The sequence below is a fragment of the Rhizobium sp. CG5 genome (assembly GCF_023701945.1).
Lineage (GTDB): Bacteria > Pseudomonadota > Alphaproteobacteria > Rhizobiales > Rhizobiaceae > Allorhizobium.
In genome coordinates, this window is sequence record NZ_JABAEF010000002.1 from 336,313 (window position 1) to 393,983 (window position 57,671).

Sequence of the window (57,671 nt, forward strand, 5' to 3'; positions counted from 1 at the left end):
CGTCAATGGATCGATCGGGTGCGCAAAGGGTTATTGTTTTCGAACGCTGTCCGATCGGGCGACGTCCCGCCAGAAGTGGAGGGCGAGGAAGCCGAGCGCCGCGCTCTTGCCGGTGATATGGCATTCTTCAAGATGGAACAGGTCTGGCTGCGTCTGCAGCGGTACATGGTTCCCGCAATGCCAGATCTTGTCCTGTTCAGTTTCGAAACAGTCTTCAATCTCCGGCATCATCGTGGCCCTTCCGTAATGGTACGCCGAAACGGCGCGCCGGGGCTCTGGCGCGAAAGATCCGAAGGCTTCACTGGCCGAGGATGGATCTTTCTGGTGTCCCATGGAGAAACTGGCGAATCTCCTCAAATGGTTAGGCCAACAATACTGTCGTCGACGCGCGCAAAGATTTCCGAATATTGCTGAAATCTGGAATTTTCATGGAATTGTGTGTCGAAACCTTTCTGAGAGGCTTCGCCGGCGCCGGTGTGCGCTGCTGGCCGATGGCCTGCGCCACCTGCCTTAAGAGGTTTCGTCCGTGGCCTCGGGAAATGTAACGATAACCTCTAGGCCGCGTGGTGTGCGATTGCGCACGGTGATGCTGCCGTTGAAACGCTCGATGATTTCCTTGGCGATCGCCATGCCGAGGCCGGCGCCCGGTATCGCTTTGCGCCTGGCGATGTCGATGCGAAAAAATGGCTCGAAGATCTGGCCGAGTAGATCGGTCGGCACGCCTGGCCCGCTATCCTTGATCCTGACCACGGCCCGGTCCGCCTGACGTTCAACGGTCACCACAGCGGCCTCGCCATGGGTTGCCGCGTTGATGATCAGGTTGCGCAGCGCCCGGGTCAGGGCAAGCGGATCGGCAAAGATTGTCATCGTCTCAAGATGCCCCTGTTCGGCCGTCAGCTTGAGTGCGGACATTTCGTTGACGATCCTTTGGATGGCAGCGTCGAGCCGAACCCTCTCCGGCTTGCTGGCGCCGACCTCTTCGCGCACCAGTCGTATAGCGCTGTCAGCAATCGAATCCAGTTCTTCCAGATCGGCAAACCATTTGGCCCGTTCGGCTTTATCCTTGATGAACTCGGCACGCAGGCGCATTCGGGTCAATGGTGTCCGCAGGTCATGTCCGGCGGCCGCAACCAGCCGCATCCGGCTCTCCGTTGCCGCCCTGAGGCGCGTCGAAAGCCGGTTGAGTGCCTGTGCCGTGGCGCGCAGTTCGCGATTGCCGGTCTCCGGGATGTGGGACAGCAATCCGTCTGACCCAACCCCTGCCATGGCGTTTTCGATCAGTTGCAGCGGCCGGGTGATCTTCGTGGCGGCGAAGACGGCGATGAAGGCGCTGCCGACGATGATCAACACGAGCCAGGTCAACAGCCGCTTCCATTCGCCCGGTGGCGGTCCAAGCCCGCGCAACGGCGTGTGCAGCCAATCGCCGTCGGCAAGCTGCAGCGACACCAGGGCGGTCCAGGGCTCGTCGCCATGCACCACCGTGGAGGCTCTGGGCGAGCCGATCCGTTTCAGCGATTCGGACATGATGGTCGCGAACTCCGTGTCGGCTTCGCGATCGCTCGGCTGCGGGCGGATGATCGCGCCTGCGGAGACGGCTGCTGATCGGTCCTTCTCGACCAGCGTGGCCAACAGTTCCAGCTTGCGCGCCTCGACACTGCTGAAGTCATTGCTGATCGGTGGCCGCAGCGCGAAAAAAGCCGCCACGGTGGACAGGATGACCACGAACACGATGGCTGCCACCAGAAGAGTGGCAATGCGGAAGACCAGAGATTTCATGCGTCATCCAGAATCGTTGTTACTGGCACGACCAATTGGTAGCCGCCATGGCGGATGGTTCTGAAAATGGGGGAATCGACTGTTTCTCCGAGCTTGCGGCGCAGCCTGCTGACCAGCACGTCGATAGACCGGTCGGCCGAATCCCGTTCCTTGCTCTGGGTGAAGTCCAGCAATTGTTCCCGCGACAGCCGCTGTCCGGAATGTTCGACGAAGGCCTGCAGCAGGTCGAATTCGGCACCGGTGAGATCGAAGACCTCGCCGGCGTGACGCTCCACCCGTCGTCTTTGCGGGTCGAGGGAAAACTCGCCGAAGCGGTAGCGCCGCGGCAGGTCCTCCAGGGCACCGATGGCATGGACACGGCGCAGCACCGCCCGGATGCGGGCCGCCAGTTCGCGGGGATTGAAGGGTTTGCCGAGATAGTCGTCGGCACCGATCTCTAGGCCGAGGATGCGATCGATATCCTCTTTCAGTGCCGTGAGCAGGATGACCGGCAGGTTCGGTGTCTGCCGGTGCAGATCGCGGCAGAAATCGAAGCCGGACCCGTCGGGCAGCATCACGTCTAGGACCAACAGGTCCGGCTGTGAGCGGTGGATGGCCTCGGCGCAGCCGCGCAGATGGGCGGCAGTGGAAATCTCGAAACCCTGTTCTTCCAGATACCGGCTGAGAAGCGTGCGGATTTCCATATCGTCATCGACGATCAGAACTCTTGGCACAGGCCTCGACATCATCAACTCGGTTTCCTTTTGGCAGGCAGCATGCAAGACCTCTTTTACGCATCAAACAGTTCGGGTTTCCAGTCTCGATTCCAGTCGCCTCACAATGACCGCGTTTCAGAAACATTGGGAAAAGAGAGGCATTTGTGTGCCACCGCCGATGGCTTTCAGACCTGCTGCACCTTTGTCGAAATCAGCCGCCGAAATAGCGGAAATAAGCCCATGCTGCCAGAAAAACTGCCACCACGCCGAGGATCGTCAGGGCCTTGCGCAGCCCCGGGCGGGGTGTCTTCGGCTTTGGCGGTTTCGGCGGTTGCTTGAAGTCGATGATATTTGACACGCTTGGGCTCCGTTCCGTCTTCGCCAGACTATAGGGCGTCAAGGTTTCCAAAGTCCTGCGATCAGCCAACGCGATGCCGGCGCTTCAATATTTCTTGCGCGGCGACGTTGTCTTGTTGCCGCGCGGCCCGGTCTGTTCGGGCGTATTGCTACGGTTTTCCGCAAGCAGCTTGCGCCAGCGCGCCAGCCGCTCGGCGGGCAGGGTGCCGGCGGCAATGGCGGCCTGCACCGCACAACCCGGCTCATGGGCATGGGTGCAATCGCGAAACCGGCAGGAGGGTGCCAGATCGGTGATTTCGGCAAACAGCGTGTCGATCCCCTCGGCGGCATCGCTGACATTGAGCGTGCGCATGCCCGGCGTGTCGATGATCCAGCCGCCGCCGGCAATGGCGTGCAGCGAGCGTGCCGTCGTCGTATGGCGCCCCTTGGCGTCACGCTCGCGGATGCCGCCGGTTTCCTGGGCCGTGGCGCGGTCCGGACCGGCCAGTGTGTTGACCAGCGTCGACTTGCCGACGCCCGACGAACCGATCATGGCCACGGTCTGGCCCGGCTTGCACCAGGGGGCAAGCGCCAAGGCGCTATCGGGCGAGCGGGCATTCACGGTCACGACCGCCAGCCCGCGCTGCAGGGCCGCCGCTTGTTCCTGGTAACTCGCCAGGTCTTCGGCTGTATCGGCCTTGGTCAGCACCATGACCGGCTCCGTGCCAGCCTGGTTGCACAGGGCCAGATAGCGCTCCAGCCGGGCTGGATTGAAATCCAGGTTGCAGGAGGTGACGATGAACAGCGTGTCGACATTGGCAGCCGCCAGCTGCGGCGCCTTCTTGCCTTCGATGCGGCGCTGCAGCAGCGTCCGGCGGTCGAGCCGGCGGTGCAGGGCGAAACTGTGCGGCTCGGCCAGCACCCAGTCTCCCACCGCAAAGTCGCCTGTATTGGTATGAACCGGCAAGTCGAGATCAACAGCGCCTTCGATGGACAAGCCGGACAGCCGCGCCCGGTGCACGGAAGCGATGCGCACCACGGCAAGGCCGGTCTCTTCCGGCGCCAGCTGGTCCGCGAAAAAATCCGACCAGCCGAGCGTCATCAGCGATGCAGCGGCGGGACCCGTCACAGGAATGCCCGGAGGCGTGGCGTCGCAAACATCGATCATCTCCTGGACGGAACAGATAGGAGACGCTGATAGCAGAAGCGCCGCCCTTCCGGCAATCGTTTCCGCAACCCGGCCGATGCGTCCATCGTGCTGCGGCTGCGGCATCGTGACTGTTGTTTTTGCCGCCTTCGCATATCTCTTCCGCTTGAGATCCCTTGCATTTGCCGATTTTAGACACCATAGGGCGGTGGCAGGAAAATCGTGGCGAGAACCGGACGCTAGAGTGGCCGGACCTATCCAGGCAAGGGGTGATCGGTGTGACGACAGTGATTGATGGCAAGCAGGCAGCCGCATCTGTGATCGAGGCAGTGACATCTGCCGCGGCAGGCTACGAAAACCAGACCGGTGGCAAGGTGGGTCTTGCCGTGGTCATCGTCGGCAACGATCCGGCCAGTCACGCCTATGTCGGCTCCAAGAGCCGGATGGCCAAGCAGTGCGGGTTCAACTCCATCCAGCACACGCTGCCGGAAGAGACCACGCAGGAAGAGTTGATGGCACTGGTCGCAACGCTGAACGCGGACACCGCCATTCACGGCATCCTGGTGCAACTGCCCCTGCCCAAACATCTGCAGTCCGATGCGGTGATCCAGGCGATCCTGCCGGAAAAGGACGTTGATGGCCTCAACATCCTCAACGCCGGCAAGCTTGCGGTTGGCGATCTCGAAACGGGCCTGATCTCCTGCACCCCGGCCGGCGCCATGCTGCTGGTCCGCCAGATCCACGGCGCGGATCTGTCCGGCCTCAATGCGCTGGTGATCGGCCGCTCCAACCTGTTCGGCAAGCCGATGGCGCAATTGCTGCTGGCCGCCAATGCCACCGTGACGATCGGCCATTCCCGCAGCCGCGATCTGGCAGCGCTCGGCCGCAATGCCGATATCCTGGTCGCCGCCGTCGGCCGCGGCCAGATGGTCAAGGTCGATTGGATCAAGCCCGGCGCCACCGTCATCGATGTCGGGATCAACCGCATCCCGGCACCGGAAAAAGGCGAGGGCAAGAGCCGGCTGGTCGGCGATGTCGCCTTCGACGAATGCATCGGCGTTGCCGGTGCCATTTCGCCGGTTCCAGGCGGCGTCGGCCCGATGACCATCGCCATGCTGATGGCCAATACCGTGATCGCCGCCTATCGCACCGCCGGCCTGACCGCGCCGAAATTCTAAGCGGGCAAGTGACGGCCTATCGCGGCGCAGGGCCCGTCGAGGCCCTGATGACAAGATCGGCCTTCCACAATTCATGCAGGGGCGGCTGCGGCTCCTGGCCGTTGATCTGACAGATCAGCCGCTGCGCGATGCGGTTGCCTGCCGCCCGCAGCGAAGACCGGGTGGTGGTCAGCGGGATCGAGAAGTTTTCGGGCTTCAGCAACGGCAGCACGTCGTCATGGGCAATCAGCGAAATATCCTTGCCGAGCTTCAGCCCGGCCTGGTTGATCGCCCGCACAGCCCCGAGCGCCAGCACCGTGCTGGCGCACAGCACTGCCGTCGGCGGTTCCGGCAGGCGCAGCAGCTCTGCCATGCCGCGAAAGCCGAATTCGTCGGTCATCACCGAATTGCGGGTATGGGATGCAGCAAGCGTCAGCCCGGCGCTGGCCAGCGCCGCGACCACACCGTCGCGCCGGCGGATGGCAAAGTCGAGATAGTCAGGGCCGTTCAACAGGCCGAAATGGCGATGGCCGAGCCGCAGCAGCAGGCTGGTCGCATCGTTGAAAGCGCCTTCGTTATCGACGTCGAGATAGGGATAGTCCGATTCCAGGCGGAGCGACCGGCCATGCACGATGAACGGCACATTCAGGGTCTTGGCCATGGTGATGCGCGGATCGTTTTCGCGCATATAGGCCAGGTAATAGCCGTCGACGCTGCCGCTGGCGACCAGCCAGCGGATGGCCTGTTCCTCTTCGCGTGGATGGGCTGGCATGATCACCAGATGAAAGTCCTGCCGAAGCGCCTCTTCCGCAAGCCCGCTCTGGAATTCGGCGAAATGGATGTCGGAACTATGGTCGGGCGCGATCGGCATGATCAGGCCGATCGATCCGGCCTTGCCCGTCGCCAGCCTCTGGGCGGCAAGGTTGGGCCGATAACCGGTTTCCTTGGCCGCCTGCAGCACGCGCTGGCGCGTTTCCTCATTGACCTCGGGATAGCCGTTCAAGGCGCGGCTGATTGTCGTTTGCGACAGGCCGAGCAATTGCGATAACTGTTTGAGATTCACCTGTTGGCCACTCCTCGGGCCTGGCATTCGGGCGTCGACGCCCACCTCGTGAATGCCAAGCGCTTGAAACTTCTATCAGTAGCTGGATGGCATATAAACAGCAAAATGACAAAGCCCAGGCCCTGTGCTTAAATCGCTGGCGTTCCTTGCGGCCTTTTGGTCCATCTTCTGAAAAGGGCTTGACTCTCTTTAGATCCAAGTGAAATTACTCGTCGTCAAAGCGCTTTGAATGAATCCATTATTCAGGACGAGCCTGGCGGGATCATCCCGCTGGACAATGTGATGGGAGGTAAATCACATGAAGAAAACTTGGCTATTGCATGCTGCTGCCCTTGCGCTGCTTGCCGGCTCTGCTGGCGCGGCGGAGCTGAAATTCGCGCCTGGCGAAGACAAGAAATTCAACTGGACGAGCTTTGAAGATTTCAAGAAGGGCCATGACCTGAAGGGCCAGAGCCTGACGATCTTCGGCCCCTGGCGCGGCGAAGACCAGGCTCTGTTCGAAAGCGTGTTTGCCTATTTCGAGGAAGCGACGGGCATCGACGTCAAATATTCCTCCTCTGAAAATTATGAACAGCAGATCGTCATCGACACCCAGGCCGGCAGCCCGCCGGAAGTCGCGATCCTGCCGCAGCCCGGCCTGATCGCCGACCTCGCATCCAAGGGTTACCTGACGCCGCTCGGCGACGAATTGAAGACCTGGCTCCTCGAAAACTATGCCGCCGGCCAGTCCTGGGTCGATCTGTCGACCTATAAGGGCAAGGATGGCGCCGAAGCGCTCTATGCCTTCCCCTACAAGATCGACGTCAAGTCGCTGGTCTGGTACGTGCCGGAAAACTTCGAAGACGCCGGCTACGAAGTGCCCAAGACCATGGAAGAGCTGAAGGCTCTGACCGAGCAGATCGTCGAGGACGGCGGTACGCCCTGGTGCATCGGTCTGGGGTCCGGCGGTGCAACCGGCTGGCCCGCCACCGACTGGGTCGAGGACATGATGCTGCGCACATCCTCCCCGGAAACCTATGACAAGTGGGTCACCAATGCCATTCCGTTCACCGATCCGGCCGTTCTGACCGCGATCGACGAGTTCGGCTGGTTTGCCAAGAACGACAAGTTCGTCGATGGCGGTTCGGCCGCCGTTGCCTCGACCGACTTCCGCGACAGCCCGAAGGGCCTGTTCGGTGCGCCGCCCAAGTGCTACCTGCATCACCAGGCGTCCTTCGTGCCGTCCTTCTTCCCTGAAGGCACCGTGGTCGGCGAAGATGCCGATTTCTTCTACATGCCGCCTTATGAAAGCAAGAAGGATCTCGGCAATCCGGTGCTGGGCGCCGGCACGCTGGCGATGATCACCAAGGATTCGCCCGCCGCCCGTGCCTTCATCGAATTCCTGCAGACGCCGATCGCCCATGAACTGTGGATGGCGCAGTCCAGCTTCCTGACGCCCTATAAGAGCGCCAGCAAGGAGACCTATGCCAATGCGCCGATGGCCAAGCAGGGCGACATTCTTCTGAATGCCACCACCTTCCGCTTCGACGGCTCGGATCTGATGCCGGGCAAGATCGGTGCTGGAGCCTTCTGGACCGGTATGGTCGACTACACCGGTGGCAAGTCGGCCGCCGATGTCGCGGCGAGCATCCAGAAGGCCTGGGACGGGCTGAAGTAGGGTATCATCCTCGAAACGGAGGGCCGGACCGGCTGTGGTCCGGCCCTCTTCGATCAAAGTCGCGCCGCCGGTTCAGGCCGGATGAATGAGCGCGGCAGACAAGGCAGCGAGGGGAGGGGAGACTGTGGATCAGTTATTCTACGCACTGGTAACCATCGTGCTCGGGGTTGCAGGCGCAATCGGCTATTTTTACGGCTCGAACCTGTTGCTCGACTGGATCTTTCCATCCAATATCGACGACACGGCCCGCGCCTCGCGCAATATGCGCCGCGCCAATATGGTCAGGCCCTGGCTGTTTTTAGGCCCGGCCTTCATTTCCCTGTCGGTCTATCTGGTCTACCCGCTGTTCTCGTCCATTGCCTATTCGCTCTACGACCGGTCCGGCACGAATTTCGTCGGGCTCGACAATTATCGCTGGATGCTGACCGACGGTGAGTTCCGCAAATCGATCTTCAACAACATGCTGTGGCTGATCATCGTCCCGACCTTTTCGACGCTGTTTGGCCTGATCATAGCGGCGCTTACCGATCGCATCTGGTGGGGCAATATCGCCAAGTCGCTGATCTTCATGCCGATGGCGATCTCCTTTGTCGGCGCCTCGGTGATCTGGAAATTCGTCTACGACTACCGCGACGCCGGCTCCGAGCAGATCGGCATCCTGAACGCCATCGTCGTCTTCTTCGGCGGCGAGCCGCAGATCTGGATCACGCTGCCGTTCTGGAACAATTTCTTCCTGATGGTCATCCTGATCTGGATCCAGACCGGTTTTGCCATGGTGCTGCTGTCGGCGGCCCTGCGCGGCATTCCGGAGGAAACCATCGAGGCTGCCGTCATCGACGGCGCCAATCCGTTCCAGATCTTCATGAAGATCAAGGTTCCACAGATGTGGAGCACGATCGCCGTGGTCTGGACGACCATCACCATCCTGGTCCTCAAGGTTTTCGATATCGTTCTGGCCATGACCAACGGCCAGTGGAACACCCAGGTGCTGGCCAACCTGATGTTCGATTGGATGTTCCGCGGCGGCGGCGATTTCGGCCGCGGCGCGGCCATTGCCGTCGTCATCATGGTCATGGTCGTGCCGATCATGGTGTGGAACATTCGCAATGCCCGCCGCGAAATGGAGGGACGCTGACATGCGCGCCGCCAAAAATTCCCCGCTCACCTGGGCCGTGCATCTGTCCGTGCTGCTGCTGGTGGCCCTGTGGACCCTGCCGACCGCCGGTCTGCTGATCTCGTCCCTGCGCGACAAGGACCAGATCGTCGCCTCAGGCTGGTGGACGGCCCTGACCACCTCCAGCCAGAACGGCATTTATCGCGCGCCGGCCCCAAGCGCCCAGGTCGAGCAGAACGGCGCCTTTGTAATCTCCGGCAACGTCTTCGACGGCAAGGGCGGAACGGTCAGTGCCTTCGGTGTCAATATCAACCAGCCGACCGCCTATGAGCCCGGAGCCACGGCCGAGCGCAACGATGGCAGCAAGCTGACGCTCGGGGAGAACGGCGATTTCCGCATCGAATCGCCCAAGGCCTTCGAAGGCACGCGCGGCGACCGCATCTTCTTCACCTCGGCCGTTCCGCCGCGCTTCACCTTCGACAATTACCGCACGGTGCTGACGGCCGAAGGCATCGGCCAGTCCTTCCTGAATTCCCTGACGGTGGCGGTTCCGGCAACCATCATCCCGATTCTTGTCGCTGCCTTTGCGGCCTATGCGCTTGCCTGGATGAAATTTCCCGGCCGGGCACTCATTCTGGCGGTGATCGTCGGCCTGTTGGTCGTGCCGCTGCAGATGTCGCTGATCCCGCTGCTGCGCATGTACAACGACGTCGGCGTATTCTTCGGCGTGCCGTCCAAGACCTATCTCGGCATCTGGCTTGCCCATATGGGCTTTGGCCTGCCGCTCGCCATCTATCTGCTGCGCAACTATATTGCCGGTCTGCCGCGCGAGATCATGGAATCGGCGCGGGTCGATGGCGCCAGCGATTTCACCATCTTCGTCAAGATCGTCCTGCCGCTGTCCTATCCCGCTTTGGCGTCCTTCTCGATCTTCCAGTTCCTGTGGACCTGGAACGACCTCTTGGTCGCCATGGTTTTCTTAGGCGCCGGCGACAGCGAACTGGTGCTGACCGGCCGTCTGGTCAATCTTCTCGGCTCTCGCGGCGGCAATTGGGAGATCCTGACCGCCTCCGCCTTCATCACCATCATCGTGCCGCTGGCCGTGTTCTTCACTCTGCAACGCTATCTCGTGCGCGGCCTTTTGGCGGGATCCGTCAAGGGGGGCTGAACGTTATGATATCTCATGTTTTCGAACGGAATTAACAAGGAATGACCATGACTGCAGTTTCGCAATCGGTACTGGCGCAGGATAAGGATTGGTGGCGCGGCGCGGTGATCTATCAGATCTATCCGCGCTCCTACCAGGATTCGAACGGCGACGGCATCGGCGACCTGAAGGGCATCACCGCCCGCCTGCCGCATATCGCCAGGCTCGGTGCCGACGCCATCTGGATCTCGCCCTTCTTCACCTCGCCGATGAAGGATTTTGGCTACGACGTCTCCAACTATATCGATGTCGATCCGATGTTCGGCTCGCTGTCCGACTTCGACGGCCTGATCGCCGAAGCCCATCGTCTCGGCATCAAGGTGATGATCGATCTGGTCATTTCCCACACTTCAGACCAGCACGCCTGGTTCGTCGAGAGCCGGTCGAGCCGCATCAATCCCAAGTCGGACTGGTATGTCTGGTCGGACGCCAAGCCGGACGGCACGCCGCCGAACAATTGGCTGTCGATCTTCGGCGGCTCGGCCTGGCAGTGGGATCCGACCCGCATGCAGTATTTCATGCACAACTTCCTGACCTCGCAGCCCGACCTCAACCTGCACAATCCGCAGGTACAGGACGCGGTTCTCGATGCCGTGCGCTTCTGGTTGAAGCGCGGTGTCGATGGCTTCCGTCTCGACACCATCAATTTCTATTTCCACGACAAGGAATTGCGCGACAATCCGGCGCTGGCGCCCGAGCGCCGCAACGCCGCCACGGCGCCAGCCGTCAATCCTTACAATTTCCAGGAGCATATCTACGACAAGAACCGACCGGAAAACCTCGAATTCCTGAAGCGCTTCCGCGCCGTGCTCGACGAGTTCCCGGCGATTGCCGCGGTCGGCGAAGTCGGCGACAGCCAGCGTGGCCTGGAGATCGTCGGCGAATACACCTCCGGCGGCGACAAGATGCAGATGTGCTACGCGTTTGAATTCCTGGCGCCCGACGTTTTGACCGCCGAGCGGGTCGGCGAGGTGCAGAAGGCCTTTGCGGCGGCTGCCGCCGAGGGCTGGGCCTGCTGGGCCTTTTCCAACCACGATGTGGTGCGCCATGTCAGCCGCTGGGGCGCCGACGTCGTCGATCGCATCGCCTATGCCAAACTGCTGGCCGCAATCCTGCTGACGCAGCGCGGTTCGGTCTGCATCTATCAGGGCGAGGAACTGGGCCTGACCGAGGCCGATATCGCCTTTGAAGACCTGCAGGATCCCTATGGCATCCAGTTCTGGCCGGAATTTAAAGGTCGCGACGGCTGCCGCACGCCGATGGTCTGGGATGCCCGGGCCATGCAGGCGGGATTCAGTTCGGCCGAAAAGACCTGGCTGCCCATCCCGGTCGAGCATGTGCTCAATGCCGTCAGCGTTCAGGAAGGCAATCCGGACTCGGTGCTGGAGCAGTACCGGCGCTTCCTGGCCTTCCGCAAGCAGCACGAAGCCTTTGCCAAGGGCGACATCGTCTTTCAGCCGGCAGACGGTTCGATCCTGGCCTATACCCGGTCGCTCGGCAATGAGACGGTGCTCTGCATCTTCAACATGTCGGCGGTCGAAGGCGAGGCCACCCTGCCGCAAGGGGACTGGCAGGAACTGTCCGGCCACGGCTTTGCCAGCAGCATAGACAATCAAAACATCCGGCTTCCGGCCTGGGGCGCGTATTTCGCGCGTCACGGCTAAGGCGCGAGGGGGGAGATCATGACAGGCCTCATCTTAAAAGACATCCGCAAGTCCTACGGCCAGGTAAAAATCCTGCATGGGATCGATCTCGAGATCGCCCAGGGCGAATTCATCGTCTTCGTCGGCCCGTCCGGCTGTGGCAAGTCCACCTTGCTCCGGATGATCGCCGGTCTGGAGGACGTCACCAGCGGTGAGATGATCATCGATGGCCAGGTGGTCAATGACGTGCCGCCGTCCAAGCGCGGCATTGCCATGGTCTTCCAGTCCTATGCGCTCTATCCGCACATGACGGTCTACGACAACATGGCCTTCGGCATGCGGATCGCCGGCGAAAGCAAGGAAGAGATCGATCGCCGTGTTCGCTCGGCGGCCGGCATCCTGCAGCTGGAACCTTATCTGGATCGTCTGCCGAAGGCGCTGTCGGGCGGCCAGCGCCAGCGCGTCGCCATCGGGCGGGCCATCTGCCGCGATCCGAAAGTCTTCCTGTTCGATGAGCCCCTGTCGAACCTTGATGCGGCGTTGCGCGTTGCCACCCGCATCGAGATCGCCAAGCTCAACGAAACCATGCCCGATACCACGATGATCTACGTCACCCATGACCAGGTCGAGGCCATGACGCTTGCCGATCGCATCGTCGTGTTGTCTGCCGGAAAGATCGAGCAGGTCGGCCCGCCACTGGAGTTGTACGATCATCCGGCCAATCTCTTCGTCGCCAAGTTCATCGGCTCGCCGGCCATGAACATCATGCCCGCCACGATCGAAACGGCCGGCGCCAGCACCCTGTTGAAACTTCTCGACGGCAGCACTGTTTCGCTTGAGATCGCGACACCGGCCGCAGACGCCGGCAAGAAGGCAAGCTTCGGTGTGCGGCCGGAGGATCTGAGCATCGCCAGCGGCGATCACCATCTCTTTGAAGGCGTGGTGTCGATCGTCGAGGCGCTGGGCGAAGTGACCATGCTTTATGTCGAAGGCCCGGTTGAAGAAGAGTCGATCGTCGTCAAGCTGCAGGGCACCGTGCCGGTCAAGAAGGGTGAAAAGCTGCGCTTTGCCGCCGACCCGGCCAAGCTGCATCTTTTTGATGCTGAGGGTCAGGCCTATGCCAAGATCTGACCTGTTTCGCTTAACCGCCGGTTAGCGATAACGATAGGCCGGACAGAACGACGATCGGGCAAAAAGGAACTGTTAAATCCCTCGTCTTATTCTGCCTCCCATAATAAAACTGGTGGGCGATACAATGGCTATGCAAGCATCTTCGAACAAGGGAAGCTATCTCAAGAAAGAGGAATCCTTCATGTATGACCGCGAGTCGCGGTTCAAGATGGAGGACACCATGAATGCCGGCCGTATCGAGTATACGGAAAAAGGCGTCATGCACATGGCTGCCCGCCGCTGCGACATTATCCGGATTTCCATGAGCGGCGCGGTTATCAGCCTCTTGACCCAGTATAACCTGCCGCAGCAGTTCTATCTGGATCTGCCGGATGCCCGCATCACCAAGGTCGGCTGCCTGCTGATGAAGGTCTATGCCAACAACACGGCCGAAGTGCGCTTCCTGCGCCTGCTGACCCAGAAGGAACTCGACCGGATCTTCGTCTTCTCGACCCATCCGGCTCATCGCGACCGGGTGCTCGACGTTCGCTCCTGGTAAGCAGACGCTGACATATGCGGCGGGACGGCGAAAGCGCCGGCTCTGTCAGCAAAGTCTTGAACAATCCCTGAAATCGACCTGTCCCCTCTGGACATTCCGCACGCCGGGCGAAATCCTGCTCCATCAATGAGCAGGAGGATGCGATGGCAGTGGATAAAGTGGCAATCATCACCGCGGGCGGCAGCGGCATGGGCGCGGCCTCGGCACGGCGGCTGGCAGAAGACGGTTTCAAGGTCGCAATCCTGTCGTCCTCCGGCAAGGGCGAGGCGCTGGCGCAGGAACTGGGCGGCCTGGGTGCTACCGGCTCCAATCAATCCCCGGAGGATCTGCAGCGCCTTGTCGACAGCACGATGGAGCGCTGGGGCCGGGTCGATGTGCTGGTCAACAGTGCCGGCCACGGACCGCGCGCCCAGATCCTCGAGATCAGCGATGAGGACTGGCACAAGGGCATCGACGTCTATCTCCTGAACGTCATCCGTCCAACGCGGCTGGTCACGCCGATCATGCAGGTCCAGAAGTCGGGCGCGATCGTCAACATCTCGACGGCCTGGGCCTTCGAGCCGAGCGCCATGTTCCCGACCTCCGCCGTCGCCCGCGCCGGGCTTTCCGCCTTCACCAAGATCTTCGCCGATACCTATGCGGCCGACAATATCCGCATGAACAATGTCCTTCCGGGATGGATCGACAGCCTGCCCGCCACCGAGGAGCGGCGCGATGGCGTGCCGATGAAACGCTACGGCACCAGCGAGGAAATCGCGGCAACGGTCGCCTTTCTCGCCTCCGACGGTGCCGGCTATATCACCGGCCAGAACCTCAAGGTCGATGGCGGGCTGACCCGCTCGGTGTGAAGCGAAGTCCTCCCGCTTCGCCGCCTTGCATCGTTTTTGCACGGGATCGTCCATAAGCGATGCCGCGTAAACGACTTGGTTACCAAGTCTCTTCATACTTGCTTCCAGTCGGCTTGTGCCGACGGGCGCAAATACGGCTTCGGGGGTTGCCGGACCTGTGCTCATGGTAAACGCGGCGCGTATGGCCGCCGGCCGGAAACGGCCGCATTGGTAACGAGTATGAGTATGGCGTTCTCGAGCGAAACAATGCGTAGCCGTAACCCCGTGAAGGGATCGGTTCCCCCGAAGAAAAAGCCGGCCGTGTCGAAGGCCGTGGTGATCGGCGTCGGCATTGCCGCCGCCTTCTGGGTGACGGTGGCGATCGCGACCGTACAGACCATGTCGATTTCCGCACAAAAAGTCCCGGCCGGCCGGTCCGATGCTTTCCTCATCTCGTCGCGGGTGGCGATCGTCGATCGTTCGCGGTCGGTGACTGGGATCGACAAGCGACAGGATATGGCGGCTCTCGAAGAGGCCAAGGCTCGGCTTGCCCGTGCCGTTGCCCTGACCGACGATCCGCTGCTCGCCGTCTTGCCGCGCTCCATGAACCTTTCCGATGTCGACAAGTCTCAGCGTCTGGCGCTGGCGTCCTCCGTGCCGAACGAACAGCGCATCGCCATCCTGCGCCAGGCGATCGCTGCGGCCAATGCCCAGGCGACACGCGAACTGGCGCTGGCGGCAAAGCTGGCGACCCCGAGCATGGCCATGACCGATCCGCTGGTCACCGCCTCTATCCCTGCAAAGCCCGCACCAGCGTCCGTATCATCCGTCTCCTCGGTAGCGCTTGCCTATGCAGCGCCCATGGCCACCGATGACATCGTGCCGCCGGCCGTGGATCCGCGCGAATTGCCGTTTGAAGAAGTGCTCTCCGAGACCGACCACGACACGGAAGACGATCTGCTGGTGATCGGACCCTTGCCGGCGGCCCGTCCGGAAACGCCGAAGACTGCCAAGCCGCCGACCGAAAAGGTCGCTCCGCCTGCTGCCGAACAATTGGCCGTGGCGCGGCCGGAAAAATCGGTCGTCGAGGAAGACGATGGCTGGAAGCTGTTTGGCAACAAGTCGAAACTGCCCGGGAAGAACAGCCGGATCGCCGTCTATGATATTTCGGCCGGCGTCGTGCATATGCCGAATGGCGAAAAGCTGGAGGCTCATTCCGGCCGCGGCAGCATGCGCGACAATCCCCGTTATGCCAATGTCAAGAACCGCGGCCCGACACCGCCGCATATCTACAATCTGCGCATGCGCGAAAGCCGCTTCCACGGCGTCGAGGCAATCCGCATGCTGCCCTATGACGGCCGCAACAAATATGGCCGCGACGGATTCCTCACCCACACCTATCTGCTGCGCGTGCGCGGCGACAGCAGCGGCTGTGTGGTGTTCGAGGAATACAACCGCTTCCTCAATGCCTTCAAGCGCGGCGAGGTGACGAAGATGATCGTCGTGCCGCGCATGTCGGAACTGCCGAAATACATGGCGGCGCTTTGAGCTTAAATTAAACAGCAAAACAGATCAGGCCGGCTCTCGCCGGCCTGATGTCGTTTCGGCACTCCTTATGGATTTACATCGCCGGCAGAATGGCGATGTCGCGCACCAGGGCGTCGGTGCCGATGATTGTGCCGGACTTGGTGGCGGCCCCGGTCTCGATATTGACCTTGTAGATCGTATTGTCGGCCACCAGCCATGCGGTGTTCGTGCCGTCCTCGGTGGTCTGCACGTCAAAGCCGTAGGCTGAAGGCTTGCCGTCGATGCCGAGCTTGCCGATCGCCTTCAGCGTGCCGTCATTCGGCTTGGTCTGCTGGATCAGGGCACCGATCGTCGCGTCGATATTGTACATCGCAGTCTTTTCCGGCTTGCCGAAGGAGTTTATATAGGCAGCCGCGACAATGTTCGGCACTTCACCCTTGTGCATGTCGCCCTCCTCGAAGGCCAGCGTGCCATCGACCGTCACGGCGCCGGTGTCGGGGTGAACGCGGTGATTGGTCGTGCCGGTCATGTAGCGCAGGCGGTCGGCCATCGGATTGAAGTCGACGATCACGGGCGCCTCGGTCATGGAGAGCGGCTTGTCCATCTTGGCCACTTCGGTGGCAGCACCGGTAGCAAGGTCGATCGTGACGATGGCATTGTCGGCGGTGACGCCGATCACGGTCTTGTTGCCCGGACGGTAGTCGATGCCGGCCAGCTTGGTGACGCCGGTGACCTCCATGGACTTGGAAATCTCCGGCTTGTCGGTGTCGAACATCACCAAGGTCTTGTCGCCGGCAAGGCCGAGCACCGGAGCGGCGTGAGCGGCAACAGCGGCCAGAACGAAGCCGGATGTCAGCAGAACGGTGTTGAAGGTTTTCATGTGGTTTCTCCCAGAGTGTTGGTGACCAATGAAAGCGCCGTTGTAACGCTTCCTGATCTGACGACACGCGGAAGGAGCGTTTGGATGCAGCCGGATTAAAATAATGTTCGTCTGCATCCGATTTTTCATGCCGCGGGTAGCTGCATTATGGAAACCGACCAGAAACAGAAGCATGCCGAAAGACCCTGCCCCTCGAGGGCGGCACGCGTTCGTGTGGTTTCGGCGGCAGGATCGCCGCAAAGGCACATGCGCTCTTTCGAATTGTCTCATGGCGGGCTATTCCTTGCGGATCGAACCAAGGGAGGCATGATGCTCGATCCTCAACAGGCGCTGGCCAGTGCTCTGTCGGCCTGTGCGCGCGGCGACCGAAATGGCCTGCGGGCCATCTATGATGCCGAAGCGGCCCGTCTCGTCACCATTGCCCACCGTATCCTGCGCCGGCACGACCTGGCCGAGGAAATCGTGCAGGAGGCCTTTATCCAGATCTGGAACAAGGCCCATCAATATGCGCCAGACCGCGGCTCGGCGCGCGGCTGGATCTACGCCATCGTGCGCAACCGCGCGCTCAATGCACTGCGCGATGGCTCGCGCGAGGATCTGCTGGAAGCCGATAGCCTCGATCGCCTGCAGGAGGATGCCCAGGCCGAGATCGCCGTCGATCCCTTAGCCGACATGGACGAGCACAGCCGGCTGCGCGATTGCCTGGCCGGCCTCGACGAAACCAAGCGCCGCAGCATCCTGATGGCTTACCTGTCGGGCTATAGCCATGGCGAGATTGCCGGCCGGCTGAAAGTGCCGCTCGGCACCGCCAAGGCCTGGATCCGCCGCGGTCTTGCCTCGCTTCGGGAGTGCATGGCATGAGCCCTTCCATCCCCACAGCCCGCGAGCGCGCCGATGACTATGTGCTCGGCCTTCTCGATCCTGCCGACATCCTGGCCTTTGAGGCCGAACTTGAAGAGGATGCCGTGCTGCGCAGCGCCGTGGCGGAAAGCCGTGACCGCTTTGTCGAACTGGATCTGGCTGGTCCCCCGCGTCCGGTCTCGGCGGATCTCTGGAGCCGCATTGATGCCGTTCTGCCCGAGGCGGCAAGCCGCGGCACATCCAAGGCTGCATCACCTCTGGCAAATGGTCCTGCCGCCCCGGCACCCGCTGTCAACGACAACCGCCTGTCGCGCTGGCGGGCGACGGCCATGGCCGGCATTGCGGCATCGCTGCTGCTGCTGGCCGGGCTCTCCTATTCCGTTCTCAACCAGCCCGCACCGCAGGTGATCGCCGTTCTGGTCAATGAAGCGGGGCAACCTCTGGTTCTGGTCGAGGATTTTGGCAATGACTCGGCCCGCATCACCCCGATTGCCGATTTCAATGCCCCGGCCGATCGGTCGCTGCAGGTCTGGACCCTGCCGTCGAAGGATATGGGCCCGCAGTCGCTCGGGCTGCTCGATGGCTGGAGGACCGCGCTCTTGAAGAGTGCAGCGCTGCCGGGGCCGCAGGAAGACCAGTTGTACGAGATCACCCTGGAACCGCCCGGCGGATCTCCGACCGGTCGCCCGACCGGCCCCATTCTCGTCAAGGGTTTTGCCCGGATGCCGCGCTAGGTCAATAGACCGCGAGGACTATCGCGGTTTCAGAATGGCATCGCGGGTTGAGGCGAGTTGATCCGTCAGCGCCACCAGTTCGGCGCTCGACAATCCCGTCGCCTCGCCCACGCAGCTCGGTATCGACAGCGCCTTGTCGCGCAGTGCCTCACCCTCGGCGGTTAACCGCACCCGCACCATGCGCTCGTCGACCGGATCGCGGCTGCGGGTCAGATAGCCCGCGCCCTCAAGCCGCTTGATGAGTGGCGTCAGCGTACTGGATTCCAGAAACAGCATCTTTCCAAGATCCTTGACCGTCTGGTCGTCCCGCGACCACAGGGCCACCATCACAAGATATTGCGGATAGGTCAGACCGATCGCATCCAGCAGGGGGCGGTAGAGTTGGTTGAAAGCGTGGCCGGCGGAATAGATCGCAAAGCAGAGAAAGCTGTCGAGGTTCAGCCGCGGCGTGGCGGGTGCAGTGTCTTGCTGTGTCATTTTGCCTTCATCGGCTCGTTCGATAATCTGCGTAATATAAATCGTACGCAATTGAATCGCAAGCGCTTGACGGAAAGCCTCAGATGAGTCATATAGATCGTGCACGATTGAAACGCACACAATACAAATCCGGCCATGAATCACCGGGGCAGACCTGAAGGAGACCGCAGTGTCCGAGCAACTGAATGTCATTCTGACCCGCCGCGATGCGCTGCTCGGCACTGCGGCCTTGACCACATACCTGGCACTGCCGGCGCTGTCGGCCCATGCCACCTCTCAAAACCCAGCTGAAGGAGATATGTCCATGACCCAGAGTTTCGTAAAGACCAAAGACGGCGTTGATATTTTCTACAAGGATTGGGGTCCAAAGACCGCCCAGCCGATCGTCTTCCATCATGGCTGGCCGCTGTCCGGCGACGATTGGGATGCACAGATGCTCTATTTCGTCGGCAAGGGCTATCGTGTCATCGCCCATGACCGCCGCGGCCATGGTCGGTCGACCCAGGTGTCGGACGGTCACGACATGGAACACTATTCCGCCGATGTCGCCGCCGTCACCGAGCATCTCGACCTGCATGATGCCATCCATGTCGGCCATTCGACCGGCGGCGGCGAAGCCGCAGCCTATGTCGCCCGCCACGGCAAGGGCCGGGTCGCCAAGCTGGTAATGGTCGGCGCCGTGCCGCCGATCATGCTGAAGACGCAAGCCAATCCGGGCGGTCTGCCGATCGAAGTGTTTGACGGTTTCCGCGCAGCGCTCGCCGCCAACCGCTCGCAATTCTATCTCGATGTGGCTTCGGGTCCGTTCTACGGCTTCAACCGGCCGAATGCCGCGGTATCCCAGGGCGCGATCCAGAATTGGTGGCGCCAGGGCATGGCCGGCGGTGCCAAGGCCCATTACGACGGCATCAAGGCGTTTTCCGAAACCGACTTCACCGCCGACCTCCAGGCCATCGACGTTCCGACGCTGGTCATGCATGGCGACGACGACCAGATCGTGCCGATCGACGATTCGGCCCGCCTCGCCGTAAAGCTGCTGAAGAACGGCACGCTGAAGGTCTACGAAGGCTACCCGCACGGTATGCTGACCACCCATGCCGACGTGCTGAACGCCGATCTGCTCGCCTTCTTCAAGGCCTGACGATAGCGGTTGTCGAAAATGACGAAAGGCGCGGAGTGATCCGCGCCTTTCCTGTTTGGTGTGGCTGATCGAAACCGGATCCGTGCCCAAACGCCGTCTGGGTGCTGGATGTGCGGCTTAGAATTCCTGCCAGTCCTCCTGTTTCAGGGCCGTATTGCCGACGGAGGCCGGGGCGGACCGGGTAGCGGGTCGTCGATCAGCCGGAGCCGGGTAACGGGGCGCCGCCGACGACCCGCGCGACACCTGCCGAGAGGAACCCTCGGCCTGGTAATGCGACCCGAGCGCGAAGCGGCTAATCAACTGGCGCAATCGTTCGGTTTCCTGCGCCAGCGTCGCGCTTGCGGCATTGGATTCTTCCACCATCGCGGCATTCTGCTGGGTGACCTGGTCCATCTGGTTGACCGCGGCATTGACCTCCGAAAGACCCGTCGCCTGTTCGCGGGCGGAACTGGAAATCGCCTCCATGTGTTCGTTCACGGCGACGATATTCTCCTGGATGGTGCTCAGGGCCTCGCCGGTCTCGCTGACCAGCTTGACGCCGTTGCGCACCTCGTCCGAAGAGTTGCGGATCAGTTCCTTGATCTCTTTTGCGGCCTGGGCGGAACGCTGGGCGAGTTCGCGGACTTCCTGGGCAACGACGGCAAAGCCCTTGCCGGCGTCGCCGGCGCGTGCCGCTTCAACACCGGCATTGAGGGCAAGCAGGTTGGTCTGGAAGGCGATTTCGTCGATCACGCCGATAATGTTGGAGATCTGGCTCGATGAGGTTTCGATGCGGGCCATGGCGCCAACGGCATCGGCCACCACCTTGCCCGAGCGGGCCGCATTGTCGCTCGCTGTCGCCGCCGCGGTCCGGGCTTCTTCGGCGCGCTTCGAAGCGTTCGAGACGTTCACGGTGATCTGGTCGAGGGCCGCCGCGGTTTCTTCCAGCGACGCCGCCTGCTGCTCGGTGCGCTTGGACAGATCCTGGGCGCTGTGGCTGATTTCGCGGGTACCGCTGTCGATCTGCTCCGTCGATTTCGACACGGCGGCGAGCGTGGTTCCCAGCTGCGTCACCGCTTCGTTCATGCTGCCACGCAGGCTTTCGAAATCTGCCGCGAACGGCGTGTCCAGGTTGAAGGTAAGATCGCCCGCCGCCAGTTTGGTGAGCGATTCGCCGATCGTCTTGACCGCGTGCACCCGCTCGGTCACATCGGTGGCGAATTTCACCACCTTGGTCACCTGACCCTTGTCGTTCAGGATCGGGTTATAGGAGGCGTTGATGACGACCTTCTTGCCGTTCTTGCCGATGCGGGTGAATTCGGCGGCCTGAAACTTGCCGGCCCGCAACTCTTTCCAGAAGGTCTCGTAAGCGGGGCTCTTCACAAAATCCTTGTCGACAAACATGCTGTGATGCTTGCCCTTGATTTCGTCGATGCGGTAGCCGAGTGCATTGAGGAAGTTCTCATTTGCGCTGACGATCTCGCCCTCGGTGGTGAACTCGATAATGGCCTGAACGCGGCTGATCGCCACCATTTGGTTCAGGAAATCGGTGTTCTGCAGGCGCGCGGCGGCATTGGCCCATTCCACGACGAAGCCGGTGGTCTTGTTGTTGTCGAGAAGCGGTGTGACGATCAGGTCAAAGGCCCGGTGCCCAACCCAGATGGTGGCCTTGTGCTGCACCTTCAGCGTCGCCAGCATATTGCGCTGATGGGAGGGGTTCTTGTGGAAGATGTCGATATTGGCGCCGATCAGCGATTTGAAGTCGAAACGGGGCAGTTCCTTCTTCAGGTCGCTTTCCGCTTCCTTCAGCAGGTCCTGAACGGCAGCATTCATATAACGGATGTTGAGATTGGCATCGGCGATCATAATATTGGCGGTAATGACTTCGAGCGACTCAAGTTTTGAGCGCGAGGCGTTGTTGAATCCGAACATCGATTTGTCCTTGGGCACTGAGGTTGGTCGAGACTGTTGCGATCGTTGGTCACAAGAGGCAAGCAAGCAGGATCGTTCTGTCTGGATCAACGACTGTTGCTGCCGAGCCGAACAATGGATCTCGATGTAAATTTATATTCAAAAAGTATAATATGCGTTAACCGTGTCTAATATTTGTATAGTTTAAGAAGGGAAGTGTTGGCCCGGCATTTTCTTGCCAAATATCAAGTCCGATGAGACGCGAGCAGCAGGACGCGCCCCTCCATGAGGCGGGTTACCGCCAAGGCATGACAGCGAAGGTCGTGCCCGACTTCCGTAAAAGCGAATGAAAACAGCAGTGCGCTGGGCCTGTGCGATCGGGATGGAACCGTTCACACTTGAAGAGCGGAACCGCTCTAGAGCAGATCCTGTTCAATCCGGGTCATATCCAGCAGCCCTGAAGTAGTTTGCGCATTCTGTTGGCGTGAAGCGGGGCATCAATGCGCCGACCGCGTCCCACAAAGCATCGATCTTTCTCTCCGCCCGAGCCCGCAACATTGCCTTCAACTTTGAGAAGGCGTTTTCAATAGGATTGAAGTCGGGGCTGTAGGGCGGCAGGAACATGAGCGTGGCACCCATGCGTTCGATGGCATCGCGCACCCCGGCTGCTTTGTGTGCGGGCAAATTGTCCATGACGACAATATCTCCAGGCTGAAGGGTCGCCAGCAACACCTGCTCGACATAGGCCAGGAAGACGTTGCCATTCATTGCTCCGTCGTAGACAAACGGCGCGGTCATGCCGGTCAGGCGCAGAGCACCGGTGAATGTCGTTGTTTTCCAGTGTCCGTGTGGCACGCCAGATCGACAGCGCTCGCCTCGAATTGCACGTCCGCGCAGCCGTGCCATCTTCGTTGAAAGACCGGTCTCGTCTATGAAGATCAGCTTTTGCGGATCGAGATCGAGCTGCTCATCAAACCAGGCGCGTCGACGCTTCAGGACGTCCGGTCGATCCTGCTCCAATGCGTGTGCGGACTTTTTTTAAATGTCCAGCCGCGACCACGCAGCCAGGCACCGAGCGCGCTCCGGCTGATGCTGACCTGCCGTTCGCCCGACAGGCGCTCGACCATTTCATCGAGCGTTACGTCCCGGCAATCATCGATCATTTCGACAACAAACGCCTCGTGGGCGTCCAGAAGGGAAGGTCGTTTCCAACCCTGCGGCCGCGGTGTTGGCTCGCCCTCTACTGCTCTTGCAATCCAGCGGATCGCCGTGGAAACCCCAACCCCGAACCGACCGGCAGCCTGGCGGGCAGACATACCGGCAGCTGACGCCTTCAAGACGCGGATACGAAGATCATCGCTCAGTGCTCGTGCCATCATCAACCTCCTATTCGAAGAGAAGTTGAATCAGCTTCGGTCGCTCTCGTCACATCACGTTTGATTCATCAATCACCGGATCTGCTCTAGAACAGCACGCTTGCACCCTGGTCGGCGGGGCCAGCAATGCGGCGCAGCGGCGCGAACAGTTCGCGGCCCATGCCGAATTCATTGTCGGAGAGATCGGCGGTCACAGGCTCTCGTGCGGCAAATTCCGCGGCATCGACCAGAACTTCCAGCGTGCCGTTGACCGCATCGAGGCGAATCATGTCGCCTTCGCGGATGCGGGCAATCGCACCACCATCGACGGCTTCCGGTGTGACGTGGATGGCGGCCGGCACCTTGCCGGAAGCGCCCGACATGCGGCCATCGGTTAACAGCGCCACCTTGAAGCCGCGGTCCTGCAGCACGCCGAGCGGCGGCGTCAGGCGATGCAGTTCCGGCATGCCATTGGCCTTCGGTCCCTGGAAGCGCACCACGGCGACGAAATCGCGGTTGAGCTGGCCGTGCTTGAAGGCGTCCTGCAGCGATTGCTGGTCGTGGAAGATCATCGCCGGCGCCTCGATCACATGGCGCTCCGGCTTGACCGCGGAAATCTTGATCACCGCCTTGCCGAGATTGCCGGTCAGCATCTTCAACCCGCCATTCGGCTGGAACGGCGCCTCGATGCGCGAGAGGACCTTAGGATCGGCACTCTCTTCCGGCGATGGTTCGCGGATCACCGTGCCATTCTCACCCAGCCGCGCGTCGATCGTATAGGCGGCCAGCCCCTGGCCGAACACGGTGCGCACGTCGTCATGCACGAAGCCAGCCTTCAGCAGCTGCTTGATCAGGAAGCCCATGCCGCCGGCGGCGTGGAAATGGTTTACGTCGGCCAGACCGTTCGGATAGACGCGGGCCAGCAGCGGCACGATGTCGGACAGATCGGAAATATCCTGCCAGGTCAGCAGAATGCCGGCCGCCCGCGCCATGGCGATCAGATGCAGGGTATGGTTGGTCGAGCCACCGGTCGCATGCAGGCCGACCACGCCGTTGACGACGGAGCGCTCGTCGATCATCTCGCCGGCCGGCGTGAATTCGTTGCCCTGCGCGGTGATCGCCAGGGCCCGCTTGGCGGCTTCCCGCGTCAGCGCATCGCGCAGCGGCGTGCCGGGATTGATGAAGGAGGCGCCGGGCATGTGGAAGCCCATGATCTCCATCAGCATCTGGTTGGAATTGGCGGTGCCGTAGAAGGTGCAGGTGCCGGGGCCGTGATAGGATTTGGATTCCGCCTCCAGCAGTTCCGCGCGGCCGACCTTGCCCTCGGCATAGAGCTGGCGGATGCGCGACTTCTCGTCGTTCGGCAGGCCCGTCGTCATCGGTCCGGCCGGCACGAAGATCGCCGGCAGATGACCGAAAGTCAGCGCTGCAATCACCAGGCCCGGCACGATCTTGTCGCAGACGCCCAGATAGACCGCCGCGTCGAACATGTTGTGGGAGAGGCCGATACCGGCCGCCATGGCGATCACGTCGCGCGAAAACAGCGACAGTTCCATGCCCGGCTGGCCTTGTGTCACGCCATCGCACATCGCCGGCACGCCGCCGGCCACCTGGGCAATGCCGCCCGCCTCATGGGCCGCCGCACGGATCAGCGCCGGATAGGTCTCGAACGGCTGATGGGCCGACAGCATGTCGTTATAGGCGGTGATGATGCCGAGATTGCCCACGACATCGCCGGCCAGCGCGGCTTTGTCAGAGGGGGAACAGACCGCAAAGCCATGGGCGAGGTTGCCGCAGGACAGCGTCGAGCGATGCACGCCCTTGATGATCTGCCGACGCACGCGGTCGAGATAGACCTCGCGATGCGGCTTGGAACGCTCGACGATACGCTTGGTGATGGCTTCGATGCGGCTATCGGCTGTCATGGGATCATCCTGTCTGTTTGCGAACAGGCGCGGCGGCGGGAGGGCCTCGCAGCGCGGCCTGTTCAGGCCAAGGTCGAGTTCGGCATGCGGCGATCGTCCGTCGTATGCGCCACGGCATGGGGTCTCATCGGGCGCTCAGGGTGCCCAGTATATCGCAAGCGGCGTCCCGGCGCGATGGAGCACGGCGCGGATCGGCATGTCAGCCTCGTCCGTGCCCCCAAGAGCCTTGTCCAGCACGGCCTTTTTTTCCGCCCCTTCGATATGCAGCACCAGCAGGCGGGCATCGTGAAGACTGGAAAAGGAGAAGGTCAGCCGCGGTTCGCCGGCCCCTTGCGCTTCCATGGTCATGACGCGGCGTGGCAGCTCAAGATCAAGGGCCTCCGCCAGATGATTGCCGCCGGGGAAGAACGATGCCGTATGGCCATCGCCGCCCATGCCGAGAATGACGATATCGAAGGGCGCGCTGATGGCGGCGGCAGCCTTGGTTGCAAGGTCTGCTGCCTCTTCCGCCGAGGAACAGTCATGGTAGAGCGGCAGGAACTGCGCACCCGCGGCGGCATTCTTCAGGAGATGCCGGGAGACCAGGCCATGGTTGGAGCGCTCATTGTCCTCCGGCACGAAGCGCTCGTCGACCAGCGTCACCACGACCTTGTCCCAGTCGAGCGGCTTTACCGACAGTGCCTCGAAAAAGGCCTTCGGCGTCGAGCCGCCGGAAACCGCGATGGAGGCTAAGCCGCGCGCCGCGATGGCAGCGGACAGGGCGTCCGCTACCGTGCCGGCCAGTGCATCGGCCAGCGCTTTGCCATTGTCATAGCTGTTGAGATGGGTCGCCATGCTGCAAGCCTCAGTCGATTTCGTGCCAGGTGCGGCCGTCGCGCTCGATCAGCGCAATGGCCTGGCTCGGACCCCAGGTGCCGGATGTATAACCCTGCGCCTTCTGCCCGACCTCTTCCCAGCTCTTCAGGATCGGATCGACCCACATCCATGCCGCTTCCACTTCGTCGCGGCGCATGAACAGCGTCTGGTTGGAGCGGATGACGTCCATCAGCAGGCGTTCATAGGCATCGGGATTGCGCACGTCAAAAGCCTGGGCAAAGCTCATGTCGAGGGAAACGTGGCGCAAGCGCATGCCGCCCGGACCCGGATCCTTGATCATCAGCCATTGCTTGACGCCTTCGTCCGGCTGCAGGCGGATCACCAGCTGGTTGGCCTCGATCCGGCCGGCCGCATCGTCGAAGATCGAATGCGGGATCGGCTTGAAGGAGATGACGATTTCCGACATACGGCTGGCAAGACGCTTGCCGGTGCGCAGGTAGAAGGGCACGCCGGCCCAGCGCCAATTGTTGATCTCGGCCTTGATGGCCACGAATGTCTCCGTATCGGAGGCGGCTTCCAGCTCTTCCGTATAGCCCTTCACCGGCCCGCCGGCAGAGGCACCCGCCCGGTACTGGCCGCGCACCGTCTGCTTCTCGACATTGGTCGCATTGATCGGCTTCAGCGACCGCAGGACCTTCAGCTTTTCGTCGCGCAGTGCCTCGGAATTCATCGAGGACGGCGCTTCCATTGCCACCAGGCAGAGCAGCTGCAGGATATGGTTCTGCACCATGTCGCGCAGCGCACCCGCCTTGTCGTAATAGCCGACGCGGCCTTCAAGGCCGACGGATTCGGCCACCGTGATCTGCACATGGTCGATATGCGCGGAATTCCATAGCGGCTCGTACAGCGCATTGGCAAACCGCAGCGCCATCAGGTTCTGCACGGTTTCCTTGCCGAGATAATGGTCGATGCGGAAGATCTGCTCTTCCTTGAACACCTTACCGATCGTGTCGTTGAGCGCCTGGGCGGAGGCGAGATCCCGGCCGATCGGCTTTTCGACGACGATGCGTGTCGATTTGGTGATCAGCTTGTGGTCGCGGATCTTTTCGGCGATATCGCCGAAGATCGACGGTGATACGGCCAGGTAAAAGGCGCGCACCACGTCCTTGCCGCTATCCAGCAGCGTTTTCAGCTTGTCCCAGCCGTCCGGCGACTTGGCATCGACCGGCACATAGAACACCCGCGCGCAGAACTTGGCGACTTCGGCATCGTCATATTCGCCCTGTTTCAGGTGTTCCTTGAGGGCATCCTCGGTATATTTGCGATATTCCTCATTGGTCATCGCCGTGCGTGACGCACCGATGATCCGTGTCGGTTCGGTCAGCTGGCCGGCCAGCTGGCGGTGATAGAGGGCGGGCAGGAGCTTGCGCTCTGCAAGGTCGCCGGTGGCTCCGAACACGACATAGTCAAAGGGTTCGACGGGGATGATCTGGCTGCTCATACGGGCTTCTCTCAATCAGAAACGTTGGACGGAAGAATAATCTAATCGATTTAAAAAGGCCAGCACCTTGCAGTGCAAAACGTCTTTTGCCGCAAAATCAGAACCGGTCCCTAAGCGCATACCAGGTCAGCGCCAGGAACAGCAGCGGGGTGCGAAGCCTTGCGCCGCCGGGAAAGGGCGGGATTTTCAGGTCTTTCAGCAGGTCGAGGTCGGGGGCCTTTCCAAGGATCGAATCGGCATACAGTTTGCCACAGTAGTTTGACAGCATGACGCCATGGCCGGAATAGCCGCCGATCGAGGTGACACCGGGCATGACATCACGGGCAAACGGCTTGCGCGGCAGGGTGATACCCACCGATCCGCCCCAGGCATGGGTCATTTCGATCGAATGCAGCGCCGGATAGACCTCGGCGATCTGCCGGCGGATATGGCTCGATATGTCGATTGGATTGTCGGCGGTATAGGCTTCGCGCCCGCCAAACAGCAGCCGCCCGTCGCGGCTCTTGCGGAAATAGCGCACCACGAAGCGCGAATCGGCAACCGCCTCCGATCCGGGGATGATGTCCGGGAATTTGTCGAGCGGCACGGTTGCGCCGATGAAGGAGCGGATCGGCATGACATGCGCCGCCGTCACCGGCTCCAGGTTGCCGATATAGGCATTGGTGGCGATCAGCACACGGGTCGCGGTGATCGTGCCGGTCGGCGTCTCGATCATCGTCTTGCCACCCGCCTGGCGGATCGAAAGCGCCTTGGTCATCTCGCGGATATCGGCGCCGGCCGCCTTTGCCGCGCGGGCAAGCCCGACGATCAGTTTCAGCGGATGAATATGGCCCGTGCCGGTGTCGCGCACGCCGCAATGATAGCGGTTTGTGCCGAGCCTTTCCGCGGTTTCCTTGCCGTCCATGAAGGCGACATGCGGATAGCCGTAGCGGGTCGCCATGATGTCGGCGCTGGACCGGTAGCTCTTGTCCTGGCCCGGTTTGTGGCTGACATTCAGCTGGCCTGGCAGATAGTCCATGTCGATGGCCTGCGCCGCCGCGAAATCCTGCACATAGTGCTTGGCCCGTTCGGCCATGTCGAATAGCGCCTTGGAGCGCTCATAGCCAAGCTCGGCTTCAAGCTCGTCCGGCCAGGCGCGCTGACCGGTGCCGAACTGGCCGCCATTGCGCCCCGATGCACCGTCGCCGATGCGATGCGCCTCGATTAGCAGCACCGAGACGCCGGAAATCGCCAGATTATAGGCGGCCTGCAATCCGGTGAAGCCGCCGCCGATGATGGCGACATCGACGCTTCTTGACCCATCCAGCGGCGGATACTCCGGCCTGTCGTCAACGGTTGCCTGATACCAGGAGAGACCCGGTGCAATGGGGCTTTGCCAAGCCATGGGATGCTCCTTACGTCAGACGTTCAGCAGAAGGAATTCGCGTTCCCACGGGCTGATCACCTGCATGAATGTCTCGAATTCGCCGCGCTTGACGCCGGCGTAAAGGCCGATGAACTCCTGGCTCAGCACCTCCGCCAGTGCCGGCTCCTCCTCCAGCAGCGAGACGGCTTCCAGCAGGCCGCGCGGCAGGTCGACCGAGCCTTCGTTGGCGGTGCCTTCGGAGGCGGCCGTCGGCTCGATCCCCCTGATGATGCCGAGATAGCCGCAGGCCAGCGACGCGGCCAGCGCCAGATAGGGATTGCAGTCCGATCCCGGCAGGCGGTTTTCGACGCGTCGTGCGGCAGCATCGGAGACCGGCACGCGGAACGCCGTCGTGCGGTTGTCATAGCCCCAGGCATTGTTGACCGGCGCCGACATGTCGGGCGTCAGGCGGCGGTAGGAGTTGACGTAGGGCGCCATCATCACCAGGGCGCTCGGCACGTATTTCTGCATACCGCCGATGAACGAGAAGAACTCCTTCGACGCCGAGCCATCGGCATTGGAAAAGATGTTCTGGCCGGTCTCCATGTCGATCACCGACTGGTGGATATGCATGGCCGAGCCCGGCTGTGCCTGCATCGGCTTGGCCATGAAGGTCGCATAGATGCCGTGTTTCAACGCCGCCTCGCGGATCGTCCGCTTGAACAGGAAGACCTGGTCGGCAAGCTCGATCGGATTGCCATGGCGCAGGTTGATTTCCAGCTGCGCCGGGCCTTCCTCGTGGATCAGCGTATCGATCTCCAGGCCTTGCTTCTCCGAGAAATGATAGATGTCGTCGATCAACTCGTCGAACTCGTTGATGCCGGCAATCGAATAGCCCTGGCCGCCGAGGATCGAGCGGCCCGAACGGCCTTTCGGCGGGTGCAGCGGATAGTCCGGGTCCTCGTTGACGGCGACCAGGTAGAATTCGATCTCTGGTGCCACGACCGGCTTCCAGCCCTTGGCCTCATAGAGTTTCAGGACATTCTTCAGCACATTGCGCGGCGTATAGGGCACGTCGTCGCCATCCGTGGTGATGATGTCGCAGATCACCTGCGCGGTCGGGTCGGTTTCCCAGGGCACCACCGACAGGGTCGACAGATCAGGCATCAGCTTGATGTCGCTGTCGCGCGAATCGTAGCGGAACTGGCCGCTTTCTTCCGGATATTCGCCTGAGATCGTGTGGCGGTAGAGCGCCGAGGGCAGGGCGAGCGACGTATTGCTGGTGAATTTCGAGGTCGGCATCATCTTGCCGCGCGGCACGCCGGCCAGATCCGGCGTAATGCACTCGATATCCTCGATGCCACGGGCCCTAAGCCAGGCGGCGGCTTCCTTCCAGGACTTGACGCCGCGGGTGGAATTGATGTCCGGGGGAATGCTTGCCTTCTTGGATGCCGCGCCTTTGGGTCTGAGCATTGATTTCTTAGGAGGCATGTCTCACCGGTTCTGGTTGTTGTCTTGTTCCATCATATCGGCTGTTTGCGAATTGGCGAGGGGGAAACCGCCATTGACTTTGCCGCACCGATCGAAAAGACAGGATTTCAACTGCCTTGGGAGCCGCATGTGGCGCGAACCTACGATGTTGTTATAATCGGTGCCGGAGCCGCCGGCATGATGGCGGCGATTGCTGCCGGCCGCCGCGGCCGCTCGGTCATCGTGCTCGATCATGCGAAATCGCCCGGCGAGAAGATCCGCATTTCCGGCGGCGGCCGCTGCAACTTCACCAATATCCATACGAGCCCGAAGAACTTCCTCTCCGCCAATCCGCATTTCGCCAAGTCGGCGCTGGCCCGCTTCACGCCCGCCGATTTCATTGCCATGGTCGACCGCCACGTCATCGCCTGGCATGAAAAGACGCTCGGGCAATTGTTCTGCGACGACAGCGCCAAGGACATCATCCGCATGCTGCTCCAGGAGATGCGCTCGGCCGACGTCACCCTGTCGCTCGGCCGCGAGATCTCCGCGGTCTTGAAGGTCGGCGATGCCTTTCGCGTCGAGACGCCGGAAGGGCCGGTGGAGGCGGGCGCCCTGATCGTGGCAACCGGCGGCAAGTCGATCCCCAAAATGGGCGCGACAGGTTTTGCCTATAGGCTCGCCGAACAATTCGGCCTCAACCTGCTGGAAACCCGGCCGGGTCTGGTGCCGCTGACGCTTGATCCTGGTCTGCTCGAAAACCTGGCGCCGCTAGCCGGCATCGCGGCGCCAGCCGAGATCCGCCATGGCAAGACGGGCTTTCGCGAAGCGCTGCTCTTCACCCATCGCGGCCTCAGCGGCCCGGCCGTGCTGCAGATTTCCAGCTACTGGCGCGAAGGCGACGAGATCTTCGTTTCGCTGGAGCCGGATATCGACTTTCTGGCCGTCCTGAAGACGGCCCGCCGGGAAAACGGCAAGCAGGCGCTGCAGACCGTGCTGTCCCTGCATCTGCCGAAGCGTCTCGCCCAGCATGTCGTGGAGCGCAGCGGCTTGACCGGTCCGCTGGCCGATCACTCCGACAAGGCACTGCAGACATTGGTGGACGCCTTGCGACGCTGGGCGATCAAGCCGGCCGGCTCGGAAGGCTATCGCACCGCCGAAGTCACGCTCGGTGGCGTCGACACGACGGCGCTGGATTCCAAGACCATGCAGGCCAGATCCGTGCCGGGGCTTTATTTCATCGGCGAATGCGTCGACGTGACCGGCTGGCTCGGCGGCTACAATTTCCAATGGGCCTGGGCCTCCGGCCATGCCGCCGGATCGGCCGCCTGAACGCGTCCAGGCCTTATAATCGCAAGCCGGCTCCCCTATATTGAGGGAGACGGCCCAATTGCCGCCTTTTTCTTTCAATACTTCTTAACAGACTTCATTCATCCTGATCGAATGCCGGAAAGACCTGTCCTGATTATGGACGGTGCATGGCAGCAGAGCCATCGGTATGGAATTGAATTCTGAACGGCAACATTGGGAATTTCAGCTCATGAACAGACCAAATCGCCAAGCGCGTGCTATCGCCATCGCGAAGGCCAATGAAGACCAGTCCAAGATCATGCTTCGCACCGCTGCCCTCGGTCTGGGCGCCTGTGCCCTGATCGCAGCGATTGCCATCCTGATCGGCTGATCGTTAGGACTAGCTGGCCGCAGCACACGACGGCCTTGCCTTGCCGCAGCACGGGTCCTGTGCCGACCCATGCCGCGTCTGTCTGGGCGGTTGCTGTTTGGCGGCGGTTGGTGACGGAACGGCAGATGTCTCACCCTCGACGGCGGCCTGGCGGCTTGCCGAAAATTCCTGTCGAAGTGCCGTCCATTTCCTGGCAAACCTCCGCCAGAACGGCTCTCGAAAACGCGCGTAAAACGCCTCTTCCCGTTCGACTTCCGTTTGGCCTCGGCCCCTTTGTTCCGCCGCTGACAGGGCAGACATCATTCCCCATAATTCCAGCATGGTGCATCTCCTTGTTTGGACATGCCCTATGATCTATGCATCAAATATCGCTTTATAAACGCCGCATTCCGCACTACATCTTTCATCCATGAAAAACCCGTCCTGGGATGCCTATCAGATCTTCCTGGTCGTGGCCCGTTCCGGCGGCCTGACCGGCGCTGCCGAGGGGACTGGCCTCAGCCCCGCCACGATCGGCCGGCGCATGGTCGATCTGGAACGCCAGATGGGCCGCGCTCTGTTCGTGCGCAGCCAGCAGGGTTATGGCCTGACCGGCGACGGCCGGCAATTGCTCGAACAGTTGCTGGAGATGGAAGCCGCCAGCCGCAAGGTGGAGACCTGGCGGGACGGGGCCGCCGCCCCGGCGCTGGTGCGCATTGCTGTCGGCACCTGGAACGGCCTGCTGCTGGCGGAGAATTTTGCAGCCCTCTGCACGGCTCGCGATGCCTTTCGCGTCGATCTGTTCATCGCCGAGCAAAGGGCAGCACTTTCCCATCGCGAGCACGATATCGGCATCCGCGCCTTCGAGCCGGAGGAGATCAACCTTGCTTCGGTCTTCGTGGGCGATGTGGCTTACGCCGCCTATCAGGCCCGCAATACAGGGGACGTCGGCCCCGGCCGCTGGCTGGCGGTGGGCCGTGACGATGCCATTTCCGCCTATCTGCGCTGGCCGCACGACAGCCGCGCGGAAAACATTATCGCCACCGTCAACCGGCCACGCTCGCTGCGCGACCTGGCGGTCGCCGGCGCCGGCATTGCCGTGCTGCCCTGCTTCATCGGCGACCTGGAACCGCGGCTGGAGCGGGTCGGCGCAGAAATCGAGGACCTGCGTCATCGCCAGTGGATCGTCATGAACAACGACGATCGCCACCGCCGCGAAATCCGCACCGTCGCCGACCGCATGGCACGGCTGCTGCGCGGCCATGCGGACCTCATCGCCGGCAAGCGGGGCCTTTAAGTCCGGGGCCTCAAACAAGGCTGAGCCACGGCGCATCCTGTCGGCGCGGCATGTCACTTCACGAAAAATCCCGCGCAAAGGTCCGCTGCCGCTTCCCCCTCGAAGCGCTGCGGTCCATTGCGCGGGACATAACCCGGCGTCGGGCAGCCGGGTGTTCGTGACGGGTGTCGCCAAAAGCCGCCCGCCTGCGATAGTCCACGGGCGGACGGCTTGTGGAGCCGGATGGTTCAGGCGGCGTTCTGACCCTGGGTGACGATGACCGGGATCAGCAGGTCGCCCCAATTGCCCTGGCCGCCATGGTGGCGGGCCGAGCGCACCAGTTCGACCGAGACGCCCGCATCGACCGCCTTCATGACCGACTGGTTGAGGCGGTGCAGGTCATTGGCCAGCATGCGGATCGTCGCCTGCTGATCGGTGCTCATGGCCGAGGATTGCTCTTCTGCGCGTTCTTTGACTCGGGTCTGCGGTGTCATGGTATGTCTCCTCTCGTTATCCGGGGTTTTTGAAGTGCTGTCCGATTTGCCCCTCATCCGCCTGCCGGCACCTTCTCCCCGCGAGCGGGGAGAAGGACGGTTGCCGCCAGCCTCCCATACGGGGGCCTCCTGCCGGCGTAGTGTCTTGGGGCACGTCCCCTCTCCCCGCTTGCGGGGAGAGGGCTAGGGTGAGGGGCAGGTCCCGGATGGTGCCGGGCCTTATCTTCGCTTACTCCGCCGCCGGGCGGAACTGTTCGTGTTCGGTCGATTCGCCCATGGCCGTCGTCGAGGACTGGCCGCCGGTGATGGCCATCGACACGGCGTCGAAATAGCCGGTGCCGACTTCGCGCTGGTGCTTGGTCGCCGTGTAGCCATTGACCTCGGCGGCGAATTCCGCCTCCTGCAGCTCCGAATAGGCGGCCATCTGACGGTCCTTGTAGCCGCGCGCCAGCTCGAACATGCCGAAGTTCAGCTGGTGGAAGCCGGCCAGCGTGATGAACTGGAACTTGTAGCCCATGGCGCCCAGCTCGCGCTGGAACTTGGCGATCGTTGCGTCGTCGAGGTTCTTCTTCCAGTTGAACGACGGCGAGCAATTGTAGGCGAGCTTCTTGCCCGGATGGACCTTGTGCACGGCTTCGGCAAACTTGCGGGCCTGCTCGAGGTCCGGCTTGCCGGTCTCCATCCAGATCATGTCGCAATGCGGCGCATAGGCAATGGCCCGGGCGATGCAGGGCTCGATGCCGTTCTTGACCTGGTAGAAGCCTTCCGTGGTGCGGCCGGCATCGTAGTCGACGAAGGGCTGGTCGCGCTCGTCGATATCGGAGGTCAGAAGCTTGGCAGCTTCCGCATCGGTGCGGGCGACGATCAGCGTCGGCGTGCCCATGACGTCGGCGGCGAGCCGCGCGGCGTTGAGGTTGCGGATATGGGCGGCCGTCGGGATCAGAACCTTGCCGCCGAGATGGCCGCACTTCTTTTCCGATGCCAGCTGATCCTCGAAGTGAACGCCGGCAGCGCCCGCCTCGATGAAGGCCTTCATGATCTCAAACGCGTTCAGCGGGCCGCCGAAGCCGGCCTCCGCGTCGGCAACGATCGGTGCGAACCAGGTGTCGACCGACAGGCCCTTGCCTTCCGCAGTCTCGATCTGGTCGGCGCGCTGCAGCGTCTTGTTGATCCGCTTGGCGAGCTCCGGTGCGGCATTGGCCGGATAGAGCGACTGGTCGGGATACATCGACGAGGCCGTATTGGCATCGGCGGCAACCTGCCAGCCGGAGAGGTAGATGGCCTTCAGGCCGGCGCGGACCATCTGCATGGCCTGGTTGCCGGAGAGGGCGCCGAGCGCATTGACGAAATCTTCCTCGTTGATCAGCTTCCACAGACGGTTGGCGCCCATCTCGGCCAGCGAATACTTGATCTCGACGCTACCGCGCAGACGCTGCACATCCGCTGCCGTATAGGGGCGCTCGATGCCGTCGAAACGGCCCTCGGCTGCACCCGGAACGAGATTGTAAAAATCGGTCATAGCTAACTCCCTCTTGCTTCGACGCCCGGAAAAGAGGACCGCATCCTGCGGTCGTTTCTCCATTCTTGATGTGACGATATTTACAGTGCGCTGCGAAAAACCGCCAGAAGAAACAGAATATTCATCCTTTGAAAGAGGTTATCCTGTCTTGTGCTTTACAACGGAGCGCTGTAAAATTGTAAAGAATGTAAATCCCGAATATGGGACAGTTTTGTAAAAGGGTGTCACATGGCCGAGAACAAGATCTTCGCTGGCCCGCGCGTGCGGCGCATCCGCAATGGCCTGGGGCTGACCCAGACGGCCATGGCCGAGGCGCTGGATATCTCGCCGTCCTATCTGAACCTGATCGAGCGCAACCAGCGACCGTTGACGGTGCAGCTGCTTTTGAAGCTCTCCGCCGTCTACAAGGTCGATCTCGACGAGTTGCAGGGCGAGGCGGGCGGCAGTGCCGGGCAGTTGCGCGAAGTCTTTGCCGATCCGCTTCTCGCGGGCGAGGTGCCGGGCGATCAGGAATTGTTCGAGGTGGCGGAGGCAGCACCCAATGCGGCCAACGGCATCATCAAGCTGTACCGGGCCTACCGCGAACAGGCCGCCCGGCTCTCCGATCTTGCCGAACTGCTGGCCCGCGAGGGCCATGAGACCTCGCTGTCGGGCACCCGCCTGCCGATCGACGAGGTGCGCGAGAAGCTGGAGCGCCGGCCGAATTTTTACGCACGGATCGAGGATGCGGCGGAAGCCTTTCACGCCGGCTTGGGACTGTCGGCCGGCGACGATCTGGCGGTGGCGCTGAAATCCTGGCTGCGCAGCCAGCACGGCATCGTCGTGCGCGCCCTGCCGATCCATGCCATGCCCCATCTGCGGCGGCGTTACGACCGCCACTCGATGCGGCTGTTCCTGTCCGAGCGGCTGACGCAATTCGATCAGTTGCGGGAAGTGGCCATGGAGGCGAGCCTTCTGGCGCTCGCCGATGAGATCCTCGCCGAGCTGGAGGCGCTTGGCCTTTCCACCGGCGAGGCCAAGCGCCTTGGCCGTTTCGAGCTGGCGCGGTATGCCGCCCATGCGCTGATGATGCCCTACGGCGCCTATCTCGCCGCCGCCCAGCGGGCGCGCTACGACATCGACATCCTGCGCTCGCGCTTCAACGTCTCCTATGAGCAGGCCGCCAACCGGCTGACCATGCTGCAGCGGCCGGGCGCGCAAGGGGTTCCCTTCTTCATGCTGGAGATCGACCATGCCGGCAACCGCTTCCGCAAGGCGGGCGCGCAAGGGTTTCCGCAGGCGAGATTCGGCGGAGGCTGTCCCAAGCTCAATGTTCACGCCGCCTTTTCCCAGGCCGGCCAGGTGCTGGTCGATAGCGTCGAGATGCCGGATGGGGCGGGTTTCTTGACGGTGTCGCGCACGCTGGATGGTCCGCAGGCCGGCTTCAACGAGCGGGTACGGCGCACGGCCCTGTTGATCGGTTGCGATATCGGTTTTCGCGATGAGGTTGTCTATGGCCAGGCGGTGACCGCTGCCGGCCTGCCGCCCGTCGGCATCGGCACGATCTGTCGGCTGTGCGAGCGGCAGGGCTGCCTGGCGCGGGCCGAGCCGCCGGTGACGCGTCCGCTGGGGCTCGACGAAATGGTCACGGGGCTTTCCGCCTTCGATTTCCAGTAAGGCTCCTGCATCGTGCCGACCCTGTCGGAACAGACGGTATTTTCTCCTTGTCGCGCCCGCGTTTCCTTTCTAGTCTGAGAAAAAACAAAGGGAATAGTGAGCGGGCGCCAACGTCTTTCACCTTAAGAACAGGAGATAATATGAAGTCCGATATGATCCGTTTGACCTCTGTCGCGTTGGCGGCAATTTTCATGGCATCGGCCGCCAAGGCCGATGGCGTCGTCAACGTCTACAACTGGTCCGACTATATCGACGAGTCGATCCTGGAGGATTTCACCAAGGAAACCGGCATCAAGGTCGTCTACGACGTCTTCGACAGCAACGAATTGCTGGAAACCAAGCTGCTGGCCGGCGGCTCGGGCTATGATGTCGTGGTGCCGACCGGTCCGTTCCTGGCGCGCCAGATCCAGGCCGGCGTGTTCCAGAAGCTCGACAAATCGAAGCTGCCGAACCTTTCCAACATGTGGCCGGATATCATGACCCGGCTGGCGAAATACGATCCGGGCAATGAATATGCCGTCAACTACATGTGGGGCACCACCGGCATCGGCTATAACGTCGCCAAGGTGAAGGCCGCTCTCGGCGATATGCCGATCGACAGCTGGGATGTGCTGTTCAAGCCGGAAAACGCCGAAAAGCTCAAAGGTTGCGGCGTCAACATTCTGGACGCCTCCGACGAAACCTTTGCCATCGCCATGAACTATATCGGCAAGGATCCCGACAGCAAGGCGACGGCCGATCTGGAAGCCGGCGGCGAGGTTTATTCCAAGATCCGCCCGTCCGTGAAGACCTTCAATTCCTCGTCCTATATCGATGATCTGGCCAATGGGGATACCTGCATCACGCTCGGCTGGTCCGGCGATATCCTGCAGGCCAAGGCCCGTGCCGAGGAAGCCAAGAACGGCGTCGAGATCAATTACGTGATCCCGAAGGAAGGCACCTATATGTGGTTCGACAACCTGGCCATCCCGGCGGATGCCAAGAATGTCACAGAGGCCCATGCCTTCATCAACTATCTGATGAAGCCGGAGGTGATCGCCAAGGCCTCGAACTATGTTCAGTATGCCAATGGCAACCTGGCATCCCAGCCGCTGCTCGACAAGGAAGTCTTCGAAAACCCGTCGGTCTATCCAACCGAGGAAACGGTCAAGAAGCTCTTCACCATCTCGCCCTATGGCCCGAAAGAACAGCGTGTTCTGAACCGGGTCTGGACGCAGATCAAAACCGGCAGCTGATCGGGGACAACAAGCGGGGCACGGGTTGCCCCGTTTTCTTTTTCGGGCGCGCTCCATCGGGGGAGGGGTTGCGTGTCTGGCACGCATGACAATCATAAATCGGGGATAAGGGTGTTGCGGCATGGCGAAGTCTTTGGGGCCGGTAAAGCGTAAATTCAGTCCGTGGACAGATCCGGCCGCCGTGCCGTTCATACGGTTTGAAAATGTCACCAAGCGTTTCGGCAATTTCACCGCCGTCGCCAATCTCACTCTGGATATTTACGAGCGAGAGTTCTTCTCGCTGCTGGGGCCGTCCGGCTGCGGCAAGACCACGCTGATGCGCATGCTGGCCGGCTTCGAGGATCCGACCGAAGGCCGTATCCTGCTGCAGGGCAAGGACATCTCCGGCGTACCGCCCTACAAGCGGCCGACCAACATGATGTTCCAGTCCTATGCGCTCTTTCCCCATATGACGGTCGCCAAGAACATCGCTTTCGGCCTTGAGCAGGACAATCTGCAGCGCGCCGAGATCGACGCCCGCGTCGAGGAAATGCTGAAGCTCGTCAAGCTCGAGGAATTCGCCAAACGCAAGCCCAACCAGCTGTCGGGCGGCCAGCGCCAGCGCGTTGCGCTCGCCCGGTCCCTGGCCAAGAAGCCGAAGGTCCTGCTGCTCGACGAACCGCTCGGCGCGCTCGACCGCAAGCTGCGCGAGGAAACCCAGTTCGAGCTGATGGACATCCAGACCAAGCTCGGCCTCACCTTCCTGATCGTCACCCATGACCAGGAAGAAGCCATGACCGTCTCCGACCGCATCGCGGTGATGGACAAGGGCGAGATCGTCCAGGTGGCGACGCCGGCCGAGATCTACGAGGCGCCGAACTGCCGTTACGTCGCGGATTTCATCGGCGACATCAATATTGTCGAGGGGCGCTTCGAGGCCGAGACGCAAGGGGGCCATCAGGGCATTGCCCTGGTCACCTGCGGCGGCTTCAAGGTCGCCGTCGATCAGGTCTGCGATGTCCCGGCCGGCACCGATGTCGCCTTCGCCATCCGGCCCGAAAAGGTGCATATCTCCACCGAAGCGCCGGCCGATACCAGCGTCAATGCCCTCTATGGCGAAGTCTGGGATATCGGCTATCTCGGCGACTTCTCGGTCTTCATCGTCAAGCTGGACGATGGCCGGATGTTCCGCGCCGCGCAGGCCAACATCTCGCGTCTCGTCGACCGGCCGATCACCTTCGGCGACATGGTCTGGCTCACCTGGCCGGCCGATGCCGGCCTTGTCCTGACACGTTGAGGGGAGGGTATCATGGCTGAAACCGCAACTCTGCCCTCCGCCAGCCGGGCCCGCTGGCTTGTCGTCATCATTCCCTATGTGTGGATGGTGCTGTTTTTCCTCGCGCCCTTCTTCATCATCGTCAAGATCTCGCTGTCCGACACCGCCATCGCCATGCCGCCTTACACGCCGGTGCTGCAGGGACTGTCGGCGATCGGCGCGTTTTTCAGCGAGTTGGACTTCGAGAACTATGTCTTCCTGACCGAAGATCCGCTCTACATGAATGCCTATATCTCGTCGCTGCGCATCGCCTCGATTTCGACGCTGCTGCTGCTTTTGATCGGCTATCCCATTGCGCTGGCCATGGCACGCGCCTCGGTCACCATCCGCCCGACCCTTCTGATGCTGGTCATCCTGCCCTTCTGGACCTCGTTCCTGATCCGCGTCTATGCCTGGATCGGCATCCTGAAGCCGGAAGGCCTGCTGACGCTCGCCTTGCAGACACTCGGCCTTTACGGGCCGGATCAGCAGGTGCAGATCTTCCGCACCGAGACCGCGGTTTTCATCGGCATCGTCTATTCCTATCTGCCCTTCATGGTGCTGCCACTCTATTCGGCCCTCGAAAAGCTCGACGGCAGCCTGCTGGAGGCAGCCAGCGATCTCGGCTGCCCGCCGTGGAAGGCCTTCTGGAGGGTCACTTTCCCCTTGTCGCTGCCCGGCGTCATTGCCGGCGCGATGATCTGCTTCATCCCGATCACCGGCGAATTTGTCATTCCCGATTTGTTGGGCGGCGCGGAAACCCTGATGATCGGCAAGACGCTGTGGACCGAGTTCTTCGGCAATCGCGACTGGCCGCTGGCCTCGGCCGTGGCCGTCCTGCTGCTGCTGATGCTCGTCGTGCCGATTGCCATCTTCCAGAACCAGCAGCAGAAAGTGTGAGGGCGCGCCATGAAACCCGGCAAATTCGACGCGACCGTTCTCACCCTCGGCTTCGCATTCCTCTACATCCCGATCATCATCCTGGTGATCTATTCGTTCAATGACTCCAAGCTGGTCACCGTCTGGGGCGGCTTCTCGCTGAAATGGTACAGCCAGATGTGGTCGAACGACGGCCTGATGAATGCCGGCTGGGTGACCCTGCGGGTCGGCCTGCTCAGTGCCTCGCTTGGCACGGTGCTCGGCACGCTGACAGCACTTGCCCTGGTGCGCTTCAACAAGTTTCCGGGACGATTGCTGTTTTCCGGCATGGTCTATGCGCCGCTGGTCATGCCGGAAGTCATCACCGGTCTGTCACTGCTGCTGCTCTTCGTGGCGATCGGGCTAGATCGCAGCCTGCTGACGGTGACCATCGCCCATACGACGTTCACCATGTGCTATGTGGCAATCGTCGTGCAGTCGCGGCTTTTGACCTTCGACCGCAGCCTGGAAGAGGCGGCCCTTGATCTCGGCTGCCCGCCGGTCAAGACCTTCTTCAAGATCACCCTGCCGCTGATCCTGCCGGCCGTCATCTCCGGCTGGATGCTGGCCTTCACCCTGTCGCTCGACGATCTGGTCATTGCCAGCTTCACCACGGGCCCCGGCGCCACCACCCTGCCGATCAAGATCTACAGCCAGGTGCGGCTTGGGGTGACGCCGGAGATCAACGCGGTCTGCTCGATCCTCATCGCCATCGTCACGGTCGGCGTGATCATTGCCTCGATCACCACCAAGCGGCACGAATTGCAGCGCCAGCGCGACGAGCACTTTGCCGCTGCCGCTCCTTGAGGTCGGCTCAAAGATCCCGCGGCGGCGACAGGATATAGGTGAGCAGCCATATAGGCACGACCACCAGCGCACCGAGCACCACCCGCGGCAGCGACCAGTCGACGGCGCGCTGCAGGCCGGCCCAGAAGTCTGCCTGGGTCGCGCCGAAGAAGGCGAGGATATTGTCGGCGGTGAACCCGAAAAAGGTGAGGGCGGCTCCCGCCAGCAGGGACGCCAGGACGATCTTGAAAACGGCCGTGAATATCCGAAACATCGCCCGCCTCCCCTCGGTTGATTCGTCCCTTAATATATCAAATCACTGATGGAGAGACCCGGAATTACTGGCCACTCGCCGCAGGCAGGGTGATCGGCGAAATCACCGGGTCCGGCCACGATCCGCCGACGAAGAAACGCAGCGGCGGCGGTGCCGGAAACCCCGCAACAGGCTCGGCCGCAAGCTCGGCTGAAAGCGCCAAGCCGTTGGAGCTGAAGGGGATGACGCCGGTCATACCAAGCGTCTCGGCCGTGTTGCTGAGTTGTGCCTTGTCGATCTCCGCAGATCCGTCGGAAAACCGGGCGGAAAGCTCCAGCCGGTCGAAGGGAATTTGACCATCTGCGGCTTCGCTGAGCCGGAAAAACGACCTTTGCCCTGCCAAAAGACGGATTTTTTCGGTATCGGCACCGTTCAGGGTTCCGGGGCCGGCCGTGAAACTGAGGCGACCCTTGATGTCCTCAGGGCCGGTTTCCCAGATGGGCCGCTCGGTCCGAAGCTCGAGGTCCAAAGAACCGGGACCTTGCGGCAAGGGCCCTTCCAGGGCAAGCCGTTGGCCTAGGTCGCCAAGATTGGCGTCCGTTATCGAGAGTTCCAGATGGGCGCCATTGTCAAAACCGCTGCTGGTGCCTTCCAGGTGACCGGTCAGCCGCCCTTCCTCGAACAGGCTGTCGGCGATGTCGAAGGTCATCGAGTTTCCCGTCGCCAGGATACTGGCTGCCATACCCTCAAGCATGAAGGGCGCAAGTCTCGCCTGATCGGCCGAAAGGGTCAGGTCCAGTTCCAGCCAGTCCAGCAAACCGGACCTCTTGACCGCGTCCCGGTTGGACAAATCAGGCAGGTCGAGCGAGAAGGCGCCGAGCAGCCCGCGGATATCCAGTGTCTCCAGCGCCAGGGTCCCGCTGACCTTGGGCTTGGCCGATTGCGACGGGGACAGCACCATGATGCCGGAGGCGCGTGTATCATTGGCCTGGAATTCCAGGTCTTCAAGGCGCAGGTTGTCGCCGCTTGTCGTCAGGCGGGATGTCACCGACGCCGTTTTCAGCACTTCCGTGCCCGGCAATGTCACGCCAAGCCAGGTGAGCAGCGCCGGCATGTCGGGTGTCGAGGCATTGATCGCCCCGGTGAGGAAATAGCTGGGCTGCAGGCTGGCTATTCCGTCGAAGCTGGCATTGAGAGCCAGTGAGTGAAAGTCAAATTGCCCCTGGCCGTTCCGACCGCCCAGCAACAGCAGCGGCTGGGTCGAGGAAAAATCGATCCGTGCATCCCGGCCGGCAAGGCGCAGATCCGCCGATCCTTTCAACGCGCCGGACAGGCGCGGCCAGCCGACCCGGGCTGAAATTCCGTCAACCGTGAAGTTGCGGCCGGTCGCGTGGTCGCGCAGTTCCACCACGCCGTCCTCGATCATCACCAATCCGATGCCGGTATCGAGGGTCGCGTCGAGCAACTGTCTGTCGTCGCCAAGCGGTTGCGCATCCCGCACGGCAGCGCTTAAAAGGCCTTCGCTTGCCCAGTCGATATGCCCCTTCGCATTGCGATCGATGAACACCCGTGGCCGGATCAAATGGAAATCGCTGAAGACCGGCCGGCCCTTGATCGCATCGATAATGCCGAATCCGGCCGACAGCAGATCGATCCGGCCGAGCACCACGGCGCCGTCCGGCGTCGATTTGGCGACCGTCACGAAGGGCAGCGAAATCCTCGGCTCCGGCCAGAATTGCAGTTGCGGTGTGCCGGCGATCGTCACGTCATGACCGGTCCACTGCGCCACCGCGTCTTCCATCGCGCTGCGCACCAGACTGCTGGAGATCAGATAGGGGGCCGCCGCCCGCGAAGCGACGAAGATCGACAGGGCGACCAGCACCACTATGCCGACGCCGCGCAAGATGCAACCCATCAGGCGGTTGCGGCGCGGATCGGGCCGCAGAAGCTTTTTCCACATGGCGCTCACGGTTCGTCTTCAACCTGCATGCCGGATCGGATCGTCCGGCCTCTGTTCCGGTCGGATATAGGAAATGGGCCCGGCTTGCAAATCTGTGTGACAGGGGTTCCGGCCGGACTTTATATTGCGTTGCGAAGTGCTATACAGGCCGGGGAAAAAGTGGAGGAAGGAATGACGAACGAATTGCCGCTCTGGGTGCCGTCGGAGGCGTATCGCAACGCGACGCCGATGCATGATTTCATGACGGTCTGCAGCGCCCGTGCCGGAAAAGACTTCGCCGACTACGATGCGTTCCACGCCTGGTCGGTCGAGGATCGCCCGGCATTCTGGTCCGCCGTCTGGGATTATTGCGGGGTGCGCGGCGAGAAGGGCACCAAATTTCTCGAGAATGGCGATGACATGTTGGCGGCGCGGTTCTTTCCCGATGCCCGGCTGAACTTTGCCGAAAACCTGCTGAAACACACTGGCCCCGGCGACGCCATGATCTTCCGCGGCGAGGACAAGGTGAGCGATCGCTGGTCCTGGGATCGCCTGTCGGCCATGGTCTCCCGCCTGCAGCAGGCCTATCGCGCACTTGGCATCGGGCAAGGCGACCGCATTGCCGCGATGATGCCGAACATGCCGGAAACGGTGGCGGCCATGCTGGCGGCCAGCGCCATCGGCGCCATCTGGTCCTCCTGCTCGCCCGATTTTGGCGACCAGGGCGTGCTCGACCGCTTCGGCCAGATCGGTCCGAAACTGTTCATCTGCTGCGACGGCTATTGGTACAACGGCAAGAAGCAGGAGGTGGCCGACAAGGTCCAGACTGTGGCCGTCAAGCTCGGCGTGCCGGTTCTGGTCATTCCCTATGCGGGAGACGCCGAAGCGCTGGCAAAGACCCTGCCGGACGGCAAGACGCTGGAAGCCTTCGTCGCGCCTTTCGCTGCGAAAGCCGTGGAGTATGTGCAGCTCCCCTTCTCCCATCCGCTTTACATTCTGTTTTCGTCGGGCACGACAGGCGTGCCGAAATGCATCGTCCATTCGGCCGGCGGCACGCTGCTGCAGCATCTGAAGGAGCAGCGCTTCCACTGCGGTCTGGTCGAGGGCGACAAGCTGTTTTACTTCACCACGTGCGGCTGGATGATGTGGAACTGGCTGGTCTCGGGGCTTGCCAGCGGCGCCACGCTCTGCCTCTACGATGGCTCGCCCTTCTATCCCGACGGCAATGTGCTGTTCGACTATGCGGCCGACGAGAAATTCGCGGTGTTCGGCACATCGGCCAAATATATCGACGCGGTGCGCAAGGGCGGCCTGACGCCAAAGACCACCCACGACCTCTCAAGCCTGCGCCTGATGACCTCGACCGGTTCGCCGCTGTCGCCGGAGGGCTTTTCCTTCGTCTACCAGGGCATCAAATCGGACGTGCATCTCGCCTCGATTTCCGGCGGCACGGATATCGTCTCGTGCTTCGTGCTGGGCAATCCGCTGAAACCGGTCTGGCGCGGCGAGATCCAGGGGCCGGGCCTCGGCCTTGCCATGGATGTCTGGAACGATGAGGGCCAACCCGTGCGCGGCGAAAAGGGCGAGCTGGTCTGCACCAGTGCGTTTCCGTCCATGCCGGTGATGTTCTGGAACGATCCCGACGGCAAGAAATACCGCGCCGCCTATTTCGAGCGTTTCGACAATATCTGGTGCCACGGCGATTTTGCCGAATGGACCGTGCATGGCGGCCTGATCATCCATGGCCGCTCGGATGCGACGCTCAACCCCGGCGGCGTGCGCATCGGCACGGCGGAGATCTACAATCAGGTCGAGCAGATGGAAGAGGTGGCAGAAGCCCTGTGCATCGGCCAGGATTTCGATGACGACGTTCGCGTCGTGCTGTTCGTGCGGCTGGCGGCGGGCGTCACTCTTACCGACGATCTGGTCAAGGCGATCAAGACGCGGATCCGCCTCGGCTGCACGCCGCGCCATGTGCCGGCCAAGGTGATCGCCGTTGCCGACATTCCGCGCACCAAGTCCGGCAAGATCGTCGAACTGGCGGTTCGCGACGTGGTGCACGGACGGCCGGTGAAAAACAAGGAGGCGCTCGCCAATCCGGAAGCGCTCGATCTGTTTGCTGATCTGGCCGAGCTCAAGAGCTGATCAGGCGGGGGGACTGGCGGCAAACCTTGCCACTGTTAGAAAGAAGGTCGGCTGGTAACCAACTCTTAACTGGCATTTGGCAAGACTGTGCCAACTTGGAGTCATAGGATGAACCTATGGCATGGAGCCATATGGCTCCCGAACACATGAAGTTGGTCGGCTCGATCTCCAGTTGAACAGCATTCCACCTTCAGGGCAGCCTTGGCTGCCCTTTTTCTTTGATCGAATGCGAAGACGAGCGATCAGCGCCGCGCGTCGAGCGAGCGCGATACCAGGATCACGGGAATGAGCCCCGCCGCGATGATGATGATGGCGGCCACCGACGCATCCTGCACCTTGGAGCGCGAGGCATCCTCATAGACCAGCGTCGCCAGCGTGTTGAAGTTGAACGGCCGCAGCAGGATCGTCGCCGACAATTCCTTCAGGGTTTCGATGAACACCAGCAGGGCGGCGGTCAATACAGCCGGGCGCATGTTCGGCAGCAGCACGCTGCGCAACGTCTGGAAACCGCTGCGCCCCAGCGTGCGGGACGCCATGTCGAGATGCGGCGAAAGCTTCTGGAAGCCGGCATCGATCGTGCCTTCGGCCATGGTCATGAACCGCACCGTCGAAGCATAGACGATGGCAAAGCCGGTGCCGGAGAGCAGCAGGCCGGTCGAGATGCCGAGCGACGAGCGCAACCAGCCGTCGACGGCATTGTCGATGCCGGCCAGCGGGATCAGCACGCCGATGCCAAGCACGGTTCCTGGAATGCCATAACCGAGCGACGACAGCCGGCTGGCAGCGCTGGCGAGATGGGAGCGCTCGGCTCGCGCCGCATAGGCCAGCACGAAGGCGAACAGAACGGCCAGCAGGGCGGCCGACGCCGATACGGAGACGCTGTGCCAGAGGGCGCGCACCAGTCGTGGTTCGAGAAACTGGTCGAGCCGCCTGAGTGCAAATCCCGCCAGCACGATCACCGGCACGGCAAAGCCGATAATGACGGGCAGGGCGCAGAAGGCTGTTGCGCAAAGCCGCCGCCAACCGGTGAGGCGCAGGCGCAGCGCATCGCTGGCCGACGCCGTGGTCTTCTGGCTGGCGAAACGCTGACGCCGCCGCGCCGCGCGCTCGATCAGCAGCAGGCCGACCACGAAGAACAGCATGACGCAGGCGATCTGTGCCGCACCCGACAGGCTGCCGCGGTTGAGCCAGGTGTCATAGATCGAGAAGGTCAGGGTATTGACCCCCAGATATTCCACCGCGCCGATATCGTTCAGCGCTTCCATCATCACCAGGGTGAGGCCGACCATGATGGCCGGGCGGGCCATCGGGATCTGCACCCGGAAAAACACCCGAAGCGGTCCGGCGCCCAGCGTGCGTGCCACATCGGCCGCCGTGCGGCCCTGCATCAGGAACATCGAGCGGCAGGCGAGATAGACGTAAGGATAGAGCACGGCGCTCATCACCAGCACGGCGCCACCCAGCGAGCGGATCTCCGGGAACGAATATTGCCGCATGCTGGTAAAGCCGAAAACCTGGCGATAGGCGGTCTGCACCGGGCCGGTATAGTCGAAGAACTCGCCGAAGGCGTAAGCCGCCAGATAGGACGGAATGGCCAGCGGCAGCACCAGGGCGGAGGAAAAGAACCGCCGCAGCGGAAAATCGCAGGAGGCGACCAGCCAGGCCGAGATGATGCCGAAAAACGCGGTCACCGTGCCGGTCAAAAGCAGCAGCAGCAGGGTGGGGCCGGTGGCGCGCGGCACGACATTGAGGATCACATGGCGTCCGCTCTCGGTGTCGCCGGACAGGGCAATCCACAGGATCGCGAAGATCGGCATGGCCACCACGGCTGCCACAGCGATCGACGACAGCGTCAGCCAGTTCAGGCGCTTGCGGAAAACACCGCGCCTCGACCGAACGGCCATATGTCCCGTTTCCTGCAAATGTCTTGCCCCTTGATTGTCACCGCAACGACCCGGAGTGTGGTCTAGACCAAACGCCGGCGCAAGGGAACGGGACATTCCGGCACAGACCGATCCGGCACAAAGCCGGTTCGCCCTTCGTCTTCAGTCGGCAAGGACGCGGGGCGAGGGGAAGGTGACTTCGACCAGCGTCCCCTCGTTGGGCGACGAATGAATGGCGAAGGTGGCGCGATTGGCATCGACCATCGCCTTGGTGAGCGGCAGGCCGAGCCCGGTGCCTTCGCCGCGAATGCGCGGTCCGGCCGATACCTGCCGGAACGGCTTCATCGCCTGCTCCAGCTCGCTGCGCGACATGCCGACGCCGGTATCGCGGATGCGCAGGATCACGCTGCCATTGCCTTCATAGGCGGTCGAGACGATGATCTGCCCGCCCGACGGGGTAAAGCGGATGGCGTTGGCCAGGATGTTGAGCACGATCTGCTTGATCGAGCGCAGGTCGGCCACGACATTCGGCACCGATTGCGACAGCGCCGTGCGGATGATCACCCGCTGGCCATTGGCCTGCGGCTGGACGATCGACACCGCTTCCGATACCGTTTCGTTGAGGCCGACGGCGACGAAATCGAGTTCCATCTCGCCCGCCTCGATCTTCGAGATGTCGAGCAGGTCGTTGACGATGTCGAGCACATGCCGGCCGGAGCGGCCGATATCGTTGGAATATTCCACATAGCGCGGATGGCCGATCGGACCGAAGCGCTCGCCGGCCATGATGTCGGCAAAGCCGATGATGGCGTTGAGCGGCGTGCGGATCTCGTGACTGACCCGGGCGAGAAAATCGCTCTTGTGCGCGTTCGCCGTCTCGGCGGCCCGCTTGGCGTTGCGCAATTCCTCTTCGGTGCGCTTCCATTGGGTGATGTCGCGGATGACGGCGCAATAGCCGTTCGACGAAGTCAGCTGGCCGATCGTCATGAAGATCGGCAGGAAACCGCCCGACGCCTCGCGGCCGATCACTTCGCGGCCGTCGTTCAGCACGCTGGCTACGCCATGGCCGGCAAGGCCACTCAGATAATCGAGGATCGCCTTCTGGCTCTCATGGGCAAACAGCATGACGAAGGGTTTGCCGCGGGTTTCCTCGTCGTCATAGTTGAACAGCGCGCTGGCCGCCCGGTTCATCGAGCGGATATCGCCATCGGCACCGAGAATGACCACGCCGTCGGTCGCCGTCTCGAGAATGGCGCGCAGTTCTTCTGCCTCGACCTGCAGCCGCGCCAGCTGGTCGGCCTCGGCTGGCGGGCGCGGCTCGACCGGTGTGGCGACAGCCGGCATAAGCGAGGCCTCGTCGCGCACGGAGATCGGAACCAGCGCCAGAAGCAGCGCCGAGGATTGTTCCCAGCGGATCGATTGCAGCCGCGCCGAAACCGGCACCAGCTCGTCATCGGCACGCACCACAACCAGGCTGCCGGCCTGCTCCGTGGTGTCTTCGAGATCGTCGCGCTGCAGCAGTGCATCGAGCCCACCCGCCTCGTCCAGCGCCTCGATACTGTCATAGCCGGTCAGGCTCAGGAATTCGGGATTGCCGTGGATCAGCCGGTCGCCCAGATGCACCAGCAGCGGCACCGGCATCATGTCGAGGATATCGGCGGTCAGCGCAATCTCGCGCTTGGCCCGCGGCAGGGAGACCACCTCGCCCTGCGGATCGGCGAACGTCTCGCTCGCTGTTCCTCTGCCGGTCTCCGTCTGTGGTCCGCCACCGTCCTGTTCGGCGCGCTCGTCGAGCACGGCAACAGCCGTATCGCTCTCGTCGGAGCTGGCCTGCTCCGCGGCACCGCCGGCGGGAGCCGTCGTGCCGTCATTGTCGTTTCCGGCCTCGAACAGCATCTCGTCTTCATCAGGCTCGGTCGGCGGGGCCTCGGAGCCGACAGCGCTGGAGCCAAGGCCGCTCAGGCCATGGGGATCGAGCTTGCGGGCGATCTCGCGGAAGGCGGCCTGTTCGCCGGGCGTCAGCCCGTCCTTCGGCTTGAACCGGCGTTCTTCCAGCTGGATGATCTTGTCGCTGGAACGGCGGTTCGGCGTCTCGACGATCTGTAGCGCCGGCGGTTCGTAGGCCGCCACGAAATGCGCCCGTGGCGTTGGCTCGGTCTGGAACAGGTCCGGTTCATCGTCCTCGGGGGGTTCGGGATCGGCAGGAGTCTCGGATACCTCGACCGTCTCGTCGACTGCGGTTACCGCATCATCGGCGCCCTGGTCGGTCTCGACGACAGGGTCCGCATCAGCCACGGCGTCCGTATCGTCGGTGCCGATGTCCGCGTCTGCATCCTCCACCGCTGGCGGCGCTGCCTCTAAGAGGTCCACGGCTGGCCGATCAGCCGCGTCAACCGCCGTCGGGGCAGGGCTGTGCGTTTCCTCCGGCACGAAGGTCAGGCCGACGGCATTGGGATCGTCGACCACATCGGCGACGCGTACGATGCCGAAGCCGCGAAAACCGTCGAAATCCCGGTCGCGGGTATAGGTCGGCAGGGCGGCCAGATCGACCGGCACCATCAGCGCCGTACCCTCGATCGGCCAGTAGATGGTCTTGCCCGACCAGGTGTCGCGCTTCTTCAAGAGTTCGGCAATCTTGCCGTCCGGATCGAGATTGAACAGGGCGGCGAGATCGCCGAAGGCCTGGCCGTTGATGTCGGCGGCGCGAGGCCCGACCGTCTGGGCAAATTCACCCGACACTTCGCTGAACCGCCCGGCCGCATCGATCTTCCACACGAAACGGGATGCCCGCGAGCCGGGCACGAAGCGGAAGGAATTCTGGTCCAGTTCCGAAGTCGTCTCTGCCTCGACTTGAGCGGTATCGTCGGCAAGGGTCGCGGCTTCGGCTGCAGGCTGCACGACCTCGTCGGTTTCATCGCTTGCGCCGTCATCGCCGGATACCTCGTCCGCGGCGGCAACCGGCACGACGTCGGCGAGATTGTCTGCGGCGGGCCATGCCTCCACCGGATCGGTCTCGGTCTCGCCGTCCACAGCGTCCGCCTCGGTGGGCACAGCCTCGTCGACGGTCGCGTCCTCGGCCATGGCGGCCGGCATATCGTCGTTTGGCACACTATCGTCCACCGTGTCATCGGCAGGCTCTGCGCTGTGTTCGTCCGCTTCCGGCGCGTCTTCAGCCGCAACCGGCGGCTCGTCGTCCAAAAACTCTTCCGGTCCCTGCTCGATATCCTCGATCCCGCCGATCGCCTGCATCACATCACTGAAGTCCGGCGTCGTCTCCGCGGGCGCAGGCTCTGCCGCTTCAGGCTCGTCCGCAATCGTCTCGGGCGCCGTGTCGGCCTCGGCCTCAACGGCAATCATAGGGGCGTCCGGCTCCGGGGTGAAAGGCACGGCTCCAACGGGCAGCAAATCTTCCACGGGGTTCGGCTCATCCGCCACAACGGTTGCTGCCGGCGCGTCGTCGCTCTTGGCATTGTCCGGCCGCTCAAAACCCTCGGTCGGATCCATGGTGCCGAGGATCGTCTCGACGGCAAACAGCAGATGCAGGGCCGGCGCATCGCCCACCTTGCCGATCGCCGCCGGCAGATAGCCGCGCCCGGTCGGAATTGGCCGTTTCAAGATGCGCTCGGGCGTGCTGCCGACCAGGTTGACCAGCGTCTTGGCGGTATGGGCGGTCATACCCAATTGCTGGAAATGCGCCGAAGCGGCGATCACCTGACCCTCGCCATCGAGCATCGCCATATGGGTATCGGGATCGTCGAAACCGGTCAGCATCAGCTGCGCGCAGTCCTTTGGCGTCTTGGACTGGCCGGGCAGGGCGATGGAAAACAGCACCACGGGCTCGCCCGGCCGGATCTCGATCAGCTCGACATGGGCCTCAACGGGGACGCGTTGAAAGCCGGAGGCAACGCGCACCAGCAGGCTGCGGCTGTCGCCGAGCTTGGCCAGCTGATGCACGGTGGTTTCCAGCTGGCGGAAGGTGACATCCGTCGCGGTGGGTCCCTGTTCCAGGAAATCATAGATCGACGCGCTGCCGAAAAAGCCGGCGCCGGCGCCGTTTGCCCACAGCACCTGGCTGAGGTCCGCCGAAAACAGCGCCAGCGCTTCGCCACGCGCAAAGCGATCCCGCACGCGTCGGTGAACGGCAATGTCGATGAACGGGTATTGGACTGCGGGCATATCATACCTGTCGAGCCGATCGCCGGCTTTTGAACATATTAACAGTTTTTTAATAACTTCGCACGGCCTTTGGGTCCAGCTTGGCAAGCGTGAATTGACAAACAGAGTTAATACGCAAGTCGATTAGACTATGGTGCAATGCACAAATATGTTGCAATGCAACATCGGCGGTGCTATATAAGATGTATCCAATCAATGAGGAGCCTCTGGAGAGGACCCGTCACCAACCCAAGGAGTGCATGACATGGCTGCCACCAAGACCAATGACGTATTCTCGATCAATTCCTTTGACCCTGCCAAGCTCTCGGAAGGCTTCCGCGATTTCGCCGAAAAGGGCGCTGCCCAGTCGAAGGACGCCTATGCCAAGATGAAGACCGCCGCCGAGGAAGCCACCAAGACCGTAGAAACCACCATGCAGACCGCCCAGGCCGGCACGGTTGAACTCGGCCTCAAGGCCATCGACGCGCTGCGCACCAATGCCGAAATGTCCCTGTCGCACATGGAAGCGCTGCTCGGCGTCAAGTCCATCGCCGAACTGGTCGAACTGCAGACCTCCTTCATCCGCAAGCAGGCTGAAGTCACCATCGAACAGGCCAAGGCGATGCAGGAAGCGGCCAAGAAGGTCGCCGAAACCGTGACCAAGCCGGCCAAGGACGCCACCGAAAAGGCAATCTCGACCCTCAAGGTCGCCTGATCCGCCTTCCATGCCTGAAATGCCGAGGCCGGGACCCCCATGTCCCGGCCTTTTGTTTTGCCGGCGCAGAAAGTGCTTGAAAAAAGCAGCGACTGCCCGTATGTGACCCCTGCAAGCGCGGTTAGCGCCTGCATGTGCGGTTGTAGCTCAGTTGGTTAGAGCGCAGGTTTGTGGCACCTGAGGTCGGAGGTTCGAGACCCCCCAACCGTACCATTTTTTCTTCCACGATGATTGTAGCTTGACGCGCGAATCCAGAATGTTGACACGAGAAATCGAAATTTTGTAAATTGCCGAGACGCTGTAACAACTGTCTTGAAGAACCTTCGCAGGTCGTTTGAAAATTGCTTTATTCTTCGAGCTTCTTGCAGAGCTGCTGCATGAAGGCCCGCGTATTCTCAAAGATCGTGAAGGATCGCTCACCGTCGTATTTCTCAAAACCATGCATAGCGTGGTTTCGCCATGCATTTTTGACAAATCGAAGATGTATTGCGGCTTCGGCTGCCCACTGCTCTTCATCCGCCCCATGTACCCTTTTTCTAATGTCACGGCTGGCCGCTTCGATTTGATTCAGGCGAGTATTCCAGTTAGCCGTTTCCTCAATGCTGTAGTGGCGCCCGAGCATCGTTAATCCCAGTTCCAGAACTCGCATTGAATGCATTACGCTGGCGGTCCACCGGCTGAGCGCGAGGCACTTCGCGGCTTCGGCAATGTCATAGGATGCAGATGGAAACGCTGCATCAACAGCTTCGCCAAACGGGAACGGCTCGGAGTAAAGCTGAGCATGCCGCGGCGAAATGGTGAACAGGGAGCAGCCTTCCAACTCGTTCATGAAGGCGAGAATTACGTGCTCAGCGTTGGTCACGATCCGGTTCAAACGGTGGCTATCGTGTCCAATGGGGGTAGCAAAGAGGTCTGAACACTCCTCTGCGGCTCTTTTCGCCGCGATGGCTACACCACGCATTTCCAGAGTATCCGCAGCGACGTTGACCACATGCAGGCTTTTGATGAATTTAGCGCGAACATCTAGCGAGTGGTTCAGCCCCGCAATCGTGTTGCTCTTCTGAAGAAGCTGGATCTGCACACGCCATTCGGCAACACAGCCGGTGAGGAACGTCAGAGCAGACAGCGTTTTGCTGTCGAAATCTATCATGAGGGCAGAAGTCCAGAGCTTAGAGGAGACGCATCTTTAGCACTCTTGTTTATCGATTCGATAGATTGGTGTCTGTGACGGATCTAGACACCAATCTAATACCCTGTGTTAAGGGCGTTCGTGCGCCTTACACTGGGCTTTTGCGGGCACCCTTTAAGTCTCGGTTGGTGATCTCGACACGCATCAGCCAGCCGCCGCCGTCGAAGACCCATTCAGGCTTGATGCCCAGCGCGCAGCCTGTGGATGCTCGGGTCAAGCCCGAGCATGACGGCGGGGAGGGTGGTGCCTGCCTATAGCCGGCGCTTTCGCCTTCAGCGGCGCCTCCGCCTACAGCCTCCCACCGCCACCGCCGCAAACAAAAAACCCCGCCATGCAACCATGACGGGGCTCCCCTCAGTCCAGTCCCGCCGAGCCGTCTACCCCAGCGCTACCGTCTTCACCCAGCCATGGGCGTCCGGGGCCTGGCCGCGCTGGATGCTGGTCAGCTGGGTGCGCAGCGTTTCGGTCTGAATGCCGGTGCCGGCATTGCCGATGACGAATTCGCCGCCGGCATGGCGCACCGTGCCGATGGCAGCGATCACGGCGGCGGTGCCGCAGGCAAAGGCCTCGCGCAGTTTTCCGCTCTGGGCGTCCGCCTTCCACTCGTCGAAGGAATAGGGTCGCTCGACGACGTTGAGGCCGTTTTCGCTAGCCAGTTTGATGATCGAGGCGCGGGTGATGCCGGGCAGGATGGTGCCTGACAGCGGCGGCGTTACCACCGTGCCGTCATCCATCACGAAGAACACGTTCATGCCGCCGAGTTCCTCGACCCAGCGGTGTTCGGCCGCATCGAGAAACACCACCTGGTCGCAGCCGCGCCTGGTGGCTTCGGCCTGGGCCAGCAGGCTGCCGGCATAGTTGCCGCCGCATTTGGCAGCGCCCGTACCGCCGGGGCCAGCGCGGGTGAAATCCTCCGAGACCCACAGGGTCACCGGCTTGCCGCCGCCCTTGAAATAGGGGCCGACCGGCGAGGCGATGACGCAGAAAATATATTGCCGCGACGGCCGCACGCCGAGAAAGGTCTCGCTGGCAAACATGAAGGGCCGCAGATAGAGGCTGCCCTCGCCCTCCGGCACCCATTTGGCGTCGATCTTCACCAGTTCCTCGACAGCCCGCAGGAACAGCGCCTCGGGGATTTCGGGCATCGCCATGCGCTCGGCGGATCTGGCAAAACGACGGGCGTTTTCCTCCGGCCGGAACAAAAGGATGCGGTCGTCGGGAGCGCGATAGGCCTTCATGCCCTCGAAGATTTCCTGGGCATAGTGCAGGACGCTCGCCGCCGGGTCGATCGAAAACGGTCCACGCGCCTTGATCTCGGCGGAGTGCCAGCCCTTGTCGGCATCCCACAGGATCACCGCCATATGGTCGGTAAACAGCGTGCCGAAGCCGAGGTTTTCAAAGGCCTTGAGGCGGGCGTCCTCGGCCATCGGCTGAAGGTTCGGCGCGATCGTGAAGTCGGGCAGTGCGGTCTCTGTGGTCATCGGGTGCCTGTTGCTCAAAAAATCCAACGATGGTGCTGGTGATACTGGGCTGCGCCGAGTATCGCCGAAGGTTTTGGTTTGCGCGGTTCGGGGCGATTTTGTCAACTGAATCCGGCAGCCGTCAAAGAAAGATCGGCCGCTCCTCGCTCACCCGTTCCTGCAGGTAGTCGACCACGGTGCGCACCCGCACCAGTTCGCGCGCACTTTCGTGATAGGTCGTCCAATAGGCCCGGCGGATGGCGATCTCCGGCAAAACCCGCACCAGTTCGGGATATTGCCGGGCGATATAGCTGTGCAATATGCCGATGCCGGCGCCCGAGCGCACCGCCTCGGTCTGGCCGGTGGCCGAGGAAATCTCGAATGTGGCATTCCAGTTGCGCATCACCTCGGCGGTAAAATTCAGCGAGGCGGAATAGAGCAGATCCTCGACATAGCCGACCCGCCGATGGTCCTTCAGCGCCTCGACCCGCTCCGGCACACCCGCTGCGTCGAGATAGGACTGCGCCGCATAAAGCCCCAGCGTGTAGTCGGTCAGTTTGGAGGAGACCAGCCGGCCCTGCTCCGGCCGTTCGATGGTGATGGCGATATCGGCTTCGCGCTGCGACAGCGAAAAGGTGCGCGGCACCGGCACCAGCTGGATCTTCAGGTCCGGATGGCGCTGCGTCAGCCGGCCAAGCCGGGACGCCAGGAAGGCGACGCCGAAGCCGTCCGGCGCGCCGATCCGCACCGTGCCGGCCACCGCACTATCGATCCGGCCGATGCTCGACTGGGCGGCCAGCATTTCGGTTTCCATGCGCTCCGCCGCATGCAGGAAAATCTCGCCCTCCGGCGACAGCTCGCAGCCATTGGTGCGGCGGATCAAAAGCCGCGTCTGCAGCGATTCCTCCAGCGCGGTGACCCGCCGCGACAGGGTGGCATGGTTGACCCCCAGCCGTTTGGAGGCTGCCAGGATCTGCCCGGTGCGCGCCACCGCCAGAAACATCCGAACGTCGTCCCAGTTCATTGCAATCCCTGCCGTGTTGGATAGGAGGCTTCAATTTCCGCACAACGGATGTGTAATTCAGGCGATTGATTTGTGCAAATTGAAGTGCAAAGCTGCGATTATAAAATCCAAGGAGGAACCCCATGTATCAGATCGGTCATTTCATCGGCGGCCAGAAGGTCGCCGGCACATCCGGCCGTAAGCAGCCGATTTTCAACCCGGCCACCGGCGAGATCCAGGGCGAGGTGGCGCTGGCCAGCGACGCCGAACTCGACGCTGCCGTGCAGAATGCCAAGGCCGCCCAGGGCAAGTGGGCCGCCACCAATCCGCAGCGCCGCGCCCGCGTCTTCATGAAATTCGTCGCCCTGCTCAACGAGAACATGGACGAGCTTGCCGAAATGCTGTCGCGCGAGCATGGCAAGACCATCGAGGATTCGAAGGGCGACGTGATCCGCGGCCTGGAAGTCTGCGAATTCGTCATCGGCATCCCGCATCTCTCCAAGAGCGAATTTACCGAAGGCGCCGGCCCCAATATCGACATGTATTCGATCCGCCAGCCGGTCGGCATCGGCGCCGGCATCACCCCGTTCAACTTCCCCGGCATGATCCCGATGTGGATGTTTGCCCCGGCCATTGCCTGCGGCAACGCCTTCATCCTGAAGCCGTCCGAGCGCGATCCGTCCCTGCCGATCCGGCTTGCCGAACTGATGATCGAGGCCGGCCTGCCGGCGGGCATCCTCAATGTCGTCAACGGCGACAAGTCGGCCGTCGACGCGATCCTCACCCATCCCGATATCTCGGCCGTCTCCTTCGTCGGCTCCACGCCGATCGCCCGCTATGTCTATGGCACGGCGGCGATGAACGGCAAGCGGGCGCAATGCTTCGGCGGCGCCAAGAACCACATGATCATCATGCCCGATGCCGATCTCGACCAGGCAGCCCAGGCGCTGATCGGCGCCGGCTACGGTTCGGCCGGCGAGCGCTGCATGGCGATCTCGGTTGCCGTTCCGGTCGGCGAAGAGACCGCCAACCGGTTGATCGAAAAGCTGACCCCCATGGTCGAATCCTTGCGCATCGGCCCCTACAATGACGACAAGGCCGATCTCGGTCCCGTCGTCACCAAGGAAGCCAAAGCCCGTATCCTCGGCCTGATCAACAAGGGCGTCGAAGAGGGCGCCAAGCTGGTGGTCGACGGCCGCGATTTCAAGCTGCAGGGCTATGAAGACGGCTATTTCGTCGGCGGCTGCCTGTTCGACAACGTCACGCCCGACATGGACATCTACAAGACGGAGATCTTCGGACCGGTTCTCTCGGTCGTTCGCGCCAGGAACTACGAAGAAGCCCTCGAACTGCCGATGAAGCATGAATACGGCAACGGCGTCGCCATCTACACCCGCGACGGCGATGCGGCCCGCGACTTCACCAGCCGCATCAATATCGGCATGGTCGGCGTCAACGTGCCGATCCCGGTTCCGCTGGCCTATCATTCCTTCGGCGGCTGGAAGTCCTCGTCCTTCGGCGACCTCAACCAGCACGGTACGGATTCCATCAAGTTCTGGACCCGCACCAAGACGGTGACCTCGCGCTGGCCGTCGGGCATCAAGGACGGCGCCGAGTTCTCGATCCCGACCATGAAATGACTTTCATCTCCTCCTGACGATGCAGGGCGGGCCTCGAAAGAGGCCCGTTTTGCGTTGCAAGCCCTTGAGCTTGCGGCATCGCCATGGTTGAAAGACCGGTCGGTGCGACGCGCTGCGGTGCAGACCGAAGGCCGCCGTCGGCTGACAGGGGTAGGATCGAGTCGAGAGGGCTTTGCATGACGGTGGCATCGGCAGAGGCGGCAAATCCGCTGGAGCGCGGCGAATTCCGCGGCAATGC

General features: G+C 62.1%; 48 protein-coding genes and 1 tRNA gene (1 of these 49 running past the window's edge). 25 read left to right on the forward strand and 24 right to left on the reverse strand.

Features of this window, described 5'->3' with window-relative positions; genetic code table 11:
• Window positions 1–30: 30 nt before the first annotated feature.
• From HGO38_RS05020 to rsgA, 5 genes are all read right to left on the reverse strand, one after another.
• Window positions 31–231, reverse strand: a complete 201-nt coding sequence (locus tag HGO38_RS05020; RefSeq protein ID WP_250954817.1) for a hypothetical protein — start codon at window positions 229–231, stop codon at window positions 31–33.
• A gap of 279 nt (window positions 232–510) precedes the next feature.
• A complete protein-coding gene (locus HGO38_RS05025; RefSeq protein WP_250954818.1) occupies window positions 511–1,776 on the reverse strand; it encodes a HAMP domain-containing sensor histidine kinase in 1,266 nt (421 codons plus the stop codon).
• Complete coding sequence (locus HGO38_RS05030) at window positions 1,773–2,504, reverse strand: response regulator (protein ID WP_250954819.1); 732 nt, start codon at window positions 2,502–2,504, stop codon at window positions 1,773–1,775. The genes HGO38_RS05025 and HGO38_RS05030 overlap by 4 nt, the downstream gene beginning before the upstream one ends.
• A gap of 178 nt (window positions 2,505–2,682) precedes the next feature.
• On the reverse strand, window positions 2,683–2,829 hold the full coding sequence (locus tag HGO38_RS05035) for a hypothetical protein (RefSeq protein WP_250954820.1): 147 nt from the start codon (window positions 2,827–2,829) through the stop codon (window positions 2,683–2,685).
• A gap of 84 nt (window positions 2,830–2,913) precedes the next feature.
• On the reverse strand, window positions 2,914–3,975 hold the full coding sequence (gene rsgA, locus HGO38_RS05040; protein ID WP_502941504.1) for a ribosome small subunit-dependent GTPase A: 1,062 nt from the start codon (window positions 3,973–3,975) through the stop codon (window positions 2,914–2,916).
• Between the two features lie 257 nt (window positions 3,976–4,232).
• On the opposite strand from rsgA, the gene HGO38_RS05045 reads away from it, so the two are divergent.
• Window positions 4,233–5,132: a bifunctional methylenetetrahydrofolate dehydrogenase/methenyltetrahydrofolate cyclohydrolase gene (locus HGO38_RS05045; protein ID WP_250954821.1), complete on the forward strand. Its 900-nt coding sequence runs from the start codon at window positions 4,233–4,235 to the stop codon at window positions 5,130–5,132.
• A 16-nt stretch (window positions 5,133–5,148) separates the two neighbouring features.
• On the opposite strand, the gene HGO38_RS05050 is transcribed toward HGO38_RS05045, so the two are convergent.
• The gene (locus HGO38_RS05050) at window positions 5,149–6,174 is read right to left on the reverse strand and encodes a LacI family DNA-binding transcriptional regulator (protein ID WP_250954822.1); all 1,026 of its coding nucleotides are present in this window, start codon (window positions 6,172–6,174) and stop codon (window positions 5,149–5,151) included.
• A 298-nt stretch (window positions 6,175–6,472) separates the two neighbouring features.
• On the opposite strand from HGO38_RS05050, the gene HGO38_RS05055 reads away from it, so the two are divergent.
• The 8 genes from HGO38_RS05055 to HGO38_RS05090 all read left to right on the forward strand — a co-directional run bounded on the left by HGO38_RS05055 (window position 6,473) and on the right by HGO38_RS05090 (window position 15,839).
• A complete protein-coding gene (locus HGO38_RS05055; RefSeq protein ID WP_250954823.1) occupies window positions 6,473–7,831 on the forward strand; it encodes an ABC transporter substrate-binding protein in 1,359 nt (452 codons plus the stop codon).
• A 124-nt stretch (window positions 7,832–7,955) separates the two neighbouring features.
• Window positions 7,956–8,966 carry a carbohydrate ABC transporter permease gene (locus HGO38_RS05060; protein WP_250954824.1) on the forward strand — a complete coding sequence of 337 codons (1,011 nt, stop codon included), beginning with the start codon at window positions 7,956–7,958 and terminating at the stop codon, window positions 8,964–8,966.
• A gap of 1 nt (window position 8,967) precedes the next feature.
• Complete coding sequence (locus tag HGO38_RS05065) at window positions 8,968–10,113, forward strand: carbohydrate ABC transporter permease (RefSeq protein ID WP_250954825.1); 1,146 nt, start codon at window positions 8,968–8,970, stop codon at window positions 10,111–10,113.
• A gap of 47 nt (window positions 10,114–10,160) precedes the next feature.
• Window positions 10,161–11,816, forward strand: a complete 1,656-nt coding sequence (bglA, locus tag HGO38_RS05070; protein WP_250954826.1) for a beta-galactosidase BglA — start codon at window positions 10,161–10,163, stop codon at window positions 11,814–11,816.
• Window positions 11,817–11,834: 18 nt separating this feature from the next.
• Window positions 11,835–12,926, forward strand: a complete 1,092-nt coding sequence (locus HGO38_RS05075; protein ID WP_250954827.1) for an ABC transporter ATP-binding protein — start codon at window positions 11,835–11,837, stop codon at window positions 12,924–12,926.
• Window positions 12,927–13,107: 181 nt separating this feature from the next.
• Window positions 13,108–13,464 (forward strand): hypothetical protein, encoded by a 357-nt coding sequence (locus tag HGO38_RS05080; RefSeq protein WP_250954828.1) that lies wholly within the window; start codon window positions 13,108–13,110, stop codon window positions 13,462–13,464.
• A 143-nt stretch (window positions 13,465–13,607) separates the two neighbouring features.
• The gene (locus HGO38_RS05085) at window positions 13,608–14,312 is read left to right on the forward strand and encodes an SDR family oxidoreductase (protein ID WP_250954829.1); all 705 of its coding nucleotides are present in this window, start codon (window positions 13,608–13,610) and stop codon (window positions 14,310–14,312) included.
• Between the two features lie 246 nt (window positions 14,313–14,558).
• Entirely contained in the window at window positions 14,559–15,839 is a 1,281-nt protein-coding gene (locus tag HGO38_RS05090; RefSeq protein ID WP_250954830.1) for a DUF2778 domain-containing protein, read from the forward strand.
• A gap of 73 nt (window positions 15,840–15,912) precedes the next feature.
• Here HGO38_RS05090 and HGO38_RS05095 read toward each other — a convergent pair whose 3' ends face one another.
• The gene (locus HGO38_RS05095) at window positions 15,913–16,698 is read right to left on the reverse strand and encodes a DUF4394 domain-containing protein (protein WP_250954831.1); all 786 of its coding nucleotides are present in this window, start codon (window positions 16,696–16,698) and stop codon (window positions 15,913–15,915) included.
• Between the two features lie 309 nt (window positions 16,699–17,007).
• On the opposite strand from HGO38_RS05095, the gene HGO38_RS05100 reads away from it, so the two are divergent.
• Window positions 17,008–17,559 (forward strand): sigma-70 family RNA polymerase sigma factor, encoded by a 552-nt coding sequence (locus tag HGO38_RS05100; RefSeq protein ID WP_250954832.1) that lies wholly within the window; start codon window positions 17,008–17,010, stop codon window positions 17,557–17,559.
• Window positions 17,556–18,293 (forward strand): anti-sigma factor, encoded by a 738-nt coding sequence (locus HGO38_RS05105; protein ID WP_250954833.1) that lies wholly within the window; start codon window positions 17,556–17,558, stop codon window positions 18,291–18,293. The genes HGO38_RS05100 and HGO38_RS05105 overlap by 4 nt, the downstream gene beginning before the upstream one ends.
• An 18-nt stretch (window positions 18,294–18,311) precedes the next feature.
• Here HGO38_RS05105 and HGO38_RS05110 read toward each other — a convergent pair whose 3' ends face one another.
• Window positions 18,312–18,770: a MarR family winged helix-turn-helix transcriptional regulator gene (locus HGO38_RS05110; RefSeq protein WP_250954834.1), complete on the reverse strand. Its 459-nt coding sequence runs from the start codon at window positions 18,768–18,770 to the stop codon at window positions 18,312–18,314.
• Window positions 18,771–19,074: 304 nt separating this feature from the next.
• Between HGO38_RS05110 and HGO38_RS05115 the strand changes: the two genes are divergently transcribed.
• Window positions 19,075–19,911: an alpha/beta fold hydrolase gene (locus HGO38_RS05115; protein WP_250954994.1), complete on the forward strand. Its 837-nt coding sequence runs from the start codon at window positions 19,075–19,077 to the stop codon at window positions 19,909–19,911.
• Window positions 19,912–20,028: 117 nt separating this feature from the next.
• Here HGO38_RS05115 and HGO38_RS05120 read toward each other — a convergent pair whose 3' ends face one another.
• The 7 genes from HGO38_RS05120 to HGO38_RS05150 form a co-directional block, all read right to left on the reverse strand.
• Window positions 20,029–21,822 (reverse strand): methyl-accepting chemotaxis protein, encoded by a 1,794-nt coding sequence (locus HGO38_RS05120; protein WP_250954835.1) that lies wholly within the window; start codon window positions 21,820–21,822, stop codon window positions 20,029–20,031.
• A gap of 411 nt (window positions 21,823–22,233) precedes the next feature.
• Window positions 22,234–23,177, reverse strand: a protein-coding gene (locus tag HGO38_RS05125; RefSeq protein WP_250954836.1) for an IS630 family transposase whose coding sequence is annotated in 2 segments (ribosomal slippage) — window positions 22,234–22,841 and window positions 22,841–23,177 — 945 coding nt in all. Because the reading frame shifts where the segments join, the coding sequence is not laid out codon by codon here.
• Window positions 23,178–23,263: 86 nt separating this feature from the next.
• The gene (gene edd, locus HGO38_RS05130) at window positions 23,264–25,081 is read right to left on the reverse strand and encodes a phosphogluconate dehydratase (RefSeq protein ID WP_250954837.1); all 1,818 of its coding nucleotides are present in this window, start codon (window positions 25,079–25,081) and stop codon (window positions 23,264–23,266) included.
• A gap of 135 nt (window positions 25,082–25,216) precedes the next feature.
• Window positions 25,217–25,915 (reverse strand): 6-phosphogluconolactonase, encoded by a 699-nt coding sequence (gene pgl, locus HGO38_RS05135; protein WP_250954838.1) that lies wholly within the window; start codon window positions 25,913–25,915, stop codon window positions 25,217–25,219.
• A gap of 10 nt (window positions 25,916–25,925) precedes the next feature.
• On the reverse strand, window positions 25,926–27,398 hold the full coding sequence (gene zwf, locus HGO38_RS05140) for a glucose-6-phosphate dehydrogenase (RefSeq protein WP_250954839.1): 1,473 nt from the start codon (window positions 27,396–27,398) through the stop codon (window positions 25,926–25,928).
• Window positions 27,399–27,495: 97 nt separating this feature from the next.
• Entirely contained in the window at window positions 27,496–28,782 is a 1,287-nt protein-coding gene (locus tag HGO38_RS05145) for an NAD(P)/FAD-dependent oxidoreductase (protein ID WP_250954840.1), read from the reverse strand.
• A gap of 15 nt (window positions 28,783–28,797) precedes the next feature.
• Complete coding sequence (locus tag HGO38_RS05150; RefSeq protein WP_250954841.1) at window positions 28,798–30,234, reverse strand: glutamine synthetase family protein; 1,437 nt, start codon at window positions 30,232–30,234, stop codon at window positions 28,798–28,800.
• A gap of 129 nt (window positions 30,235–30,363) precedes the next feature.
• Here HGO38_RS05150 and HGO38_RS05155 point away from each other — a divergent pair, with 129 nt between their 5' ends.
• The 3 genes from HGO38_RS05155 (at window position 30,364) to HGO38_RS05165 (ending at window position 33,170) form a co-directional block, all read left to right on the forward strand.
• Entirely contained in the window at window positions 30,364–31,545 is a 1,182-nt protein-coding gene (locus tag HGO38_RS05155; protein WP_352230459.1) for a BaiN/RdsA family NAD(P)/FAD-dependent oxidoreductase, read from the forward strand.
• A 208-nt stretch (window positions 31,546–31,753) separates the two neighbouring features.
• The gene (locus HGO38_RS05160) at window positions 31,754–31,894 is read left to right on the forward strand and encodes a hypothetical protein (RefSeq protein ID WP_250954842.1); all 141 of its coding nucleotides are present in this window, start codon (window positions 31,754–31,756) and stop codon (window positions 31,892–31,894) included.
• A 409-nt stretch (window positions 31,895–32,303) separates the two neighbouring features.
• Window positions 32,304–33,170 carry a LysR family transcriptional regulator gene (locus tag HGO38_RS05165; RefSeq protein ID WP_250954843.1) on the forward strand — a complete coding sequence of 289 codons (867 nt, stop codon included), beginning with the start codon at window positions 32,304–32,306 and terminating at the stop codon, window positions 33,168–33,170.
• A gap of 227 nt (window positions 33,171–33,397) precedes the next feature.
• On the opposite strand, the gene HGO38_RS05170 is transcribed toward HGO38_RS05165, so the two are convergent.
• Window positions 33,398–33,643, reverse strand: a complete 246-nt coding sequence (locus tag HGO38_RS05170) for an SMc00767 family acetate metabolism repressor (protein WP_250954844.1) — start codon at window positions 33,641–33,643, stop codon at window positions 33,398–33,400.
• Between the two features lie 229 nt (window positions 33,644–33,872).
• Window positions 33,873–35,162 (reverse strand): isocitrate lyase, encoded by a 1,290-nt coding sequence (gene aceA / locus HGO38_RS05175; protein ID WP_250954845.1) that lies wholly within the window; start codon window positions 35,160–35,162, stop codon window positions 33,873–33,875.
• Window positions 35,163–35,390: 228 nt separating this feature from the next.
• Here aceA and HGO38_RS05180 point away from each other — a divergent pair, with 228 nt between their 5' ends.
• From HGO38_RS05180 to HGO38_RS05200, 5 genes are all read left to right on the forward strand, one after another.
• Entirely contained in the window at window positions 35,391–36,818 is a 1,428-nt protein-coding gene (locus HGO38_RS05180; protein ID WP_250954846.1) for a helix-turn-helix domain-containing protein, read from the forward strand.
• Window positions 36,819–36,958: 140 nt separating this feature from the next.
• A complete protein-coding gene (locus HGO38_RS05185) occupies window positions 36,959–38,053 on the forward strand; it encodes a polyamine ABC transporter substrate-binding protein (protein WP_250954847.1) in 1,095 nt (364 codons plus the stop codon).
• 121 nt (window positions 38,054–38,174) lie between these two features.
• Window positions 38,175–39,329 (forward strand): ABC transporter ATP-binding protein, encoded by a 1,155-nt coding sequence (locus tag HGO38_RS05190; RefSeq protein WP_250954848.1) that lies wholly within the window; start codon window positions 38,175–38,177, stop codon window positions 39,327–39,329.
• 12 nt (window positions 39,330–39,341) lie between these two features.
• The gene (locus HGO38_RS05195; protein WP_250954849.1) at window positions 39,342–40,247 is read left to right on the forward strand and encodes an ABC transporter permease subunit; all 906 of its coding nucleotides are present in this window, start codon (window positions 39,342–39,344) and stop codon (window positions 40,245–40,247) included.
• A gap of 9 nt (window positions 40,248–40,256) precedes the next feature.
• Entirely contained in the window at window positions 40,257–41,072 is an 816-nt protein-coding gene (locus HGO38_RS05200; RefSeq protein ID WP_250954850.1) for an ABC transporter permease, read from the forward strand.
• Window positions 41,073–41,079: 7 nt separating this feature from the next.
• Here HGO38_RS05200 and HGO38_RS05205 read toward each other — a convergent pair whose 3' ends face one another.
• Together HGO38_RS05205 and HGO38_RS05210 are read right to left on the reverse strand one after the other, a co-directional pair.
• A complete protein-coding gene (locus HGO38_RS05205; protein ID WP_250954851.1) occupies window positions 41,080–41,325 on the reverse strand; it encodes a DUF6460 domain-containing protein in 246 nt (81 codons plus the stop codon).
• A gap of 64 nt (window positions 41,326–41,389) precedes the next feature.
• A complete protein-coding gene (locus HGO38_RS05210; protein ID WP_502941498.1) occupies window positions 41,390–43,273 on the reverse strand; it encodes an AsmA family protein in 1,884 nt (627 codons plus the stop codon).
• Between the two features lie 162 nt (window positions 43,274–43,435).
• Here HGO38_RS05210 and HGO38_RS05215 point away from each other — a divergent pair, with 162 nt between their 5' ends.
• Window positions 43,436–45,388 carry an acetoacetate--CoA ligase gene (locus HGO38_RS05215; protein WP_250954852.1) on the forward strand — a complete coding sequence of 651 codons (1,953 nt, stop codon included), beginning with the start codon at window positions 43,436–43,438 and terminating at the stop codon, window positions 45,386–45,388.
• A 242-nt stretch (window positions 45,389–45,630) separates the two neighbouring features.
• Here the strand turns inward: HGO38_RS05215 and HGO38_RS05220 are convergent, their stop codons facing one another.
• Both HGO38_RS05220 and HGO38_RS05225 read right to left on the reverse strand, forming a co-directional pair.
• Complete coding sequence (locus HGO38_RS05220; RefSeq protein ID WP_250954997.1) at window positions 45,631–47,205, reverse strand: ABC transporter permease; 1,575 nt, start codon at window positions 47,203–47,205, stop codon at window positions 45,631–45,633.
• A gap of 228 nt (window positions 47,206–47,433) precedes the next feature.
• Window positions 47,434–51,447, reverse strand: a complete 4,014-nt coding sequence (locus tag HGO38_RS05225) for a PAS domain-containing sensor histidine kinase (RefSeq protein WP_250954853.1) — start codon at window positions 51,445–51,447, stop codon at window positions 47,434–47,436.
• Between the two features lie 244 nt (window positions 51,448–51,691).
• Between HGO38_RS05225 and HGO38_RS05230 the strand changes: the two genes are divergently transcribed.
• Both HGO38_RS05230 and HGO38_RS05235 read left to right on the forward strand, forming a co-directional pair.
• Window positions 51,692–52,141 (forward strand): phasin, encoded by a 450-nt coding sequence (locus tag HGO38_RS05230; protein WP_250954854.1) that lies wholly within the window; start codon window positions 51,692–51,694, stop codon window positions 52,139–52,141.
• Between the two features lie 136 nt (window positions 52,142–52,277).
• Window positions 52,278–52,354: transfer RNA gene (locus tag HGO38_RS05235), tRNA-His, on the forward strand.
• Window positions 52,355–52,487: 133 nt separating this feature from the next.
• Here HGO38_RS05235 and HGO38_RS05240 read toward each other — a convergent pair.
• The 3 genes from HGO38_RS05240 to HGO38_RS05250 all read right to left on the reverse strand — a co-directional run bounded on the left by HGO38_RS05240 (window position 52,488) and on the right by HGO38_RS05250 (window position 55,814).
• A complete protein-coding gene (locus tag HGO38_RS05240) occupies window positions 52,488–53,291 on the reverse strand; it encodes a hypothetical protein (protein ID WP_250954855.1) in 804 nt (267 codons plus the stop codon).
• 416 nt (window positions 53,292–53,707) lie between these two features.
• Window positions 53,708–54,811: a branched-chain amino acid aminotransferase gene (locus HGO38_RS05245; RefSeq protein WP_250954856.1), complete on the reverse strand. Its 1,104-nt coding sequence runs from the start codon at window positions 54,809–54,811 to the stop codon at window positions 53,708–53,710.
• A 121-nt stretch (window positions 54,812–54,932) separates the two neighbouring features.
• A complete protein-coding gene (locus HGO38_RS05250; RefSeq protein WP_250954857.1) occupies window positions 54,933–55,814 on the reverse strand; it encodes a LysR family transcriptional regulator in 882 nt (293 codons plus the stop codon).
• Between the two features lie 122 nt (window positions 55,815–55,936).
• Here HGO38_RS05250 and HGO38_RS05255 point away from each other — a divergent pair, with 122 nt between their 5' ends.
• The gene (locus HGO38_RS05255; RefSeq protein WP_250954858.1) at window positions 55,937–57,433 is read left to right on the forward strand and encodes a CoA-acylating methylmalonate-semialdehyde dehydrogenase; all 1,497 of its coding nucleotides are present in this window, start codon (window positions 55,937–55,939) and stop codon (window positions 57,431–57,433) included.
• Window positions 57,434–57,609: 176 nt separating this feature from the next.
• Window positions 57,610–57,671, forward strand: partial view of a YjgN family protein gene (locus HGO38_RS05260; protein ID WP_250954859.1) — the 5' portion only. The gene runs 1,018 nt beyond the window's last position; only the first 62 of its 1,080 coding nucleotides appear in the window; its start codon is at window positions 57,610–57,612; its stop codon lies off the right edge, out of view.

Bases quoted from the DNA above. Each gene is read 5' to 3' on its own strand.
- HGO38_RS05020 (WP_250954817.1), bottom strand. From the start codon at position 231: ATGATGCCGGAGATTGAAGACTGTTTCGAAACTGAACAGGACAAGATC.
- HGO38_RS05025 (WP_250954818.1), bottom strand. From the start codon at position 1,776: ATGAAATCTCTGGTCTTCCGCATTGCCACTCTTCTGGTGGCAGCCATC.
- HGO38_RS05030 (WP_250954819.1), bottom strand. From the start codon at position 2,504: ATGATGTCGAGGCCTGTGCCAAGAGTTCTGATCGTCGATGACGATATG.
- rsgA (WP_502941504.1), bottom strand. From the start codon at position 3,975: ATGATCGATGTTTGCGACGCCACGCCTCCGGGCATTCCTGTGACGGGT.
- HGO38_RS05055 (WP_250954823.1), top strand. From the start codon at position 6,473: ATGAAGAAAACTTGGCTATTGCATGCTGCTGCCCTTGCGCTGCTTGCC.
- HGO38_RS05065 (WP_250954825.1), top strand. From the start codon at position 8,968: ATGCGCGCCGCCAAAAATTCCCCGCTCACCTGGGCCGTGCATCTGTCC.
- bglA (WP_250954826.1), top strand. From the start codon at position 10,161: ATGACTGCAGTTTCGCAATCGGTACTGGCGCAGGATAAGGATTGGTGG.
- HGO38_RS05075 (WP_250954827.1), top strand. From the start codon at position 11,835: ATGACAGGCCTCATCTTAAAAGACATCCGCAAGTCCTACGGCCAGGTA.
- HGO38_RS05080 (WP_250954828.1), top strand. From the start codon at position 13,108: ATGTATGACCGCGAGTCGCGGTTCAAGATGGAGGACACCATGAATGCC.
- HGO38_RS05085 (WP_250954829.1), top strand. From the start codon at position 13,608: ATGGCAGTGGATAAAGTGGCAATCATCACCGCGGGCGGCAGCGGCATG.
- HGO38_RS05090 (WP_250954830.1), top strand. From the start codon at position 14,559: ATGCGTAGCCGTAACCCCGTGAAGGGATCGGTTCCCCCGAAGAAAAAG.
- HGO38_RS05095 (WP_250954831.1), bottom strand. From the start codon at position 16,698: ATGAAAACCTTCAACACCGTTCTGCTGACATCCGGCTTCGTTCTGGCC.
- HGO38_RS05100 (WP_250954832.1), top strand. From the start codon at position 17,008: ATGCTCGATCCTCAACAGGCGCTGGCCAGTGCTCTGTCGGCCTGTGCG.
- HGO38_RS05105 (WP_250954833.1), top strand. From the start codon at position 17,556: ATGAGCCCTTCCATCCCCACAGCCCGCGAGCGCGCCGATGACTATGTG.
- HGO38_RS05110 (WP_250954834.1), bottom strand. From the start codon at position 18,770: ATGACACAGCAAGACACTGCACCCGCCACGCCGCGGCTGAACCTCGAC.
- HGO38_RS05115 (WP_250954994.1), top strand. From the start codon at position 19,075: ATGACCCAGAGTTTCGTAAAGACCAAAGACGGCGTTGATATTTTCTAC.
- HGO38_RS05120 (WP_250954835.1), bottom strand. From the start codon at position 21,822: ATGTTCGGATTCAACAACGCCTCGCGCTCAAAACTTGAGTCGCTCGAA.
- edd (WP_250954837.1), bottom strand. From the start codon at position 25,081: ATGACAGCCGATAGCCGCATCGAAGCCATCACCAAGCGTATCGTCGAG.
- pgl (WP_250954838.1), bottom strand. From the start codon at position 25,915: ATGGCGACCCATCTCAACAGCTATGACAATGGCAAAGCGCTGGCCGAT.
- zwf (WP_250954839.1), bottom strand. From the start codon at position 27,398: ATGAGCAGCCAGATCATCCCCGTCGAACCCTTTGACTATGTCGTGTTC.
- HGO38_RS05145 (WP_250954840.1), bottom strand. From the start codon at position 28,782: ATGGCTTGGCAAAGCCCCATTGCACCGGGTCTCTCCTGGTATCAGGCA.
- HGO38_RS05150 (WP_250954841.1), bottom strand. From the start codon at position 30,234: ATGCCTCCTAAGAAATCAATGCTCAGACCCAAAGGCGCGGCATCCAAG.
- HGO38_RS05160 (WP_250954842.1), top strand. From the start codon at position 31,754: ATGAACAGACCAAATCGCCAAGCGCGTGCTATCGCCATCGCGAAGGCC.
- HGO38_RS05165 (WP_250954843.1), top strand. From the start codon at position 32,304: ATGAAAAACCCGTCCTGGGATGCCTATCAGATCTTCCTGGTCGTGGCC.
- HGO38_RS05170 (WP_250954844.1), bottom strand. From the start codon at position 33,643: ATGACACCGCAGACCCGAGTCAAAGAACGCGCAGAAGAGCAATCCTCG.
- aceA (WP_250954845.1), bottom strand. From the start codon at position 35,162: ATGACCGATTTTTACAATCTCGTTCCGGGTGCAGCCGAGGGCCGTTTC.
- HGO38_RS05180 (WP_250954846.1), top strand. From the start codon at position 35,391: ATGGCCGAGAACAAGATCTTCGCTGGCCCGCGCGTGCGGCGCATCCGC.
- HGO38_RS05185 (WP_250954847.1), top strand. From the start codon at position 36,959: ATGAAGTCCGATATGATCCGTTTGACCTCTGTCGCGTTGGCGGCAATT.
- HGO38_RS05190 (WP_250954848.1), top strand. From the start codon at position 38,175: ATGGCGAAGTCTTTGGGGCCGGTAAAGCGTAAATTCAGTCCGTGGACA.
- HGO38_RS05195 (WP_250954849.1), top strand. From the start codon at position 39,342: ATGGCTGAAACCGCAACTCTGCCCTCCGCCAGCCGGGCCCGCTGGCTT.
- HGO38_RS05200 (WP_250954850.1), top strand. From the start codon at position 40,257: ATGAAACCCGGCAAATTCGACGCGACCGTTCTCACCCTCGGCTTCGCA.
- HGO38_RS05205 (WP_250954851.1), bottom strand. From the start codon at position 41,325: ATGTTTCGGATATTCACGGCCGTTTTCAAGATCGTCCTGGCGTCCCTG.
- HGO38_RS05215 (WP_250954852.1), top strand. From the start codon at position 43,436: ATGACGAACGAATTGCCGCTCTGGGTGCCGTCGGAGGCGTATCGCAAC.
- HGO38_RS05220 (WP_250954997.1), bottom strand. From the start codon at position 47,205: ATGCCGATCTTCGCGATCCTGTGGATTGCCCTGTCCGGCGACACCGAG.
- HGO38_RS05225 (WP_250954853.1), bottom strand. From the start codon at position 51,447: ATGCCCGCAGTCCAATACCCGTTCATCGACATTGCCGTTCACCGACGC.
- HGO38_RS05230 (WP_250954854.1), top strand. From the start codon at position 51,692: ATGGCTGCCACCAAGACCAATGACGTATTCTCGATCAATTCCTTTGAC.
- HGO38_RS05240 (WP_250954855.1), bottom strand. From the start codon at position 53,291: ATGATAGATTTCGACAGCAAAACGCTGTCTGCTCTGACGTTCCTCACC.
- HGO38_RS05245 (WP_250954856.1), bottom strand. From the start codon at position 54,811: ATGACCACAGAGACCGCACTGCCCGACTTCACGATCGCGCCGAACCTT.
- HGO38_RS05250 (WP_250954857.1), bottom strand. From the start codon at position 55,814: ATGAACTGGGACGACGTTCGGATGTTTCTGGCGGTGGCGCGCACCGGG.
- HGO38_RS05255 (WP_250954858.1), top strand. From the start codon at position 55,937: ATGTATCAGATCGGTCATTTCATCGGCGGCCAGAAGGTCGCCGGCACA.